Origin of the sequence: Thiocystis violacea (assembly GCF_016583575.1) — a bacterium.
In the GTDB taxonomy this organism is placed as follows: Bacteria; Pseudomonadota; Gammaproteobacteria; order Chromatiales; family Chromatiaceae; genus Thiocystis; species Thiocystis violacea.
Window position 1 is genome coordinate 1 of record NZ_NRRG01000002.1, and the last position, 56,907, is coordinate 56,907.

A 56,907-nucleotide genomic window follows, 5' to 3' on the forward strand; every position below is an offset into this window, starting at 1 on the left:
TCGCGGTGGTCGCCTCCGAGGTACGCGGTCTGGCGCAACGCAGCGCCCAGGCGGCCAAGGAGATCAAGGAGCTGATCAGCGACTCGGTCGGCAAGGTCGAGGGCGGGGTGCACCTAGCGACCCAGGCCGGCGACACCATGGGGGAGATCCTTCACAGCTTCCAGCAGGTCACCGGACTGGTCGACGAGATCACCAACGCCTCGCGCGAGCAGAGCACCGGCATCGAACAGGTGACCCAGGCGGTCGCCCAGATGGACGAGGTGACCCAGCAGAACGCGGCGCTGGTGGAAGAGGCCGCCGCGGCGGCCGAGAGTCTGGAGGATCAAACCCGGGTGCTGGCCCAGGCGATTTCCATGTTCAAGCTCTCCGGAGCGCCTCGCGCGAGCGCCGGGGTTCCGGCCAGGCTGGAGAGCCGCGCGGGCGGGCGACCCACGTCGGCCAGTTCGGGAAGCCTGTCCAAGCCCCCCGCCAAGAGCGGCCGAGCGCCCATGAAGCGACTCGGCGCCAACGCCCCGGCCACCAGTGACGCGGATCAGTGGGAGGAGTTCTAGTCCCTGGGGTTCGGACGAAGGGCGACGACATACCGGGGCCGGAACACTCCAGCGTCGTCGCCAAGTTGAACAGACTCGTCGAGCGTTCGCGTTCGATCCTGAGACGCGGCACGGCCTTGTCTAGCCCGTGGCATGCGCGACACCAGCCATTCGCCGTGGGCCGAAAGCCCGCGGCGAACTACCGTGCGCGTGGCAGTCGCCGCGCGGGCGGATCGGGGGTATGAAGCGCTGAACTCGTCAACGCGGCTTACCGATACCTCATTGAGCGAGCGGAACAGAATTCTCGGAGACGAGCGCCGCCGCCATAACTGGAGTACCTAATGCCATGGCCCAGGGATCCATCCTGACCTACCCCGCCGAGCGCCTGCTCGCCCGTCTGAGTCTGCCCGGAAAAATCGGCCTGATGGGGACCGCCTTCCTGGCCGTCATCGCGCTCCTGTCCACCCTCTTCGTCCAGGCACAGTGGAGCGCGATCCAGTTTTCTTCGCTTGAACGCACGGGCATCGCTCTGGTGCACCCTTTGCCGGATGTCGTGCGACACATCCAGCTTCACCGTGAGCTGTCCGCCCGTCTTGCCAACGGCGACGCATCGGCGCGCGGCGCGCTTACGGAGGCCGCCGCGAAGGCCGACGCCGCTTTCGCTTCAGCGACGCCGATGATGACCAGGGAAGGGGCGACACTCGGCGTCGAGTCCGACTGGACGGCGCTCAGGGAGCAGTGGCGGACGATCACGCGGGCGACATTCGCCTCCGCCGCCGAGGCGTCGCGGGCACACGACGCCTTGCTGGAGGCGATGCTCGCCTTTGTGTCGAAGATCGCGGACCAGTCCAATCTCACGCTCGATCCCGACATCGACTCCTACTATTTGATGGATGGTGCCATCGTCCAGTTACCCGGCATGGTTGAAATGAGCGCCGCCATGCGTGGCCAAGCCGCCGGCATCGCGCTCCGCCAGTCGATCAGCGTCGAGGAAAAAATCGAACTGGCCGCGAAGATGGCTCACTTCAGCGACCACGCCACGGCGCTCGCGTCGGGATTGGCCAAGGTCGCCCGAGTCAATCCGGCGGCCGCCAGCCGCCTTGACGACCAGCGCGCCGAGGTGGAACGCAACGTCAAGACGTTTTCCGAGCTGCTTGATCGCCAGTTCGTGCATGGCACGGCCCTAGGGTTAAATGAAAAGGCCGTCTTCGCGGTCGGCACGGGGCTCATCGAGGCCGGCTACCATCTCTGGAAGACCAGCCGCGAGGAACTGGATCAGGTCATTGCCGAGCGCGTCGGCGGGATGCGTGACCATTTATGGACGGTCGCCACCCTGGTCGGCGTCCTGCTGCTTCTGGCGGCCTATCTGTTCATGGTTATGCGCGGCATGGTGGCCCGCGCCGCGACGGGGATCGCGGCCGCGGCGGGGCGAATCGCCTCGGGCGATCTGGCCTCGGAGGTGCACTGCGTGTCACGCGACGAGTTTGGCGAGATCGCGCGCGGGCTCAACCAGATGCGCGCCACGCTGCAAGACAGCATCGAAAATGAGCGGACGGCCGCGCGCGCCAATCTGCGCATCCGCCACGCCCTGGATAAAATCTCCATCCCGGTGAGCGTGTCGGACGAGCACAACGCATTGGCCTATCTCAACGAAGCGGGCCAAGCGCTCTGGCAAGCCATGTCGCCCGAGATCGCCCGCAAACAGCCTGGATTCAACGTCGGCGCATTGATCGGGAGTCGTCTCTCCAACTATTTCGAGGATGAGGAGACACGCGCCGCCTATCGCGCCGAACTGACCAGCACACGCACCCTCGACACCAGGCTGGGCGGGCGCCATCTGCGCGTCACGGTCAGTCCAGTGCGGGAGGACTCCGGCGTTTACCATGGACGTGTCACCCAGTGGGTCGACCGGACGCTCGAGGTTGGGGTCGAGCGTGAAATCGCCGACATCATCGCCGACGCGGGTAACGGTGATTTCACGCGACGCATCGAGGTCGTGGGCAAGCATGGCTTCTTCCTGCAACTCTCCGAAGGGCTGAACCGGTTGACCGAGATCGTCGAGACCGGTCTGGCCGATGTGGCGGAGGTGCTCAACGCCATCGCCCAGGGTGACCTCACCCAAACGATGGACGCCGACTACGCGGGCGCCTTCGGCCAGATCAAGGACGACACCAACACCACGGTCGCCCGCTTGCATGAGGTCATCGGGCGCATCCTGGAAGCCTCCGAGGCAATCGGCAGCGCGGCCGGGGAGATCGCCTCCGGCAACTCGGATCTCTCGGGACGCACCGAGGAGCAGGCCGCCAATCTGGAGGAAACCGCCAGCTCCATGGAGCAGCTCAACGCCACGGTCAAGCAAAACGCCCAGAACGCCGACCAGGCCAACCGTCTGGCGCGCAACGCCAACAGCGTCGCCGCGCGTGGGGGTGAAATGGTCACGCGGGTGGTGGAGACCATGGGCGGCATCCAGGACTCCAGCCGGCGCATCGCCGACATCATCGGCGTGATCGACTCCATCGCCTTCCAGACCAACATCCTGGCGCTCAACGCGGCGGTCGAGGCGGCGCGTGCCGGCGAGCAGGGGCGAGGCTTCGCGGTGGTCGCCTCCGAGGTACGCGGGCTGGCGGGGCGCAGCGCCCAGGCGGCCAAGGAGATCAAGGAGCTGATCAGCGACTCGGTCGGCAAGGTCGAGGGCGGGGTGCAACTGGCGACCCAGGCCGGCGACACCATGGGGGAGATCCTTCACAGCTTCCAGCAGGTCACCGGACTGGTCGGAGAGATCAGCAACGCCTCGCGCGAGCAGAGCACCGGCATCGAACAGGTGACCCAGGCGGTCGCCCAGATGGACGAGGTGACCCAGCAGAACGCGGCGCTGGTGGAAGAGGCCGCCGCGGCGGCCGAGAGTCTGGAGGATCAGACCCGAGTGCTGGCGCAGGCGATCGCCATGTTCAAGCTCTCCGGAGCGCGGCGCGCGACCGCCGGGGGTGCGGCCAGGCTGGAGAACCGGGCAGGTGGGCGGCCCACGTCGGCCAGGTCGGGAGGCGTGTCCAAGCCCCCCGCCAAGAGCGGCCGAACGCCCATGAAGCGACCCGGCGCCAACGCCCCGGCCACCAGTGACGCGGATCAGTGGGAGGAGTTCTGAGCGACTGCCTGGGCTGAAACGATCGACGAGGTCTCGCCGGCACAGGGTTCCGTGTCGCGCGAGCCCTCGCGAGTCTTCCAGCCACCCGATTTCTCCTGCCGCCTGCTTCCACTGCGGGCTGTTCGATGCGGCGGCCATCGCTACGCCGCGCGGATTCTCCGGAAGACCCTATCTACTTGTATGCGAAGTAAAGCGTCTTCGTCGGGCGGGAGTTCGAGGTGGAATGACGAAGACGGCCACGCGCCCGAATGCTCGACGGATCGGTGCTTGACCGCTTCGCCCTTCGGCTTCGCACCTCGTGCGAAGTGACGCACGGGCAGGGGCAACCCCGGCGAGCGGGCCAGATCGCGTGGCGCGTCGCTCAGGCGTCTATACTCTGGCGACCTGAGAAACCCTGGCCGTCTCCCGCCATGCCATCCGTTGCGACTGACGCGCTGCTCGACCCCAAGAACGACTACGTGTTCAAACGCCTCTTTGGCGAGGCACCGGCGCTGCTGGTGTCGCTGATCAACGACCTGCGCCCGGACCTGCCCGAGATTCACGCGGTGGAGATTCTCAATCCGGGCATCAACGCCGCGGAGTTGCGCGGCAAGTACATCATCCTCGACGTGTTGGCGCGCGATGCCCAGGGACACACCTATAATGTCGAAATCCAGGTGCGCCGCTATGGTGCCTGGGGCGCGCGAGCCCTGTACTACCTGGCCCGGATGCTGGCCCAGCAGTTGGAACAGGGCGAGGACTACGCGCATCTGCGCGCGGCGGTCGCCATCCATCTGCTGGACTTCGACCTGTTCACCGCCACGCCCGCGCAGCACACGCAAGCGCTGTGGCGCTTCGAGATGCGCGACGAGCGCCAACCCAGCGTCACCTTGGGGAACCGGCTGCAGTTGAACCTCATCGAATTAAAGAAGGCGGACCGCCTCGGGCTTGGATCCGACCCCCTGTCCGCGTGGGTGACCTTTTTCGAGCATTGGCGAGAGGAGCAGACCATGGCCGCGATTGAACATGCCCCGATCCAGGAGGCGTTGAGCCGTGTGCGTCAGTTGAGCGCCGACGAGGAAGCGCGACGCCTGGCGTTCGTGCGCGAGCGGGCGCTGCACGATGAGGTGTCCTTGCTCAAGGAAGCGCACGAGGAGGGGCGCGAGGAGGGGCGCGAGGAGGGCGAGCGGCTCGGGATGCGGAAAGGCCGCCTCGAAGCCGCCCAGGACACCGCCCGCAACCTCATCACGCTGGATGTACTCAGCGATGGGCAGATCGCCCAGGCCACGGGACTGAGCGTGGCGCAGGTCGAGGCACTGCGCCCAGCCACTCCATCCTGAGCGAGGATGGGTAGAGTGACCACGGTATGACGCCGAGTGTTGGCCCGGAGGCCGACGGGTCACGCAACCCATCGAACCACCGACCTTGAAGAAAGACTGAAACGCCCTCGGGAAACCGGGGGCGTTTTTGATGGTGCGATCCTGATGCCTTGGCGTGGGGTTCGGTGGGTTTCGCGGCGCTCTGCCCATCTACGGTTCGACCCGGAGCTTGTAAAAAACCCTCGGATGGGCAGAGCGCAGCGATGCCCATCCTGTACGCTCCGAGGCTCAAAGCTTGAACGATGGGCCTCGCTCCCATCCCAGGGGTCGAGCCCAAGCCGGTTTGAATCGGTTCAAAACCTCTCCGTCATCCATGCCGGAACGCTCATCACGAGCACCAGCTTTTCGGTGGGGCGCAAGTTATGATTGCCGTGGGATACGAAGACGCATCCCGACAGCGGCGCAAGGCCGCCATGAACGACAAGAACCAAGGCAAGGTCTTGTTTAATAAATATTCGTGCGTGCCACCCTGGGATCCGGCAGGGAAGACACGAATCATCACTCATCGAGCCCCCGCCCTTTCCATGAAGATCAATCTGCCGATCACGAACCGCGAAAACGATTACGCCGATTCACTGGTCATCGTCTCCACAACGGACACCAAGGGAATCATTACCTACTGCAACAAACCCTTCATCGAGATCAGCGGGTTCGATGAACATGAGCTGATCGGGGTGAATCACAACCTGATTCGTCATCCCGACATGCCGGCGGCGGCCTTCAAGGATCTCTGGAGGACGATCAAGAATGGCAAGCCCTGGCGCGGAGTCGTCAAGAACCGCTGCAAGAACGGCGATCACTACTGGGTGGACGCCTACATCACGCCGGTCTACGAGGGCGACACCCTGGTCGGCTACCAATCGGTGCGAACCAAGCCGACCCGGGCGCAAATCGACGCGGCCGAGAAACTCTACGCCCGGATCCGGGAACGCAAGATCGAGGATCTGCCCAAGCGCCTCCTGCCCGAGTTCGACCATCGCGCCTGGCTGAGCGGCGCCTTCGCGCTGGTCGGACTGGGCGCGGTGGCCTCGGGCTGGCTGGCCAGCCCCTGGGTTGGTGTCGGCGTCCTGGTCGCCGGCCTCATCCTGGCGCGAATCAGCGCCCGGGCCATCTTCAAGCACATCCGGGAAGGCGTCCGCGTGGCGAAGACGATCGCGGCGGGCAATCTGACCTCGCCGATCCATGTCGGCGGCAACAACGAGACGGCCGAGATCCTGCAAGCAATCAAGATGCTCCAGTCGCGCCTGGCCACGGTGATGGGGCACATCCAGGAGACCTCGACCGGCGTCGCCGCGGCGGCCAGTCAACTGGCGTCCGCGACCAACTCGACCCATCGCCTGATGGAACAGCAGCATCAGGAGACCGACATGGTGGCGACGGCCATGCACGAGATGTCCGCCACCGTGGCCGAGGTCGCCAACAACACCACCGCCGCCGCCGATGCCGCGCACCAGGCCAGCCAGGACGCGCGCGAAGGCCACGCGGTGGTCAGGCACAGTGTCGATGGGATCCAGGAACTGGCCGACGGGGTTTCGGAGGCGGCCCGGACCATCGGCCAACTGGAGGCCGATTCGGAGAACATCGGCAAGATCCTGGACGTCATCCGAGGCATCGCGGGACAGACCAATCTGCTCGCCCTGAACGCCGCCATCGAGGCGGCCAGGGCCGGCGAACAGGGACGCGGATTCGCGGTCGTCGCCGACGAGGTGCGCGCCCTGGCGCAGCGGACCCAGGATTCCACGCGCGAGATCCAGGAGATGATCGCGCGACTGCAAGAGGGCGCGCGCGGTGCCGTGACCATGATGCGGCGCGGACGCGAGCAGGCGGACCGCAGCGTGCTCTCGGCCGGCGAGACCGATCGCTCGCTGGATTCGATCACGCATTCGGTGGAGCGGATCAACGACATGAACGCCCAGATCGCGACCGCCGCCGAGGAGCAGAGCGCCGTGGTGGAGGAGATGAGCCGCAACGTGGAGAGTATCCGACACCTGTCGACGCAGACGCTCGACAGCACCGACGCGGTGGTATCGGCCACCGAACATCTTGAGAATCTGGCCGGTCGCCTGGCCGGGCTGGTGCATCAATATAAAATCTGACACCTCGTCATCGGTCCGGTCGGGCGCGCGCCCGACCGCTGGATCCCATCACCCGCGGCCCGGCCACCCAGGTTACGATTTGACCCTGATCCCGCCGTTCACATAGAGTCTCCCGGCACCGCCACTGTTCGTGGCGAGCCACATGATCAAAGGAGAACCAACGATGAGCGACAACAAAAATCCCTTCGCCGACTTCGAGCCTATTTTCAAGCAGATGCAGGTGCCCGGCCTGGACATGGAGGCGATGATGGACGCCTATCGCAAGAACCTGGAGGCCCTGACTGCGGCCTCGCGCGCGTCCAGCGAGGGCATGCAGGGGTTCATCCAGCGTCAGGCCGAGATCATCCGGGACGCCCTGGCCCAGATGCGCAACGCCGCCACCGAGCTGTCGTCGGCCAAGGATCCCAAGGACTTCACCGAGCGTCAGGCCGAGCTGACCAAGCAAGCCTTCGAAAAGGCCGTCGCCAACATGAAGGAATTGGCCGAGGTCATGGCCAAGTCCAACACCGACTCGCTGGAGATCGTTCAGACGCGCATGAACGAGGGACTGAAGGAATTGCAGGACATGATGAATAAGGTCGTCAAGACCTGATCGCGAACCGTCGGAACAGAGGCCCGCGCCCGTCAGGGGCGCGGGCCTCGGGATTCCGTCGGCCCCGCCGACATCAGTCGCCCGACCGCGCTCACGGCCTCCCGGATGATCGCCTCGCGTCGCTCCTCCCCCCTCACCGCCCCACCCGCGCACAGCAGACGACAGAGCCAATCCGTCGGCGACTCGAAGTCACAGTGATCCGACCCCGCGAAACGCGCGATCGTCGCGCGCCGGCCGACGGTCAAGACACTCAGACCCTTGTTGTAGGCATTGCAGGACGAGGGCTCGCCGACCAGGCCGATCAGCGGCCGATCGAAACCGGCGGCCATGAGCCCCCCGAGTCCATCGGCGTCGACCAGATCCAGCGTCACCACCCCGAGCGTGCGCGGATCGTTGCGACCGGCGGCCAGGGCCGCGAGCCCGCCGGCCGAGAATCCGGCATGGACGACGCGCCGGGCGCCCAGGGCATCCGCGACCCGGATCATGTCCAGACCGTTGCGGAAGTGATGGCCCGCCCAGGGCGGGTCGGCGTGGAAGTCGAGCGTGACGGTCGGGAAGCCGGCCCGAGCCAGGGCGCGCGCCAGTCCATCCATGTGCTCCTGGCCGCGCCGGAAACCGTGACCCAGCACCACCAGATCGCCCGCGCGGGCGCTCATGGGCGCGGGGCGATACCAGCGGTAAGGCCGCGCGCCGCCCGATACCGAAGTCACCAGCCCCCGAGCGATCGTCACACCGGTTTCGGGCATCATGGCCAACCGCTCGGGACGGGCCGGCGACGCGCCGCCAAAACATCCCGTCACCACCAGACAAGCAGCCAATACCACTGTAAACTTCGATTGACAGAACGCCGTCAAATTGATGTGACATGGCCTTGACTTCATCGACCACCACCCGATCGGAGAGGATTTGGAGGCCAGGTGGCGGAGTCGACACCCTAGACCCGTAGGATGGGTAGAGCGAAGCGAAACCCATCCTACGATGGTTTTTCACAAGCCCTGACCGATCCGCGACACCGGATCCGGCCTGGACATGAGCCGAATCCGGGAAGCGCCGTGGAACCCAGGCCGCGGATCCCGCTCAAACTGCCGACTCCGCGCGATCCATGGCCATATCGGTTGGGGTGTGGACGACGCAAGACCCAGAACCGCATTCGCTAAAGAGGTATTGAGCAGATGGACTCCGCAATCAACCCAACCGCCAGCGACAAGATCGAACGCCGCGTCCCACTGCCGGGCGCCGTGGACGCGCCCCGGTACGACCTGCGCACCGAACAGGCCGGGCGCATCCATTATTACGCCGACGCGACCGCCAAGGGTCGCCCGCTGGTGCTGATCCATAGCATCAACGCCGCCCCGAGCGTCTTCGAGATGAAGCCTCTGTTCGAGCATTTCCGCCCGGAACGTCCGGTCTACGCGCTCGATCTGCCCGGCTTCGGTCACTCCGATCGCGACAATCGGCGCTATTCGCCGGAGTTGTTCGCCGGCGTCATCGCCGAGTTCCTGGAGCGCGTGGTCAAGGAACCCGCCGACCTGGCCGCCTTCTCGCTCGGCTGTGAATTCGCCGCGCGCGCGGCCCTGATGAAGCCGGATCTGGTGACCTCACTGGCGCTGATCTCGCCGACGGGTTTCAACATCCGCGGACTCCCCACCGGTCAGGCCGCCGAGCGCGCCTACAAATTCCTGAGCGTACCCGTCATCAACGATGGGCTCTTCGGCCTGCTGACGACGCGCCCGAGCATCAGGTACTTCCTCAATCAGGCGTTCGTCGGCGCGACCCCGCCGGAGCTGGTCGACTACGCTCACGCGACCACGCACCAGCCGGGCGCCAAGTACGCGCCGCTCTATTTCCTCTCCGGACAGCTCTTCACCCCGAAGGCGGGCGACACACTCTATAACCAGGTAACCCAGCCGGTTCTGGTGCTCTACGACAAGGATCCGAACATCGATTTCCACGAGCTGCCGGACTTCCTCACCCGTCATGCCAACTGGCGCGCGGAGCGGATCGCACCGACGCGCGGCATGCCCCAATGGGAAAAACCGGCCGAAACTGCCGCCGCCATCACGCGCTTCTGGGATTCTCTCGGGTAAACTCCGCCGATCAGCAACCAAGCCTGGCGCCATGGGCGCGCGATCCCCAGGGATCGCGCGCCCTATTCCGGCTCATCGTTCCCCGCCGTCACGATCCACTCATGCTTCAACCGCTCCACGTCCTCGAGCAGCTCAAGGCGCGACTTCGCGAAACCTTCGGCAACCTGCCGCTGGACCAGCGCGCGGGGCCGGTCTCGCTCATCCTCGAACTGCCGCATGGTCTCGCCAACGCGCCCGACCTTCCCGGCCCGCGTTTCCACTTCGGGCACAACCATCGCGGCGACCTGCGCGCCGGCTATGGCATCGCCGGGGAATGGCGCTCACAGGGACCGGAGCGACTGCAACGTCTGCGCGCCATCGCCAGGACCCTGAGCGCCGACTGGCGACAATACGATCCGGACGAGACCGGCTTCAGCGGTTTCGGGATGCTCGGATTCGCCGCCTCGCCGAACCCGGCGCCGAATGCCGAGGCGGAGCCACTGCCGAACGCCCTCTTCTGGGTGCCCGAGCTGGCCCTGACCTCCCACGCCGGCCAGGCGGCCCTGGTGCTGACCACCCGAGGGCCGACCGACCGCGACGCGCTGCTCGCCCGCTGGGAGGGCTGGCTCGACCGGGTCGTGCCGCTGCTCGATCAGCCCGCCCTGGACCCACTCACCCCGGCCCATCTGGAACCGGGCGACAGCACGCCGGGGCTCGACGACTGGCGCGAGCTGGTGTTCGCCGCCCTGGACGAGATCGACAGTGAGCGGATCGAAAAGGTCGTGGTCTGCCGGCGGCTGCGGCTCCAGGGTCATCGACGTTTCGACCTGACCCGACTCAACGCCGCGCTGAGCTATCTCTTCCCCTCCTGCCAGGTGATCAACATCCGCCGCTACGCCGCCAGCTTCGTCGCGGCGACCCCGGAACGCCTGTTCACCCAGCGCCGCGATCGGGTCGAGGCGGATGCCATCGCCGGCACCGCCTGCCGCGCCGAGGATGCCGACCGCGACGCCGCGATCACCCGCGGACTCCAGACCTGCGAGAAGAATCTGCGCGAGCACCGGGTCGTCGCCGAGGCCGTCACCGAGGCCCTGAGCCACTGCTGCCGTCATCTGGAACCACCGGATGGCCCGCGCATCCTCCAGCTCAACAATGCCCAACACCTCTGGAGCCTGGTCCGGGGCGAGCTGAACCCTGGCGTGGACGTCTTCGAACTGGCCGAGCGCCTGCACCCAACGCCCGCGACCAACGGTCAGCCGCGCCGGGAGGCGCGCGCCTGGCTGCACGCCAACGAACCCATCGAACGCGGCTGGTACACGGGCGCCGCCGGCATCGTGGAACCGGACCTGACCGGGGAGTTGTGGGTGCTGCTGCGCTGCGCGCGCATCCTGGACCGCACCGCCGACCTCTATGCCGGCGCCGGCATCGTCGCCGGCTCCGACCCCATGAGCGAGTGGCGCGAGACCGAGCACAAGCTCGCGGCCATGTCGACCGCCCTTCAGTTCGCCTAGCGCCCTAGCTCGCTCATGGATCAAGCCTGCCTCAATCTGCGCTGGTCGCTGGCGCTGTTCGACGGACTGCTGGCCGGCGGCATGCGACATCTGGTCCTCTCGCCCGGATCCCGCTCGACCCCTCTGGTACTGGCGGCCCAGCGTCAGCCCGCGCTGGAGCTGACGACCATCCTGGACGAGCGCAGCGCCGGCTTCTTCGCCCTCGGGATCGCCCGCGCCTCGGGTCGCCCGGTCGGTCTGCTCTGCACCTCGGGGAGCGCGCTTGCCCATTGGTTTCCGGCCGTCATCGAGGCGTCCGAGTCCGAGATCCCGCTGATCCTCCTGTCCGCCGATCGACCGCCCGAGCTGCGCGGCTGGGGGGCGAATCAGACCATCGATCAGATCCGGCTCTTCGGCGGATTCGCGCGCGAATTCCACGACCCCGGCACGCCCGAGGACGCCCCCGCCGCCTTCAAGATGATGCGCGCGCTGGGTGCCCGCGCGACGGCCGTGAGCCTGGGGCCTTGGCCCGGACCCGTGCATCTCAACCTGCCGTTTCGCGAGCCGCTGGTTCCTGGACCGGACTGTCTGACCGAGACTCCAGCCCAAGACTTCGGACGATCGCCAGGCCATTCGTTCCAAGGGGAAAGGGACTGGGAGGGCGACGCCTGGCCCGAGCTGCCGAGTCCCTTCCTGGCCCCTCGCGGTCTCATCGTCTGCGGTCCCGGCCGCTACCCGTCCGCCCTGGTCAAGGCGCTCTGGGACGGCGCGACCCGGCTCGACCTGCCCCTGCTCTGCGATCCACTGTCCGGACTGCGCTTCGGACCCGCGCCCGAGCACCGCGTCACCCGTTACGACAGCCTGCTTCGCAACCCTCGCGCCGCCGCGAGCCTGAAACCGGACTGGGTGCTGCGCCTCGGTCGCTCGCCCGTCTCCAAGACCCTGAACGCCTGGCTGGCGGACGTTCCGACACTAGCGGTCGATCCCGGACAGGGCTGGAGCGACCCCAATCACGACGTTCATCTGCGTGTCGGCGCCAGCCCCGTCCGCTTCCTGCGCTGGCTCGCCGCGCGGAATCCCGACAGGGCCGGGCGGGATCCCGACTGGCTCCCCCGCTGGATCCGGGCCGAGCGACATCTGGACCGACGGGCGGCCGACCATCTCGATCAGTCCCCCTGGTGCGAGGGCCATCTGATCCGCGACCTGCTCGACGCGCTTCCGGCCGGCGATGGCCTGCTCTGCGCCAACTCGCTCCCGATCCGCCAACTGGACACCTGGTCGGGGAGCCGCGCCGCCGGACTCTCGGTCTTCGGCAACCGGGGCGCGAGTGGCATCGACGGCCAGACCTCGACCCTGGCCGGGCTCAATGCCGGCGGCACGCCCACCACCGGACTGCTCGGCGACCTCTCCTTTCTGCACGATCTGAGCGGGCTGCTGCTGACGCCGCGACTCGACCGGCCCTGCATTGTCCTGAATAATGGCGGGGGACGGATCTTCGACTATCTGCCGCAACACGGACTACCGGGCTTCGAACAACTCTGGCGGACCCCGCTCCCGATCGACCTCGCCGACTTGACGCGTACATTCGGGCTGGTGCATCGCAAGGTATCCGATGGGGCCGGATTCAAGGCCGCATTGGCCGAGGCGCTCGACACCGAGCGCTGCCTGATCGAGGCACGACTCGACGCCGACCTCAGCCGGGAGGTCCATCAAGCCTTCTGGAGGGCCATCCGTGATGATCCATTTGGCGCGAGCTGAAGCCACTGGCGCGCTGAATCGACGCGATACAGTTGCCGCGGTTCATACATTCCGAAGATGTCACGAAGCGGCTCGCGACCATCTCCCAAAAAACACGTTGGGCATCAAGGATTCGCATGGGGTCCGCCTTCCATTCCGGACTAGGAACATCACAGCAATTCCCGGCGAACAGAGCGTAAGCCGTTGATTCAGAAAAATCGCGCTCTTGACCGCAACAAGATTTGTAAAATAGCAATTTAGCTTTTCAATAGGTTAGCGTTCGCCGGGAATTGCTGGGAACATCATGACTCCGACCATTGAGCGAGATTAAAGAATCACTGGAGACTAGCCATATGAAAGGAAGAATCAGCCAATGGAAAGAAGAGAAAGGATTCGGCTTCATTCGTCCGGACAACGACGCTGAGGAGATTTTCTTCCATATTTCCAGTGTCCAAACCCGCGACAAAAGGCCACGAGTCGGTGACGCCGTCCTATTCGATGCCACCCGCGATGAAAGGAATCGACTCAAGGCAAGGCGCGTTGTCATCGAGAGCGCCGACAGCTCGCCCGTCTCGGCAGGCAGATTGGTCTCCGTTCAAACCGCTCCAAGAAAGAACGGCCCGATCAACTATGTTCTAATGCTGGTTCTTTTCGGGTCCATGAGCGGCGCCGCTGTCGTCGCGATTCAATCAGGCGATATCGAAAAAACGATTCCTTATGGCCTTCCCGCCCTGCTCGCTTTGATTCTACTTAGCCGCCCTAGGAAGCCGAAAGAAAAAACCTTCTCCTGCGCACGCTGCAAAACCGTCGCCGCGCATGACAAACGTACCATTCGCGCCTGGAACAATGGGCATATCAGATTCTATTGCGGTGCGTGCCATCGTCAATGGTTGAGCGAAAACCCAACCCACGCGCACACTCGCGCCTCTTCCTCGGGCGGAGAGAGGAACGGGTGCCTTGGAATCCTGGCCTTGTTCGCCCTATTGCCAATCGGCGTCGGCATGCTTTTATCGCGTTGGTTGATCTAATTGCCCGTCCAGAGACCGCGAGAGAGACTTGCCCCAATCAATTCAAATGGCGGAATCCGTTGGCGTTCGGATGTCGCATGCACCAACACACGAGGCTCACAGGTGAAGTCAGATCAGACGCAAGAATTCGGGCTCCAGCCAGACTCCGATGACCGACCCATCCACTGGGAAACACCCTCCGATCCCGGCTACCAGGACATCCTCTACCAGCAGGCCGAGCGGATCGCCAGGATCACCATCAACCGCCCGGAGGTGCGCAACGCCTTTCGCCCCCAGACGGTGCGCGAGCTGATCGACGCCTTTCATCGCGCCCACATGGACCCCGAGATCGGCGTCATCATCCTGACCGGAGCGGGTGATCTGGCCTTCTGTTCCGGGGGCGATCAGCGCATCCGGGGACACGCGGGCTACCAGGACGAGGCCGGCACCGAGCATCTGAACGTGCTGGAGCTGCAACGCCAGATCCGCACCCTGCCCAAGCCGGTGGTCGCCATGGTCGCGGGCTACGCGATCGGCGGCGGACATGTGCTGCATCTGATCTGCGACCTGACCATCGCCGCCGACAACGCCCGCTTCGGTCAGACCGGCCCCAAGGTCGGCAGCTTCGATGGCGGTTTCGGTGCGGGACTCATGGCCCGCACCGTCGGGCTCAAGAAGGCCAAGGAGATCTGGTTCCTGTGCCGTCAATACGACGCCCAGGAGGCGCTCGACATGGGCCTGGTCAATACCGTCGTCCCACTGCGCGAGCTGGAAAGCGTGACGGTCGACTGGTGCCGCCAGATGAACCGACTCTCGCCGACCGCGCTGCGGGTGCTCAAATCGTCCTTTAACGCCGACACCGACGGACTCGCCGGCATCCAGGAACTGGCCGGCAACGCCACCGCGCTCTTCTACACCACCGCCGAGGGACAGGAAGGCCGCGACGCCTTCCTCGAAAAACGCGAGCCGGATTTCCACAAATTCCCGCGACGGCCATAATCGCCCGCTTTTTCCCTAATGAACGAAACACGACGGATCTCCATGGGCGAGTCGGTTCAGACGATTCCTTCCTCGACGGCGCGCTGGATCTCGGCGGCGCGTCCCAAGACCTTGCCGCTGACCCTGACCCCAGTGATCGCGGGTATCGCCCTGGCGGTCGCGGAGACGGGGAGTCTGGCGCTCTTGATCGCGCTCGGCACCCTGCTGGCGGCGATGGCGATCCAGATCGGGACCAACCTGCACAACGACGCAGCGGATTTCGAGCGCGGCACGGACACCCCCGATCGCCTCGGCCCGCCGCGCGCGACCGCTCAGGGCTGGCTCAGCGCGCGCCAGGTCAAGACCGGCGCGCATCTGATGTTCGCCCTGGCCTTCGCGCTCGGGATGCTGCTGCTGCTGCGTGGCGGGCTGCCCATCCTGGCGATCGGACTGGCCTCGCTGGCGGCCGGATACGCCTACACCAGTGGCCCACGCCCCATCGCCTATGGCCCCTTCGGTGAAGTCCATGTGCTGCTGTTCTTCGGGATGGCGGCGGTGGGCGGGAGCTATTACCTCCAGGCGCTGACATTCGGCTGGACGCCCCTGCTGGCCGGATTCGCGCTCGGACTGCCGGCGGCGGCCGTGCTGCTGGTGAACAATTATCGCGATCTCGAAACGGACGTGGCGGCCGGGCGACGCACGCTCTGTCACTATCTGGGCCGCGCGCGGGCCAGGATCTTCTATGCCCTGCTGCTGTTGACCCCGATCCCGATTCTGATGACGCTCGACCTGCCCGGTCCGGCCTGGCCGCTGCTCGCCGCCCTGCCCGCGGCCATCGCGCTCTCCGTCCGGCTCTTTCGCGGCGCGCACGGCCTGGCGCTCAACGCCCAACTCGCCCGAACGGCCCAGTATCAGGCCCTGCTCGCCGGTCTGATGGTCCTCGGGATCCTGATTCCAGACCTCGGGTGATCGATCGATTCGAGATCCAGCCCTATGATCTGCCGCTGCATCGCGCTTGGGGCAGCGCCCGTGGCGGGTTCGACCGGCGACACGGCTGGCTGATCCGGATCGGTGCCGGGGGGCTGAGGGGCCACGGGGATTGCGCCCCACTCCCGGCCGCTGGAACCGAGACGCGGGAGATCGCCCAGGAGACACTGGCCCGACTCCAGCCACGCCTGCTCGGCCGCGATCCCGACGCCCTGCTCGGGGAGATCGAATCGGAGCACTGGTCCGCGCCAGCGACCGCTTATGCGCTCGAATGCGCGCTGGCCGATCTGCTCTGCCGCCGCCAGGAGCGGACACTGCGCCATTGGCTGTCGCCCGACGCCTCCGATACGGTGCCGGTCAACGCCATGCTGGGCGCGCTCGGCTCCCTGACCGCGCGCGATCTTCAGGAGAAGGCCGATCAGGGCTTCCGGGTGCTGAAGCTCAAGATTGGACTGGCGGCACCGGGGCAAGAGCTGGAAGGCTTGATGGCGCTGGTTTCCGATCTGGCGCAGGGGGTCAGCCTGCGGCTCGACGCCAATGGCGCCTGGGGATTCGACGAGGCGCGACGGATGATCGCGGGACTCGCCCGGTTGCCGATCGAGTCGATCGAGGAGCCGCTGCGCGACCCGACCGCCGAACGCCTGACCGAGCTTCAGTCGCTGGCGTCCTTTCCGCTCGCCCTGGACGAGTCCCTGCCCCGGCTCGGCGACCAGATCGATCCAGGCGGTCTGGGCGTCCGGCGCCTCGTGCTCAAGCCGGCCGCGCTCGGCGGTCTGCGCCGGACCCAGGGGCTCGCGCGACGCGCCATGGCGGTGGGGATCGAGGTCGTCATCACCAGTCTGGTGGAGAGCGCCGCCGGACTCTGGCCGACGGCGCAACTGGCGGCAGCGATCGGAAGCTCCGTCCCTCAAGGTCTCGCCACGGCGGATTGGCTCGCCCAGGATCTGGGGTCGGCGCCGCGACCGCGACACGGCCGGATGTCTCTGCCAAACCGGCCAGGCTCCGGATTCGAGCCCTCTTCATGAAGCCTGATTCGGCCACCGAAACCCCGAGAGCGCGGCCGGTTCCCAACGGCTCGACGGACAATCCCTAGTGGCCACTCTCGACATCAACGCCTTGCTTGATCCCCGCCTCTGGCCCAGCACGCGGCTGGTGCTCCATGTCGCCTTTTTCCTCGCCGTGTTCTTCCTGCTGAAACAGCTTTTCGATCTGCTTGATCTGGCGCGACTCAAGCATCTGGCACGACCCAAGGGGTCGTACCGGATCCCGATGATCCTCTTGACCCTATTGTTCGGCGCCCTGCTCATCCATCAGGCGACCTGGCAGCTCGCCGGGATCTATCGACCCCAGTTCATCGGATTCATGCAGTTGCATGATCGGCGCGAATTCAATCCCGCGCACTGGATTCAACGCGGACGTCTCCTCGATCATCGCGGCGAGGTGCTGGCCTATAGCGAGGAAAGCCAGGGCCGGGTCTATCGCCGCTACCCGGACGGCCCCGTGTTCGCGCCCGTGGTGGGCTATACCCAGCCCAGATTCGGCGCGACCGGGATGGAGGCGGTGGCGACCGCCCATCTCAACGGGGGAGAGCCGGCCAGCCTGAACGATTGGGGCGAGTTGGGACGCCAGCTCGTGACGCGCGACAAACGCCCGCGCGGCAAGGATCTGGTCCTGACGCTGGACGCCGACCTGCAACGCCTGGCGGTCGAACGGCTCGCCGGCCAACGCGGCGCGGTGGTGATCCTGAGCCCGACCGATGGTGCCGTGCGGGTCCTGGCGAGCGTTCCCTCCTATGACCCGAACCGGATCGGCGCCGAGCTCTTCCTCGACGCGGAAGCCGGCACGTCCCTGCTCAACCGGGCGACCCAGGGGCTCTATCCGCCCGGATCCGTCTTCAAGATCGCCGTCGCCGCCCTGGCGCTGGAGCGGGGGTTCTCGGGGACGCTGGACTGTCCGGCGGACGGCTTCACAACCTCCGAGCGCTACCGCAAGATTCGCGACCACGAATACTACGAGGCCCGCCGGAGCGGAACCTCCTGGCGGGGTCACGGGCGGATCGGCCTGGCCCAGGCGATGGCGCGCTCATCGAACGTCTTCTTCGCCCAACTCGGTGTCCAGCAGGGCCGCGACGCCTTCCAAACCCTGGCGGACCAGATCCATCTGAATCGCCGGATCAGTCTGCACGAGAGCCCTTATGGCCGCTTCGGCCTGATCACCGGGGAATTACCGAGTCTCGCCAAGACGGACCGCCATGGTCTGGCGCAGATCTCGATCGGCCAGGGGCGCGTCCTGGTCACCCCCGCCTACATGGCCATGCTGGTAGCGGCGGTCGGCAACCAAGGCGTGGCGATGCGACCGCGTCTGATCGCGCGCGAGCCGGCCGAGCCATTCGCCCGCTTCATGAGCGCGAGCACCGCGAGCCAGCTCGCGCCCATGCTGCGTCTGGTCGTGACGGAAGGGACCGCGCGCGGCATCGACACACCACGGCTGAGGATCGCGGGCAAGACCGGAACGGCGGAAAACGCCCAGGGCGACGCGCATAGCTGGTTCGTCGGCTACGCCCCGGCGGACCGGCCGACGCTCGCCGTCGCCGTGCTGGTCGAGCATGGAGGTTACGGCTCGCTGGTCGCCGCGCCCATCGCCCGCGACCTGCTGCTGCGCGCCCAGGAAACGGGGCTGATCCACCGAGATCCATAGCCACCGACAACCGAGGTGATTTCCTGAAGACCCCATACCCGATGCACGGTCGTCAATGGACAGGATTAACAGGATTTCGCAGGATGAACAGGATTTTATAAGCCACTGTTTTTAATCCTGTAAATCTTGAAAAATCCTGTTAATCCTGTCTATTCGGTTCGAGTACGGGTTTCTCAGGAAAGGGTCTGACAACCAGCAACCGAAGAATGAAACAACGCACCCAACCAACACCCATGACCCTCGCGCACGCCTGGGCGCTACGCTGGCCGGAGCGACGCCTGCTGCTGCTCTGCGCGCTCGCCATCGGACTCGGCTTCGCGATGGTCCTGGGCTCGGGATACGCCGAGGGACGATCCTTCCAGACCCTGGACCTGCTGCCCCTGCTGCTCTATGTCGGCAGTCTCCTCGCCATGCATCTGACACTGGTCGCGGCGCGCTTCCAGGGCGATCAGATTCTTCTGGGCACCCTGGCCTTTCTGGCCGGCTTCGGACTGCTCGCCCAATCGCGCATGGGCACACTCGACCCGTCCGATCCCGCGAATCCGGGGCTCTATCTCTTTCCGGCGGGGATTGTCCTGATGCTGACGGTCTGCCTCGCCCTGATGCGGGGCCGCTACGAACGCCTCGCCGCCGGACAGTGGCTCTGGGCTGGACTCTCGCTGACGCTGGTCGCGGCCATCCTGCTCCTGGGCCAGCGCTATCGCGGCGCCGTCTATGGCGCCGGACTCATCACCCCGACCGAACTCCTCAAGGTGACCGTGGTGCTCTTCCTGGCGAGTTTCATCGACCGGCACGCCAAGCGGCTCGGCAACTGGGGCAAGGGCTTTCCGCGACCGCCGGTCCGCGACCTGCTGCCGCTGGCTGGATTCTGGCTGGCCCTGGCGGGACTGTTGCTGGCGCAGCGCGACCTGGGCATGTTCGTCATCCTCAACGTGACGCTGCTGGTCATGCTCCATGTCGGCACCGGCCGCGCCGCCTATCCGGTGCTTGGCGGACTGCTCGCCACCGGCGGCGGATACCTGATCCTGGAATTCTTCTCGCATGGACAGCGACGCATCGAGGCCTGGCTGCATCCCTTCCAGGATCCGACCGGCAACAGTTGGCAGATCCTGCAAGGTCTGTCTGGACTGTACTCCGGCGGACTCTGGGGCGAGGGATTCGGCGAAGGCCACCCGGAATACACCCCGATCGCCCAATCCGATTTCATCTATTCCGTGATCGGGGAGGAATTGGGCTTCATCGGCTGCGTGCTGCTGGTGCTCTTCTTCCTGGTCTTCTTCAGCCGGGGACTGGGGATCGCGGACCAGACACGCTCCGGTTTCGGCAAACTGGTCTCCGTCGGACTGATCAGCGTACTCGCCACCCAGACCTTCCTGAACCTGGGCGGCGTGACCAAATTCATCCCGCTCACCGGCATCACCCTACCCTTCATCAGCCATGGCGGCAGCAGTCTGATCACCGGCCTCGTCAGCCTGGGTCTGATCCTGGCGATCTCCGAGGGCACCCCGGCGGGCGCCCGCAAGGACAAGGCCAAGGCCGCCCCATCCCAAACACGCGCCGAACCGCGCCCACGACAAACACCCAGACGAGTCACGCGCGGGACAAGCGGAGAGCTTTAGACGCCGAGAGTCTTCACTGTGATGACAAAACAGGAACTTCGTCCAGGCTCGATCGGATACCTCGCCACATTTCCCGGACCAGGATCCGTGAGCTTCCGATGCTGAACAGCCGCGGCCTATTTATTGTCTCCACTGGGGAGGGGTAAAACCCCCACCGCTTGAGCCTAAAAAGACAAAGAACACAACGGAACAGCGGCCCGGTCGATTGTTTTACAGATAGGGTTCGAGCAGACGCGGTAGATCCACGCGCGCGCGCAGTCGGCGGCAGAGCATGAAGGCGCCCAGGAACTTGCGATACAGAAACATGCTGGACGGATCGGGCAGTTGGCTGAAAGCGCCCTCGTCGTGCAGTTGCCGACCGCGCTCGTAGATGCGCTTGAACAGGTCGGAGGCGCCGAAATCATAAGGCCCCTGGTGGCGCATCATTTCGCTCGACAGGCGCATGAGATCGAGCATGGCCTCGGTCTGCGCGGGCGGCGTGTCCTCGCGGGCGAAGCCCAGCGCGATGGCGCTCTGGTACATGGCCGCGCGATCTTCCGCCATCGCGGCCCGGATCAGATCGCGATAACCGGAGACGATGGCGGGCGGAACCGGGTGGGTGGAGCCGAAATCCAGCAACACGACGCGGCCGGTGTCGATCTGATAGAGAAAATTGCCGAAGTTAGGATCGGTCTGCACGAGGCTGAACTCGAACAGCTCAAGCAGGACGATCTCCATGACGAGGTTGGCGGCGCGATCGCGGTCGCGCCGGGTGAATTCCGGCTCGGCCAGTCGATCGATCGCGAGGCCCTCGGCGAAATCCATCGCCAGAATGCGCCCGGTACTGAAGTCGCGATGCACATCGGGGACGAAGAAATCGGCGCCCTCGCCGACCAGGCCGCGATAGGTCTCCAGCGCGTTGGCCTCGGCCTCGTAGTCGGCTTCCTGGTGCAACTGGCGGCGGGCCTCCGCGAACATCGGTTGCAGGTCCATCCCCTTGATGGCGCGGCTGATGAAGACGAGATTATCCATGTCGCTATCGATGCTCTCGCGCACGCCGGGGAACTGAATCTTCAGCGCCAGATGACGGCCATCCGCGGTCTCCGCGCGATGCACCTGGCCAATGGAGGCGGCCGCGACCGGGGTGAAGCCGAAGCGCCGGAAGCGTCGGTTCCAGTCCTTGCCGTACTCGGTCTCCAGCAGTGGCGCGAGCTGGCTCAGCGGCATGGACTCGGCATTATTGCAGAGCGTGCCCAAAATGGCGGCGGCCTCGGGCGTGAGGACGTCCGATCCGTCCATGGACATGAGTTGCCCCATCTTCATCACCGCGCCGCGCATGTGCGAGAGCCGATTCGTGACGCGCTGAAGGGCCGCCGGATTCAGTTGCGTGGAGTTCGACGCGCCCTCGCCCCCGCGCGCGAGATCGATCAGGCCTCGCACACCGATGCCGGCCGCGAGGTCGGTGGTCGCGCGCCCGAGATGCCAGAGGCGGTTGAGGCGCGAGCTGGGGACGGCGCGACCGCCGGTGAGAGAAGCTTGTGTCATGACGCATCCTGCGCGGAGGTTGAAAAGGCCGGTCAGTGTCGCTCCCATCGCCCGGCTAGAACCCGGAGGCAAAGGCTTGGGGCTTGAGCGGAGCGATTGAAGCGCCGGTGATTGAGTGCAAGCCTAACGACGCCTTCTGATCCTGGGCAATGACAAAACCCCATTAGAAAACTCCGGCATTGGCCGTCGTGCGGCGAGACAGACCGGCAAGACCACCTGTCTACTGGCGCTGATGGAATACCTGAACCCGCCGGACAGGCGTTCACCCCCGAGGCGCTGGCGCGGGTCTGGGAACTGACCCAGGGCCAGCCGTGGCTGGTCAATGCCCTAGCCTACGAAACCTGTTTCGAACAGCCCGAGGGCCGTGACCGCGCCCGGCCCATCGGCCTGGACCTGATCGATCGGGCCAAGGAGACCCTGATCCTCGACCGTGTCACCCATCTCGATCAGCTCGCCCACAAGCTGCGCGAGCCACGGGTGCGTCGGATCATCGAGCCGATGCTGGGCGGGACCGCCCTGGGCGAGGCGTTCGAGGAAGATCGGGGGTATCTGGTCGATCTGGGTCTGCTGCGTCGCGACGGCGCGGGCGGACTCGTGATCGCCAATCCCATCTATCGCGAGGTCTTGCCACGCGCCCTGGCCAGCGGCCCGCAGGACTCGCTCCCCCGGATCGCCCCGACCTGGCTCGACCCCGACGGCCGTCTCGACCCCGAGCGACTCCTCGACGCCTTTCTCGCCTTCTGGTGCCAGCATGGCGAGCCGCTGCTCAAAAGCGCTCCCTATCACGAGATCGCCCCGCATCTGGTGCTCATGGCCTTTCTGCATCGGGTGGTCAACGGCGGCGGGACGCTGGAGCGCGAGTACGCCATCGGGCGCGGACGCATGGATCTCTGTCTGCGCCATGGCGGTGTCACGCTGGGAATGGAGCTGAAGGTGTGGCGCGACGGGCGCCCCGATCCGCTCGCCGAGGGGCTCGACCAACTGGATGGCTATCTGGCCGGACTGGGCCTCGACCAGGGCTGGCTGGTGATCTTCGACCGCCGCGCCGGACAGCCGCCGATCGAGGCGCGCACCGCCAGCGACGTCATGCCGAGCCCCGCCGGACGGCGCATTCAGGTCATTCGGGCCTGAGCTCGGCCCGTCCTTGTATCTTGATCGTCGGAGAACGGACTCGGTACGTTCATCCCTTGATATCCGCGAACATCCCGTTAATCCTGCCCATTCGCGCGCGGGTCACGGACTCAAGGTTTCCCGGAAGTCACCTGATTCGAAGCTTGGAAAATTCGGTGGTCTCCAGTCCGGCCGGCGCGAAGCCGCGCCAGATGCCGGGGATGGCCGCCCAGGATTCGTCGCGGGCGGCCTGGAGCCTATCAAATTCCGATGATGCCGCGCGTCTTGAGTTGGCGCCTGACGATCGGATCGGTGCGGTTTTTCGAGGTCGCGGCCTTCATGAAGACGACCACGCGGTCGATATCACGGATCACGCCGAGCAGGGTGTCGTCGTCGCGATACAGGGTTCTCAGGGATTCGAACGCGATGTCCATCAGGGTCTCGTCGGCGCGGGCGATACCGATCGCGTAGGCGAGATTGCAGGCCAGCCCCGGGTGACGATGGTGCAGTCGGTTCGCGAAGCGCCGCCAGGCTTCGATCCAACCCTCCCACTCCAGGGTGGAGACGCTGCTTCGGCTGGTACGAAGGAAGAGGATGACCTTCACGAACTCCGCTTGCCAGGCCCAATTCCTGGCGCCCGACTGCGTACGGATCCGCTCGACCACTCGCCCGTGATAAACCAGGCAATGATCACATTGATAGTAGAGCGCGAGCGCGTAGGCAATGTATTCGCGTTCGAGCTCGCTCAAGGTAAAGGGGTCGGACTCCCCTGGTGATCCTGAAAACGTGTGAGCGTGTAGCTCGTTAAGGACATCGTTGAAGGGTTGCCCCTGAATGGACTCTCGTACTGCTTGGACGGCCACCTTGAACCTCATAAAGAACGGCGTTACAAGCCGTGATGCTACGCATTGACGCCTGTGATCGCAATATGATTAGCGGTTTGCTTGTCGAATCTGGGACGGGCGTCCCGGCGAGCGACGCCGCCGACCCTGGCCCTGGGGAACTCGGAAACCACTCATGGTCGGCGGGTTTGAACCCATCCGACACGCCCAAAGCGCGACGGACGTCGCGGAAATCCCGCCGTCTCGTTCCGGGTTCCACCTCGGGGAGCGCTTTGGTGTATGTTGCGCGACATGAACGCACATTTTTCTGAATTTCTACTTCCAGACCTGCTCATGCGCGGGTTGGCGAGCGAAGGCTACGAGACGCCAACCCCGGTTCAGGAGCAGGTGATTCCGCTGGCGATGGATGGGGTCGATCTGCTGGTCTCGGCGGCCACCGGCTCCGGCAAGACGGCGGCCTTTCTACTCCCCATCATGCAACGCTTCCTGGATGTCCGGGCTCACGATGGCGGGACACGCGCCCTGATCCTGGTGCCGACACGCGAACTGGCGCGCCAGATCCATCATCATTTCATGCGCCTGGGAAGCTTCACGCGCCTCACCGCCGGGATCCTCACGGGTGGCGAATCCAAGGCCCATCAGGTCGCGACGCTGCGACGCAACCCCGACATCCTGGTGGCCACGCCGGGCCGGTTACTCGAGTTCCTGGAGGGCGGCCGGACGGATCTGAACGATCTGGAAATCCTGGTGCTCGACGAGGCGGACCGGATGCTCGACATGGGCTTCGCCGACGATGTGCTGACGATCATCCGTCACAGCCGTCCGGAACGTCAGTCCATGCTGTTCTCGGCGACGCTGCATCATCGGGGCCTGAGTCGCATCACCGAACCTTTATTGCGCGAGCCTCGGGTGCTGGTGATCAATCCGGTGCGCGAACAGCATCCGGACATCGGTCATCAGTTCCTGCTGAGCGATGGGCTGGAGCACAAGCAACGGCAGTTGCTCTGGCTGCTGCAACACGAAACCTTCGAGAAGGCGCTGATCTTCACCAACACGCGCCAGGGCGCGGACGCGCTCGGCCGCTTTCTGCAAGGCGAGCAGCAACGGGTGGCGGTACTGCACGGCGAGCTTGAGCAGCGCGAGCGCAATCGCGTCATGGGGCTGCTGCACAGCGGCCGCGTCAATATCCTCATCGCCACCGATCTGGCGGCGCGCGGGCTGGACGTGCCGGGCGTGGAGCGGGTGTTCAATTTCGATCTGCCGCGCAGTGGCGATGATTATCTTCATCGCACGGGGCGCACCGGACGCGCGGGCGAGGCCGGAATGGCGCTCTCGTTGGTCGCCTCCACCGAATGGAATCGGATGGAAAGCATCACCCGCTATCTCAACCTGAGCTTCGAGACGCGCGCCATCGAGGGTCTCAAGGCCAAGTTCAAGGGCCCGACGAAACGCAAGGGTGCCGCCAAGTCGACGGCCGCCGGCAAGGCCAAGGCGGCCGGATCGAAGACCGAGACACCGAAGAAGAAGGAGCGCCTGCGCGACCGCAAGAACATCGGCAAGCGCCGCGAGCCGTCGAGCGCGCCGGGAATGGAAGCCGGGCACGCGCCGCTCGTGAAACGGAACAAGGGTCCATCCAAGGTGGGGGGCTGAACCGATTCGGATCAGGGCAAGGCGACCGAGCGGAGCCTGGGAGACAGGCCAGGCCGGTCGCCTTGCCCTGGCCGCCAATCAGGTCAAATCGCGACCCCGAGCGATTGGTGGATATGCTGGACGACCATGGGGTGCAGGCCCGTCCCCTCGGCGAACCGACGCAGATAGTCGCGCTCCTCCTGTGTGTCGACCTCCACGGCCAGCAACGAGGCCGCGTAAACCTCGGCGGCGATCTCCTGATTGGGGATCTCGGCGATGAAGGCATTCAGATCGAGAGACCCCCGCAGTTCGGCCATCAGCCAGGCTTGCTCCTCGGCCCCGAGACCGGCGGCCTCGGACCGACCGGCGATCCGCTGGATCTCGTCCAGCGTGACCTGCCCATCCGACTTGGCGATATTGATCATGCCCTTGAGAATCAATCGGGCCTTGTTCTCCAATATCTCCCGCTCGACGGGAGTCTCCGCTGGCTTCAGCCCCAAGGGCGGCTCGTCATGGCCGAAGGACGCCGACTGGCCGGCTCCGCCCGAGCCCTGACCCGCGTTCGCCAACGCCTTGAAAGCGACACCCGCCAGCATGGCCAAGGCACCTCCCGTCATGGCGCCCTTGATGGAATCACCGCCGCCGCCGAGCACCGAGCCAAGCACGGCCCCCAGCCCGCCCGCCTGCAAGGGATTACGCGCCGCGCTTCCAAGACTCCCTTTCGCCATGTCGAGGATACTCCCGAGCATTCCACCGGCTCCCCCTTGCCCTCCAGTCATTTGACCCCGACTCGCACCCAGATCCTCTAATGCGTTGCCCATGCGATGCTGACCAGTCTGGCCGAGATTGCCTTGCATGAAGGCACCAAGCAAATCGCCGAAATTCGCCATGAACCTGCGCTCCTCGTGTTGTCGATGTTCGAGTGTAATCCCAAGCGATGTCCAAGAAACCCACCCCAATCGAACGAACAATCGGCGTGCAAGGAGTTTCTCGTAATCGCCCAGCCTATGTGGGAGCACGGCGGGACATTACGAAGGGGCAAATTTATCCGCGATCCGGAGAAAGAGGACCGATTGAGTCACCAACACTCAGTCCCAGGGCTCGATCGGCGCGCCCCTGATTGACCGCGATTTCGATCAACCCGAAGGCATTCTCGTACCAGAAGGCTTGACCTGGCGCGACCTCGCAGAAGGTCCGCGCGCGTGGTAGACGCTGAGTGCCGACGCAAAGGGAGCCTTGATGATCTGCGGCGGGCACGGTCAGTCCGGTGATCAGATTTCCAAAGCAGTCGACATAGAGAATCGCTGGAAGCTCGTCCGGCCAATCCGACCCGAGGATGTCGCCCGGATTCAGCGCTGACAATTCGAGATCCTCGCCGCGACAGAGTCGCGCGGCGGCTGGCGCGAACCAATCCCGTCCGTGAAAGCTTGCCGACATTCGGGGTGGTCGCCAACCGATCCGCCATGGAATCGGCTCGAGCGCGCGACGCACGGCCAGGGCGAACAGCCCGTTATCCGGCCCCATGAACCAGTCGCCATCCGCCTGAACGAGGAGCCCCGCCCGCTCGCCTCCGACCCCCGGATCCACGACACAGAGATAGAGCGAGCGCCGGGGCATGTCGCGCGCCAGCGCCGGAAGCAGATAGGCAGCCAGATCGGGGCGAAAGGGCGGAAGATCCTGGATCAGGTCAAGCGTCGGCGTCTCGGGCCGCAAGGCCCCCAGCCGCGCGCGCATCTGGCCCATGTAGGGGCCTTCGCCGAAGTCGGTGGCAAGCAGAATGCGCTCGATACCCGGTCTCTTCATCGCCGCAAAATCCCGGCGCGATCAGACACAAAAAACCGGGCCTAAGCCCGGTTTGTCTTGAACCACGCCGAAGCGATGGCTCAATCCTCGTCTTCCACCGCGACGGCGGAAGCCGGACGACCGACCAGCTCGACATAGGCCATGGGGGCGGCGTCGCTGTACCGGAATCCGCATTTGAGGATTCGCAGATAACCGCCCGGACGGTCCTGATAACGCGGACCCAGCTCGACGAACAACTTGCCGACAACCTCCTTGTCACGCAGACGCGCGAACGCCAGACGGCGCTTGTGGACCGAGTCGCTCTTGGCGAGCGTGATCAAGGGCTCGGCGACGCGACGCAGTTCCTTGGCCTTCGGCAGCGTGGTCTTGATCAGCTCATGACGGAACAGCGAGGACGCCATGTTGCGGAACATGGCCTCGCGGTGCGAGCTGGTACGATTCAGTTGCCTTCCGGCTTTGCGGTGACGCATGGTCCTGATCCCGAAATAATCGTTAAGTCGTTAGAATGCGTGGGTCGGTCATCGCGGATCCCGATCCGCGACCACCGTTAGCGAATGCTGAGCTCGGCGATGTTCTCGGGCGGCCAGTTCTCGAGGCGCATCCCCAAGGACAAACCGCGCGTGGCCAACACGTCCTTGATCTCGGTGAGCGACTTCTTGCCCAGGTTCGGGGTCTTCAGCAGCTCCACCTCGGTTCGCTGGATCAGGTCGCCGATCAAGTAGATATTCTCAGCCTTCAGGCAGTTCGCCGAGCGAACCGTCAGCTCCAGGTCATCGACCGGACGCAGCAGAATCGGGTCGTAGGGCGACTCCGTGTGCGCATCCGGGATCTGGCTCTCGGTCGGGCCGGTACCTTCCAGTGCGACGAAGCTCGACAATTGCTCGCGCAGGATGGTGGCCGAACGCTGGATGGCCTCCTTGGGATCGATGGTCCCGTTGGTCTCCAGGTCGATCACCAGCCGATCCAGGTCCGTGCGCTGTTCGACACGGGCCGACTGGACCTCGATCGACACACGCCGAACCGGGCTATAAGAGGCGTCGATCGGCAGCTTGCCGATCGGCCGGTCCTCGGAGTTGTCGAGCTCGCGCTGGGTCGCCGGCTCGTAGCCTCGGCCCCGGCGCACGGTCAGGGCCATGCTCAACTCGCCCTCGGTGAGGTTCGCGATGACCAACTCGGGGTTGGCGATCTCGGCCGAGTGATCGATCGCGATATCCGCCGCCCTCACGGGACCAGGCCCGCTCTTGCTTAGGGTGAAGGTCGCTTCATCCTTGCCTTTCAGCGAGATCGCGAGCAGCTTGAGGTTCAGCAAGATCTCGAGCACGTCTTCCTGCACGCCTTCGAGCGTGGTGTACTCGTGGAGCACACCTTGGATCTCGACTTCCGTTACGGCGCAACCGTCCATCGAAGACAGCAAGACCCGCCGGAGCGCGTTTCCAAGCGTGTGTCCGAAACCGCGCTCGAGTGGCTCCAGCGAGACCCTGGCATGGCACGAGCTGCCATCGACCAGCTCGACCTTCACGATGCGCGGTTTGAGAAATTCGCCAATAGCGTCAGTCATTCAGTGCCTCTCAGGGTGCTCCTTACTTGGAGTACAGCTCGACGATCAAGGACTCGTTGATGTCGGCTGGCAAATCCGAACGGTCGGGAACGCGCTTGAACACGCCCTTCAGTCCCTTGGTGTCGACCTCTACCCAGTCCGGAAAGCCATACTGCTCGGCCAGCGCCAGCGCGTTTTGAACCCGCACCTGCTGCTTGGCCGGCTCGCGAACCTCGACCTGATCGTCGGCACCCACCTGATAGGAGGCGATATTCACGATGCGACCATTGACCAGGATGCCCTTGTGACTGACCAACTGCCGGGCCTCGGCACGGGTGGAGCCGAAGCCCATCCGGTAGACCACGTTGTCCAGCCGGCGCTCCAGGAGTTGGAGCAGGTTCTCGCCGGTCGCGCCCTTCGATTGAGCGGCCTTCTTGTAATAGTTGCGGAACTGCTTTTCGAGCACGCCGTAAATACGGCGAACCTTCTGTTTTTCGCGCAACTGAACGCCATAGTCGGAGAGGCGGCGACGGCGGTCGGTCGTCTGACCGGGTTGCTTCTCCAGATTGCACTTGGTATCGAGTGAGCGGGCGCGGCTCTTGAGCGAAAGATCGGTACCTTCGCGCCGCGCCAGCTTGCAGGTCGGGCCTATATAACGTGCCATGTCTCTTCCTGTTGAACTGTCAGACGTCAGACGCGCCGCTTCTTGGGCGGACGGCAGCCGTTGTGAGGGATGGGCGTCACGTCGGTGATGCTGGTGATCTTGAATCCGGCATTGTTCAGCGCGCGCACGGCGGACTCGCGTCCAGGCCCAGGCCCCTTGACATTGACATCCAGGTTACGCAGACCGTATTCCTTGGCGGCCTGACCAGCCTTATCGGCCGCGACCTGCGCGGCGAACGGCGTGCTCTTGCGCGAGCCCCGAAAACCCGAGCCACCGGACGTAGCCCAAGCTAGGGCATTGCCCTGACGGTCGGTAATCGTGATGATGGTGTTGTTGAAGGAGGCGTGGACGTGGGCAACCCCGTCCGCGACCTGCTTCTTGATCTTTTTCTTCGTGTTGCGAATCGGTTTAGCCATTCGACGTTATCCAGCTCATCTGGCCGAGCGCGAGCGCTCTCAGCGTTTGATCGGGCGACGCGGTCCCTTGCGGGTCCGTGCATTGGTTCTGGTCCGCTGGCCGCGCAGCGGCAGGCCGCGACGATGACGGATACCTCGGTAGCAGCCAAGATCCATCAGCCGCTTGATATTCATCGACACTTCACGGCGCAGATCGCCTTCCACCGAGAACTTCGCGACTTCGTTGCGCAGTTTGTCGACTTCTTCCTCGGTCAGGGTTTGGACCTTGATGTCGCGCGGAATTCCCGCCGCGTCACAGATCTGACCCGCGCGAGTACGACCGATGCCATAAATCGCCGTCAACGCGATGACGGTGTGTTTCTTATCTGGGATGTTGACGCCGGCGATACGGGCCATGTTTACGAACCCCTTTGTCCTAAATGCTCAGCGGGTAAACCGCGCAGTATATCAAACGGTTTGTGCAGGTCAACCAGCGACTGAATCAGCCCTGGCGCTGCTTGTGGCGAGGATCGGAGCAAATCACCCGCACCGCCCCATTGCGCCGGATGATTCGGCAGTTTCTACACAATTTTTTGACGGATGCACGAACTTTCATAGATATCTCCTAAGGACTCGAGCGCCTCTCTCAGCGCAACATGCCGGCGCCCGGCGACTTCAGGTTGGCCTTCTTCATCAGGCCTTCGTATTGATGCGACATCAAGTGGGCCTGTACTTGCGCCATGAAGTCCATGACCACGACGACCACGATCAACAGCGAGGTGCCCCCGAAATAGAAAGGCACGTTATAACCAACGATCAAGAATTCCGGCAGCAGACAGACGGCGGTGATGTAGATGGCGCCCGCGCCCGTCAAACGAGTCATGACGCCGTCGATGTAGCGAGCCGTCTGCTCGCCAGGCCGGATACCTGGAATGAAGGCGCCGGACCGCTTGAGGTTGTCCGCCGTCTCCTTCGCGTTGAACACCAGCGCGGTATAAAAGAAACAGAAAAAGACGATGGCCGTCGCGTACAACAGCACATAGACCGGTTCGCCCGGCGACAGCTTCGAGGTGATATCGGCGATCCAGCGAAAATTCTCGCTGTTACCAAACCACTGACCGAGCGTTCCCGGGAACAAAATGATGCTTGAGGCGAAGATCGGCGGAATCACGCCCGCCATGTTGAGCTTTAACGGCAGGTGCGTACTCTGCGCCTGCATCATCTTGCGACCCTGCTGACGCCGCGCGTAGTTGACGGTGATTCGCCGCTGCCCACGCTCGACGAAGACCACGAAGGCGGTCACCGCGACCGCCATCGCCAAGAGCACCAGAACGGCGAGCGAATTCATCTCGCCGGTCCTCGCCAACTCCAGGGTTCCGCCCAGGGCGGATGGCAAACCCGCCACGATGCCCCCGAAGATGATCATGGAGATACCGTTGCCGATGCCCCGCTCGGTGATCTGTTCGCCCAGCCACATGAGGAACATGGTTCCCGTGACCAGCGACACGGTGGCCGTGAACACGAAGCCCAATCCCGAATAAGCGACCAGGGCGGAGCCGCCCGCCGTCTGCCCCTGCAGCGCCATCGAAATACCGATGGCCTGGAAGGTCGCCAGCACCAGTGTGCCGTATCGCGTGTACTGAGTGATCTTGCGCCGGCCGGACTCCCCTTCCTTCTTCAGTTGTTCCAGCTTCGGAACCACCGAGGTCATCAGCTGCACGATGATGGAAGCCGAGATGTAGGGCATGACACCGAGCGCGAACAGACTCGCCCGCTCCAGCGCCCCACCCGAGAACATGTTGAACATGTCCAGGATCGAGCCCTGATTCTGATCGAACAGGATGGCCAGCGCCTCCGGATTCACCCCCGGAACCGGTATGAAGGTGCCAATGCGGTAGACGAGCAAGGCGCCTACCAGGAAGAAGAGTCGCCGACGCAGCTCCGTCAACTGCCCCATCCCGCCGAGCGACTTACCCATGGATCCGACGTTTCTAGCCATCCGTTTCGCGCCTTTCGATTAGTCTTCGACGGTGCCGCCAGCGGCCTCGATCGCGGCGCGAGCGCCCTTGGTGACGCCCAGTCCGCGAATCGTCACGGCCTGGGTCACCTTACCCGAGGCGATGACCTTGGCCACCTTGACGCCGCGATTGAGGACACCGGCCGCCTTGAGGGTTTCCAGATCGACGATGTCGCCCTCGACCAGACGCAGTTCGCTCAGGCGCACCTCGGACTTGTCCCCGGCCTTGCGGGAGCGGAATCCAACCTTCGGCAGGCGACGCTGAAGCGGCATCTGACCGCCCTCGAAGCCGACCTTGTGGAACCCTCCGGCACGGGCCTTCTGACCCTTGTGGCCGCGGCCACAGGTCTTGCCAAGTCCGCTTCCGATACCGCGCCCGACCCGCTTGGGCGCGGTGCGACTGCCCACGGCGGGCGTTAGATCATTGAGACGCATCTCAGGATTCCTCCACGACCTTCACCATGTAGTACACGGCATTGACCATGCCGCGCGTACAGGGCGTGTCCTCGACTTCCACGACCTGGTGCATGCGTCGCAGGCCGAGGCCGCGCACGCAAGCCTTATGTTTCTCCAGGCGACCATTGAAGCTGCGCACCAGCTTCACCTTCATCATCTTTTTGTCGGACATCGCCTACCCCAGAATCTCTTCAACGGTTTTACCGCGCTTGGCGGCGATGGTCGCGGGGTCGTTCATGGCGCGCAGCCCGTTCACCGTGGCTCGCACCACGTTGATGGGGTTATTGGTCCCGATGCACTTGGCCAGAACGTTCTGCACCCCGAGCACCTCGAACACGGCGCGCATGGCGCCACCCGCGATGATGCCCGTGCCGTCCGAGGCCGGCTGCATGAAGACGTTGGCCGCTCCATGCTTGCCTTGCAGTGGGTACTGCAGGGTGGTGCCGTTGAGCTTGACCTCGATCATATTCCGGCGGGCGCTTTCCATCGCCTTCTGGATCGCGACCGGCACCTCGCGTGCCTTGCCGCGCCCGAAACCGACGCGGCCCTTGCCATCGCCCACCACCGTGAGAGCCGCGAAGCCGAACTGACGTCCGCCCTTGACCACCTTGGCGACGCGATTGACCGCCACCAGTTTTTCCAGAAGGTCGTCGCCTTCCGTCTTTTGATTGAAATTCGCCATGATCGCGCCCCTAGAATTTCAGTCCGTGCTCACGCGCCGCATCCGCGAGCGCCTTGAGACGGCCGTGATAACGGAAGCCGGAACGGTCGAACGCGACCGAGTCGACACCAGCGGCAAGGGCGCGCTCAGCGATCGCCTTGCCGATGGCGGCCGCGGCCGCCACGTTGGCCTTGTTACCCTCGATCGACTCGGAGAGGGTTTTCTCGACCGTCGAGGCGCAGGCCACGACCTTGTCTCCGGTTGGCGCGATAATTTGGGCATAGGTGTGGCGCGGGGTGCGATGCACGCACAGCCGATACACGCCAAGCTCGCGAATCTTGGCACGAGTCCGCGCCGCGCGGCGCAGACGAGCCTGTTTCTTATCCATTGCTGAGACCCCTTATTTCTTCTTCGCTTCCTTACGCAGGACGTTCTCGTCCGCGTAACGAACGCCTTTACCCTTGTAGGGCTCCGGCGGGCGGAACCCCCGGATCTCGGAGGCAACCTGGCCGACCCTTTGTTTGTCGGCGCCCGATACCACGACCTCGGTCTGACTCGGGGTCTCGATCGTGATACCCGCCGGAACTGGATAGTCGATCGGGTGCGAGAAACCCAGCGTGAGGTTCAGCACATCGCCCTTGGCCTGCGCGCGGTAGCCGACGCCAACCAGCGTCAGCTTGCGGGTAAAGCCCTGGCCGCAGCCCACCACCATGTTGTTGAGCAGAGCGCGAGTGGTTCCCGCCATGGCCCAGGCGTCCTTACGACCCTCGGCCGGCGCGACCTTGATCTCGCCGTTCTCCTCATGGACGACCACGTCGGGGTGGACGGTCCATTCCAGAGTGCCCTTGGATCCCTTGACCTTGACGTCCTGACCGGCGATTTCGACGCTGATGCCCTTAGGCAACTGGATCGGCGACTTTGCAACTCGTGACATGTTCGCTTCCCCCTTAGGCGACGTAGGCGATGATTTCGCCGCCGTGTCCCGCTTGACGGGCCGCGCGGTCGGACATCAGACCTTTCGAGGTGGAAACGATCGCGATTCCGAGCCCGGCCCAAACCTTGGGCAGCTCGTTCTTGTTGCGATAGATGCGCAGACCTGGGCGCGAGACGCGCTTCAGGAACTCGATCACGGGCTTGCCGCGATAGTACTTGAGCTTGATGACCAACTCGGGCTTGACGCCCTTGGGCTCGACCGTCGCGTCGGTAATATAGCCTTCTTCCTTGAGCAGGTTCGCGATCGCGACCTTCTGCTTGGAGGACGGCATCACGATGGTGATCTTACCGCGCTGCTGGCCGTTGCGGATGCGCGTCAGCATATCCGCAATCGGATCCGACATACTCATTGGCTTTCTCCTGGGTCAGACCGCCCTTGCGGCGCGATACCCGATAGGTTTTGATCGCGGCCCGGTCAACAATCGCCGAGCGAGCCGCATAATGCACTTTCACACGGAATAACGATATAGCCAGACTCCGGTGATTGGGGTCAGACGGCCAGCCAGCCAGCCGTGCCTGAACCACATCACCGGGCGCGGGGAAGATCGTTTCAAGGTCAGCCAGCCCGCCAGATCAGGCAGGCTACTGGTGACGGCTCGCTCGACTTACCAACTCGCCTTGACGACACCGGGGACATCCCCGCGCATCACGGCCTCGCGCAGCTTGATGCGCGAGAGACCAAACTTGCGATAGACCGCGTGCGGCCGGCCACTGACGCGGCAACGACGCTGCTGCCGGGAGGGACTCGCATCGCGCGGAAGCTTCTGCAGCTTCACCATCGCCTCGTCGATCTGCTCCGAGCTGGCGTTGCGATCGTTGATCACAGCCTTTAGGGCCGCACGCTTCACGCCGAACCGGGCCGCCGTCTGGGTGCGCTTAACGTCGCGCGCAATCATGCTCTTCTTCGCCATAGTGCTGTCTCGGGTCCGCTCTATCAGGTACGGAATGGGAAATTGAACGCCTCAAGCAGCGCGCGACCTTCCTCGTCCGTCCGCGCCGAGGTCGTGATCGTGATATCCAAGCCACGCAAGGCATCAATCTTGTCGTAATCGATCTCGGGGAACATGATCTGCTCGCGCACGCCCATCGAGTAGTTGCCGCGTCCATCGAATGCCTTCGGGCTCAGACCGCGGAAATCCCGGATGCGCGGAATCGAGACACTGATCAGGCGATCCAGGAACTCGTACATGCGCTCGCGACGCAGGGTCACCTTGCAGCCGATCGGCCAGCCTTCGCGGATCTTGAATCCCGCGACCGACTTACGGGCGAAGGTCACGATCGGCTGCTGACCGGCGATCGCGCGCAGATCGGCCACGGCGTTGTCCATCACCTTCTTGTCCGCGACGGCCTCGCCCACACCCATGTTCAGGGTGATCTTCTCGATCCGCGGCACCTGCATCACGCTCTTGAAGCCGAAGCGTTCCTTGAGCTGACCGACGATGCGCTCTTTATATTCTGTCTGTAATCTGGACATTTCGCTTCCTTCGGTCAGACGTCGACGACTTCGCCGTTCGATTTGAACACGCGAACCTTGCGACCGTCGTCGAGGGTCTTGAAGCCGACGCGATCGGCCGAACCCTTCAGAGGATTGTAGAGGGCCACGTTGGACACATGGATGGGCATCGATTTATCGACGATTCCACCCGGCTCGCCGGCCTGGGGATTCGCCTTCTGATGCTTGCGGGCGATGTTGATGTTCTCGACGACGACATGCTCGTCGTCGACCACCCGCAGCACGGTGCCGCGCTTGCCCTTGTCCTTACCGGTGATGACCATGACATCATCACCTTTCTTGATTTTTTTCATGGGATCGTCTCCTTAGAGCACTTCCGGCGCCAGCGAGATGATCTTCATGAAACGCTCGCCGCGAAGCTCGCGCGTCACGGGGCCGAAGATACGGGTGCCGATGGGTTGAAGCTGGTTGTTCAGCAGCACGGCCGCGTTACCATCGAAGCGAATCAGCGAGCCATCCGGACGGCGCACACCCTTACGGGTCCGCACCACGACCGCATTGAACACGTCGCCTTTCTTGACCTTGCCGCGCGGAATGGCATCCTTGACGGTGACCTTAATGACATCGCCGATGCCCGCGTAGCGCCGATGCGACCCGCCAAGCACTTTGATGCATTGCACACTCTTGGCGCCGCTATTGTCGGCGACGCTGAGATTGGTCTGCATCTGAATCATTGTCGTTTACCTAAAGCTCGTTGCTGATCCGGGAATGAATCCAAGTGCCGCGCGAATGACCAGACTCCTTACGCCCGCAGGCGAAGGCTGGACAGGCGAGACGGAGATTCGCCTCAGCGCGCCTTCTCGAGGATCGCGAGCAGTCGCCAGGACTTGCTCTTCGAGATCGGGCGGCACTGCTCGACACGCACCAGGTCACCCTGGGCGCAGCTATTGTCTTCATCATGCGCGTGGATCTTGGTCGAACGACGCATGAATTTCCCGTACAGCGGATGTTTCACCCGACGCTCGATGAGCACGGTGACGGTCTTGTCCATGGCGCTGCTGACGACGCGCCCTTCCAGTGTCCGGTTGGTAGTGTTGTCGTCGCTCATGATTGCCCGCTCGCCGTCATTTCCGCCATGACCGTCTTGATCCGGGCGATTTCCCGGCGCACGGCCTTCATCCGCGAGGGCTTGGACAACTGACCGGTGCCCCGCTGCATGCGCAAGTTGAACTGCTCACGAAAGAGATCCATCAATTGCTTCTGAAGCTCTTCGTTCGTGTTCTTTCTGAGTTCGTTCGCCTTCATCAGAGAATCGTCCGCTTTTCAAAGGTGGTCTGCACAGGCAGCTTCGCCGCGGCCAGCTTGAACGCCTCGCGGGCCAGTTCCTCGCTGACACCTTCGATCTCGTAGAGCACGCGGCCGGGCTGAATCAGGGCGACCCAATACTCGACATTGCCCTTGCCCTTACCCATGCGAACTTCAAGCGGCTTCTTGGAAACCGGCTTGTCCGGGAAGACGCGAATCCAGAGCTTTCCGCCACGCTTGACGCTGCGGGTGATCGCGCGGCGCGCCGCTTCGATCTGACGCGCCGTCAGACGTCCACGCTCGGTCGCCTTGAGGCCGAATTCGCCGAAGTCGACACGGTTACCGCTTTGAGCAAGGCCGCGGTTTCGCCCCTTATGTTGCTTTCTGAATTTGGTGCGTTTCGGTTGCAGCATGACTTAACCCTTCTTTCCGGCGGCCTTGGGCGCCGGTTCCTCGGGCTGCTGGTCGCCAAAAACCTCGCCCTTGAAGATCCAAACCTTGACGCCCAGGACGCCATAGGTCGTGCGCGCCTCGGCGAAACCATAGTCGATGTCCGCGCGCAGGGTGTGCAGCGGCACGCGACCCTCGCGGGCCCACTCGCTGCGAGCGATCTCGGCGCCGTTCAGGCGACCCGCGACACTCACCTTGATGCCTTCCGCCCCGAGACGCATGGTGTTCTGGATGGAACGCTTCATGGCGCGACGAAACATGATGCGACGCTCAAGCTGCTGCGCGATGCCTTCCGCCACCAGTTGGGCGTCCAACTCGGGCTTGCGGATTTCCTCGATGCTGATGTGCACCGGAATGCCCATCATCGCGGACACCTTGGCGCGCAGCTTGTCGATATCCTCGCCCTTCTTGCCGATCACCACGCCTGGACGGGCGGTGTGAATGGTGATGTGGGCGTTCTTGGCCGGGCGATTGATCTGAATCCGACTGACGGAGGCCTTCGCGAGTTCCTTGCGGAGGAAGTCGCGGACCTGGAGGTCGGTGTTGAGCAGATCCGCGTAATCCTTCGAACTCGCGTACCACTTGGATGTCCAGTCCTTGACGATGCCAAGCCGGATACCATTCGGATGAACTTTTTGTCCCATGCTGGTCCCCTGGATCCCCTAGGCTTCGGCCACAGTCAGCATGATGTGACTGGTGCGTTTCATGATGCGGTTGGCGCGACCCTTGGCGCGAGGACGAATCCGCTTCATGGTCGGACCCTCGTTCACCTGAATGGCCGCGACCTTCAATTCGTCGATATCCGCACCCTGGTTGTGCTCGGCGTTGGCGATGGCGGACTCCAGGACTTTCTTGATCAGCCCAGCACCTTTCTTGGTACTGAAGGCGAGCGTGTTAAGGGCCTCCTCGACATGCCGACCCCGAATCAGATCCGCGACCAGTCGTGCCTTTTGGGCCGAGATCCGGGCATACTTGAGTGTTGCTACGGCTTGCATCCTCGATCTCCGACTAGCGCTTCTTCGCCTTGCGATCGGCCGCGTGCCCACGATAGGTGCGGGTCATAGCGAACTCGCCCAGCTTATGGCCGATCATATTTTCATTGACGAGCACCGGCACATGCTGACGCCCGTTATGGACCGCGATGGTCAGACCAACCATCTCCGGAAACACCATGGAGCGGCGTGACCAGGTCTTGATCGGGCGCTTGCTGTTTTGGGCGACCGCCTCTTCCACCTTTTTGATGAGGTGGAGGTCTATAAAGGGTCCTTTTCTAATCGAACGTGGCACTGGCTCAACCTCGACTGGTTTACTTGCGACCGCGACGACGCACGATCATGCTGTCGGTACGCTTGTTCTTGCGCGTCTTATGGCCCTTGGTCGGCACGCCCCAAGGGGTGACAGGATGACGGCCGCCCGAGGTACGACCCTCGCCACCGCCGTGCGGGTGATCCACGGGGTTCATGACCACGCCGCGGACCGTCGGACGCACGCCGCGCCAGCGGGTGGCGCCGGCCTTGCCGAGTTTGCGCAGACTGTGTTCGTTGTTGCCGACCTCGCCGATCACGGCGCGGCAGTCGACGTGAACCTTGCGCATCTCGCCGGAGCGCAGGCGCAGGGTCGCGGTGCCGACATCGCGCGCGATCAACTGCGCCGAGGCGCCGGCCGCGCGTGCCATCTGCGCGCCCTTGCCGGGACGCATCTCGATGCAGTGCACCTGGGTGCCCACCGGGATATTGCGCAGCGGCATGCAGTTACCCACCGAAATGGGCGAAGCCTCGCCAGCCTGTACCTTATCACCGGCATGAAGGCCCTTGGGGGCGATGATATAGGCGCGCTCGCCATCGGCATATTTCAGTAACGCCAGATGAGCCGAACGGTTAGGGTCGTATTCCAGACGCTCCACGGTCGCCGGCACGCCGTCCTTGTTGCGCTTGAAGTCGATGATACGGTAACGCTGCTTATGACCGCCGCCCTGATGACGAACGGAGATTCGGCCTTGATTGTTGCGTCCACCGTGCTTGGTCTTCTTCTCGATCAAGGGGGCGTAGGGTTCGCCCTTGTGCAACTCAGGCGTCTGCACCTTGACGACGAAGCGCCGGCCAGCGGACGTCGGTTTAGTTTTTACGATTGGCATCTTGGTCTATCCGTTGCTGTCCGCCGCCGCGATCAAGCGGCGCCGCCGAAGTCGATATCTTGACCGGCCTGCAAACGCACATAGGCCTTGCGCCAGTCTTGCCGCTTACCCAGGCGCTGCCCGAAGCGTTTTTGCTTGCCCTTGACATTGAGGATCCGGACGCTATCGACCTTGACCTCGAACATCAACTCAACGGCCCGCGCGACCTCAAGCTTGTTGGCATCCGTCAGGACTCGAAACGCGACCTGATTAGCGGACTCCGCCAGACGCGAGGTCTTCTCGGAGATGATGGGCGCCAGCAGCACCTTCATCAGACGCTCATTGTTCATGCCAATCGCTCCTCCAGCTTCTTGACCGCCGCCTCTGTCGCGAGGATCGAGTCGAAGGCGATCAAGCTCACCGGATCGACTTCCTGGGCCGACAGGACGTCGACCTTCGGCAAATTACGGGCCGCCAGATACAGCGTCTCATCCAACCCATCGGTAAGAATGAGCGCCTCGGTCAACTCGTGGGACTTCAGCAGGGCGATCAGGGCCTTGGTCTTGGCCGCCTCGAGCGCCAGCTCCGGAACCACGATCAGACGCTCCGTGCGGACCAGCTCGGAGAGGATCGAGCGCACCGCGCCGCGATACATCTTGCGGTTGACCTTTTGACTGTAATCGCGAGGCTGCGCCGCGAAGGTCACGCCACCCGAGCGCCAGATCGGGCTCCGGGAAGAACCGGCGCGCGCGCGGCCGGTCCCCTTCTGGCGCCACGGCTTCGCACCGCCACCGGAAACCGCCGCGCGATTTTTCTGCGCCTTGGTGCCGGCGCGACCGCCCGCCAGATAAGCCGTCACGACCTGGTGCACCAGGCCTGGTTTGTATTCCACGCCGAAGACGGCGTCGGAAACCTGCACACTGGACGCGCCAGTGTGGTTTCGAATGGCGATCTCCATGAGTGCTCAGCCCTTGTTCTTCTGCTTCACGGAAGGCAGCACGATCAGTCGCCCACCGGTCGGTCCCGGCACGCCGCCACGGATCAACAGCAGGTTACGGTCGGTATCGACCCGCACTACCTCTAGGTTCTGCTGGCAACGATTGGCGGCACCGAGGTGACCTGCCATCTTCTTGCCCTTCCACACACGACCCGGGGTCTGGTTCTGACCGATCGAACCCGGCGCGCGGTGCGAGAGCGAGTTGCCATGCGTCCGGTCCTGGCCGGCGAAATGATATCGGCGAATGACGCCCGAGAAGCCGCGACCCTTGGTCACGCCACGCACATCCACTTTCTGGCCTGGCTCGAAAATGGAGACCGAGATCTCCTGCCCGACCTCCATATCGGCGCCTTCGTCGCCTTCCAGTCGAAATTCCCTCAGCACTTCACCCGCCTCGACACCCGCCTTGGCGTAATGACCCGCCATCGGCTTGGTCACGCGAGAAGCGCGCCGCTCGCCAAAGGCGACCTGAATGGCGCGGTAACCGTCGGTTTCGGTCGACTTGACCTGACTGACACGGTTCGGCGGCACCTCGATGACCGTGACTGGGATGCTTTCCCCCTCTTCGGTGAAGAGACGGGTCATGCCGGCCTTGCGCCCGATAACTCCGATCGACATGGTTTCGTCCTCAGCTCAGCTTGATCTGCACGTCGACGCCGGCGGCCAGATCCAATTTCATCAGTGCATCGACCGTCTTATCCGTCGGGTCGACGATATCCATCAGGCGCTTATGGGTCCGCAGCTCATACTGGTCGCGCGCATCCTTGTTGACGTGCGGCGAGATCAGCACCGTGAAGCGCTCTTTCTTGGAAGGCAGCGGCACCGGCCCACGCACCTGAGCGCCGGTGCGCTTGGCGGTGTCGACGATTTCACGCGCGGACTGATCGATCAAACGGTGATCGAACGCCTTCAGTCGGATTCGGATTCTCTGATTCGCCATATCCTTACTCGATAACCTTGGAGACCACACCCGCGCCCACGGTCCGGCCGCCTTCGCGCACCGCGAACCGCAGACCCTCTTCCATGGCGATCGGCGCGATCAGCTTGATCGTCATCTTCACATTATCGCCCGGCATGACCATCTCGATGCCCTCGGGCAGCTCGCAGGCGCCCGTGACGTCGGTGGTGCGAAAATAAAACTGGGGACGGTAGCCGTTGAAGAAGGGGGTGTGTCGTCCGCCCTCTTCCTTGCTCAGCACGTATACCTCGGCCTCGAAATGGGTGTGCGGGGTGATCGAGCCGGGCTTGGCCAGCACCTGACCACGCTCGACGTCCTCGCGCTTGGTGCCGCGCAGCAGCGCGCCGATGTTGTCGCCCGCCTGACCCTGATCGAGCAGCTTGCGGAACATCTCGACGCCGGTGCAGATCGTCTTGACCGTGTCCTTGATCCCGATGATGGCGACTTCCTCGCCGACCTTGACGATGCCGCGCTCGACGCGACCCGTGACCACGGTGCCACGCCCGGAGATCGAGAACACGTCCTCGATCGGCATCAGGAAGGCGCCGTCGATGGCCCGAACCGGCTCGGGGATGTAGCTGTCGATGGCGTCCATCAGGCGGTCGATCGACTGGGTGCCGATCTCGGAGTCGACACCTTCCAGCGCGACCTTGGCCGAGCCGGTGACGATCGGGGTGTCGTCGCCCGGGAAGTCGTAGCTGGAGAGCAACTCGCGCACTTCCATCTCGACCAGTTCGAGCAGCTCGGCGTCGTCGACCATGTCGGCCTTGTTCAGATAGACGACGATGTAGGGCACGCCGACCTGACGCGAGAGCAGGATGTGCTCGCGGGTCTGGGGCATCGGGCCGTCGGCGGCGGATACCACCAAAATGGCTCCGTCCATCTGCGCCGCGCCGGTGATCATGTTCTTGACGTAGTCGGCGTGTCCAGGGCAGTCGACGTGGGCGTAGTGACGCTTGGTGGACTCGTACTCGACGTGCGCGGTGGCGATGGTGATGCCGCGCTCGCGCTCCTCGGGGGCGTTGTCGATCTGGTCGTACGCCCGCGCTACCCCACCAAACTTCTTCGCCTGATGCGTGGTGATCGCCGCCGTCAGCGTGGTCTTGCCGTGGTCGACGTGGCCAATCGTGCCGACGTTGACGTGTGGCTTGCTACGTTGGAACTTTTCTTTGGACATCCCGCTCTACCCTTGATTCATTACTGTTTCTTGGAGACCGCGTCGGCAATGCTGGCGGGCACCTCGTTGTACTTGCTGAATTCCATGCTGTAGGTCGCGCGACCCTGGGTCGCAGAGCGCAGATCGGTCGAGTAACCGAACATCTCCGACAGCGGAACCTCGGCACGGATGATCTTGCCCGAGGGCGCATCCTCCATCCCATGGATCATGCCGCGTCGGCTGTTCAGGTCGCCCATGACATCGCCCATGTTCACCTCGGGCGTCACGACCTCGACCTTCATGATGGGCTCCAGCAAGACCGGCTTGGCCTTGGCCGCCGCCTCCTTGATCGCCATGGAACCGGCGATCTTGAACGCCATTTCGCTCGAGTCGACCTCGTGGTAGGAGCCGTCGTAGAGCGTGACCTTGATATCCACCATCGGAAAACCGGCCAGGATGCCGTTTTTCATGGCCTCCTGAATGCCCTTGTCAACCGCCGGGATGTACTCCTTAGGCACGGTACCACCGACGATCCCGTTGACGAACTCGTAACCACCGCCCGCTTCCTGCGGCTCGACCTTGATGTAGACATGACCGTACTGACCGCGACCACCGGACTGGCGGGCGAACTTGGTCTCCTGCTGCACGGTCGAGCGAATGGTCTCGCGGTAGCTGACCTGCGGCGCGCCGACATTGGCCTCGACCTTGAACTCGCGCCGCATGCGGTCGACGATGATCTCCAGATGCAGCTCGCCCATGCCCGAAATGATGGTCTGCCCGGACTCTTCGTCGGTATGCACGCGGAAGGAGGGATCCTCCTGGGCGAGCTTCGACAGGGCGATGCCCATCTTCTCTTGGTCGCTCTTGGTCTTGGGTTCGACCGCCACCGAGATGACCGGCTCGGGAAACTCCATCCGCTCCAGCGTGATGATGTTGTTCAGCGCGCAGAGTGTGTCACCCGTGGTGACATCCTTCAGGCCAACGGCGGCGGCGATATCGCCAGCGTGGACTTCCTTGATTTCCTGGCGCTCGTTGGCGTGCATCTGCAGGATGCGCCCGATGCGCTCCTTGCGGCATTTCACCGGGTTGTAGAGGGTGTCACCGGACTTGAGAACGCCCGAGTAGACCCGGAAGAACGTCAGGGTACCCACGAAGGGATCGGTGGCGATCTTGAACGCGAGCGCCGCGAAGGGCTCCTCGTCCGACGCCTGGCGCTCCGCCTCGGTCTCGTCCTTGTCATCCAGGATGCCCCGGATCGCCGGCACGTCCAGCGGGGACGGCATGTAATCCAGCGCGGCGTCCAGCATGGCCTGCACGCCCTTGTTCTTGAAGGCGGAGCCACACATCATGGGAACGATCTCGCTCTTGAGGGTGCGAGCGCGCAGACCGGCCTTGATCTCCTCCTCGGTCAGCGCCTGACCCTCGAGGTACTTCTCCATCAGCTCTTCGCTGGCCTCGGCCGCCGCCTCCACCATCTTCTCGCGCCATTCCGCGCAGACGTCGGCGAGCTCTTCCGGGATATCCCGCAGCTCGAATTCCATGCCGCGCGAAGCCTCGTCCCAGTAGACCGCCTGCATCCGGACCAGGTCGATGACGCCCTTGAAGTCTTCCTCGGCGCCGATCGGAACCTGAATCGGAACGGCATTGCCGCCGAGACGATCCTTGACCTGCTGCACGACACGAAAGAAATTCGCACCCATGCGGTCCATCTTGTTGACGAACGCAATGCGAGGGACACCGTATTTATCGGCCTGACGCCAAACGGTCTCGGACTGAGGCTCGACGCCGCCGACCGCGCAGAAAACCGCGCAGGCGCCGTCGAGCACCCGCAGCGAACGCTCGACCTCAATGGTGAAGTCGACGTGCCCGGGGGTGTCGATGATATTGATGCGATGCTCGGGGCGATCCCGACCCATGCCTTTCCAGAAGCAGGTGGTCGCCGCGGAAGTGATGGTGATTCCGCGCTCTTGTTCCTGCTCCATCCAATCCATGGTGGCGGCGCCGTCGTGCACTTCGCCGATCTTGTGCGAGACACCCGTATAGAACAGGATGCGCTCCGTGGTAGTGGTCTTCCCCGCATCAATATGCGCCATGATGCCAAGGTTGCGATACCGCTCAATGGGTGTGCTACGTGCCACGACTGAATCCGCCCTGATGAATCCTAAAGAACTCTAAAACAAACGCTACCAGCGGTAATGCGAAAAGGCTTTATTGGCCTCCGCCATGCGGTGCGTATCTTCTTTCTTCTTGACGGCCGAGCCGCGAGAATCCGCCGCGTCCATCAGCTCGCCCGCGAGACGCTGCGCCATCGATTTTTCCGAACGCTTGCGCGCGGCATCGATGAGCCAACGCATGGCCAGCGAATTGCGACGGGTCGGCCTCACCTCGACCGGAACCTGATAGGTCGCGCCGCCGACTCGACGGGACTTGACCTCGACCATGGGCCGCACGTTCTCCATCGCCTGCTCAAGCAGCTCGATCGGCCGACTGTTTTTCTTTTCGGCGACCTGATCCAGGGCCTTGTAGATGATCCGCTCAGCCACGGATTTCTTACCATCTTCCATCATCATGTTGATGAACTTGGTCAACAACTCACTTCCGTGCTTGGGATCCGGAAGGATCTGACGACGGGCGGCAACGCGTCTTCTCGGCATAATCTATAAGGCTCCGACCTTAGTCGTTGAACTGGCTCGCGGCGGGCAATCGTTCAGCGCGCGACTATTTCTTTGGGCGCTTGGCGCCGTACTTGGAACGACCCTGGCGCCGCTTCTCGACACCCGAGGTGTCCAGCGTGCCGCGCACGGTGTGGTAACGCACACCAGGCAAGTCCTTGACACGTCCGCCGCGAATCAGCACCACGGAGTGTTCCTGAAGGTTGTGTCCCTCGCCACCGATGTAGGAGGCCACCTCGAACCCATTGGTCAGACGCACGCGAGCCACCTTGCGAAGCGCCGAGTTCGGCTTCTTCGGCGTGGTGGTATAGACGCGCGTACAGACACCGCGACGCTGCGGGCAGGCCTCGAGGGCGGGCACATTGGATTTCGCCAGGTTCCGCTTACGAGGCTTCCGGACGAGTTGGTTGATCGTTGCCATTGCGATGAATCTCCAGCGGCGCCCTCGCGCCATGAACTCTTGGAGTCAAACGACGCCTGTACGCAACCAGCCAGCGAAAACGACCTCGCCAGCCTGCACGCATGAACGCGAACGTCTGCTCGGGGACCAGGCGGGCTTGCCCAGACCAGGGAACCGGATAAAAATGAAACTAGCCGGCGGATCGCCGGCTAGCTGAGACAGAGCAGTATAGGGAGGGGGGTCTATTCTGTCAACCACCCCCGTTGACTTCTCACGGACATGCCCCTACCACAGCCGCGCCTCATTGCGCGTCCGAGGTATTGAGCGCCTTCTTCAGCGCCTCCTCGAGATCCTCGGTCGCCATCTCGACCTTGCTCCCGACCTGCAAGTCCATCGACCGCTGGAGTCGACGCGCCTGATGATACGCCAACCCCGTACCGGCCGGGATGAGGCGACCCACGATGACGTTTTCCTTGAGTCCGGCCAGGCGATCGGTGGATCCGCGCACGGCGGCCTCCGTCAGAACGCGCGTGGTCTCCTGGAAGGAGGCGGCCGAGATGAAGGATTCGGTCGCCAGCGACGCCTTGGTGATACCCAGCAGCAGGGGTTCATGGAGCGCCGGCTGCTTACCCTCGGCCATGACGCGCTTGTTCTCGTCGAGCAGATGGGCATGCTCCACCTGCTCGCCGCGCAGCAGCCGGGTATCGCCAGTCGCGGTGACCTCGACCTTGCGCAGCATCTGGCGCACGATGACCTCGATGTGCTTGTCGTTGATCTTCACGCCCTGCAGCCGGTAGACGTCCTGGATCTCCTTGACCAGATACTCGGCCAGCGCCGTCACCCCCTTCAGACGCAGGATGTCGTGCGAGGCCAGCTCGCCATCGGCGATGACCTCGCCGCGCTCCACGCGCTCGCCCTCGAACACGTTGACGTGACGCCACTTGGGAATCAGTTCCTCGACCGTCTCGCCGTCGTCCATGGTGATGATGAGACGCTGCTTGCCCTTGGTGTCCTTGCCGAAACCGATGGTACCGCTGGCCTCGGCGAGCAGGGCCGGCTCCTTCGGCTTGCGCGCCTCGAAGAGGTCGGCCACCCGCGGCAGACCGCCGGTGATGTCGCGCGTCTTACTGGACTCCTGCGGGATACGCGCCAGGATGTCGCCGACCCCGACGTTGGCGCCATTGGCGACGCTGACGATGGCGCCCGAGGACAGGGCATAGCGGGCCGGGAGATCGGTGCCCGCGATGTTCAGCTCGTTGCCGTTCTCGTCGAGCAGCTTGACCATCGGCCGCAGATCCTTGCCCACGGAGGGACGCTGCTTGGGATCGATGACCACCAGCGAGGTCAGGCCGGTCACGTCGTCGACCTGCCCCTGGACCGTCACGCCCTCGATGAAGTCCTCGAACTCCAGCTTACCGGCCACCTCGGTGACCACCGGATGGGTGTGCGGATCCCAGCTCGCGACCACGTCGCCCGGCTTGACGTTGTCGCCATCGGCGACCCGCAGGGTCGCGCCGTAGGGAACCTTGTAGCGCTCCTTCTCCATGCCGCGGTCGTCGACGACGGTCAATTCGCCCGAACGCGAGACCGCCACCAGATTGCCCGAGTGATGCCGGACGGTCTTGATGTTGTGCAGTCGGGCCGAGCCGAGATTCTTGATCTCGATGCTGTTGACGGCCGCGGCCCGCGAGGCGGCGCCACCGATGTGGAAGGTCCGCATGGTGAGCTGGGTCCCCGGCTCGCCGATCGACTGGGCGGCGATGACGCCGACCGCCTCGCCCATGTTGACTCGATGTCCACGCGCCAGGTCACGACCATAGCACTGGGCGCAGACGCCCAAGCGGGACTCGCAGGTAATGGGCGAACGCACGCGCACCTGGTCGATACCGACCTCCTCGAAGCGATCGACCCAGGCCTCGTCGAGCAGGGTGCCGGCCGGGCAGACCAGCTCCGGGTTATCGGCGCCCGGCCGGTAGACGTCCACCGCGGCGACACGCCCCAGGATTCGCTCGCGCAGCGGCTCGACCACGTCGCCGCCCTCGATGATCGGTGCCATGAGCAGACCGTTCTCGGTCCCGCAATCGGGCTCGAGCACCACCATGTCCTGCGCGACGTCGACCAGCCGGCGGGTCAGATACCCCGAGTTGGCGGTTTTGAGCGCCGTGTCGGCGAGACCCTTGCGAGCGCCGTGGGTCGAGATGAAGTACTGAATGACGTTCAGACCCTCGCGGAAATTCGCGGTGATCGGCGTCTCGATGATGGAGCCGTCCGGCTTGGCCATGAGACCGCGCATACCGGCGAGCTGACGGATCTGCTGGGCGGAACCGCGCGCGCCGGAGTTGGCCATCATATAGATGGAGTTGAAGGAGTCCTGTTTGCGCTCGGTGGAGACACGCACCTTCGAATCCTTGAGGCTGCTGGCCATGCGCTCCCTGGCGTCGGGCGTCTTGATCCGTTCGGGATCGACGCGACCGGTCACATCGGGACGGTAGCGCGTGCTCAGCTCGTCCAGGACCACCCCAAAATCGGCGAGCGCCAGCTCACCCCGATCGTACCTGTCGCTCGCCAGCTTGACCTCGCCCTGCCAGTCGCTGAAGCGCCGACGCAGCGCCGGACGATCCTCCTCCGGCACGACATTGAGCACGACCTGGCGATACTCGGAGACCAGACGCTGCGCCTCGAAGGAGGGATTGGCCTGGGCCTTCTCGCTACCGAGCTTGCTCATCATCGCCTTGGCGACCTGGTCATTGGTGCGGGACCAGATGTCGACCACCTTGTTGTAGCGTTCGCCGTTGGTCACCAGACCCGAGGCATACTGCTCCTGGATCTCCTTGACCTCCGCCTCGGCGGCCGCAAGCAGTGAGCCCTTGTCCATCTTGGCGTCGTGCTCGTCGCGCGGCACCTCCATGTCGTCCAACCCGATCGAGACGCCCGCGCGGGTCGCCATGCGGAAGCCCAGATACATGACCTGGTCGGCGAAGACGACCGTATCCTTCAGCCCCAGACGGCGATAACAGGTGTTGATCAGGAGCGAGATCTGCTTCTTGCCCAGCGCGCGATCAACCAGCTCGAAGGGCAAACCATCCGGCACGATCGCGAATACCAGGGCGCGACCCACCGTCGTCTCCTTGATGCTGGTCACTTCGCGACACTCACCGTCCGCGCCCTTGATGACCTCGCGGATGCGCACCCGGCAACGGGCGTGCAGGTCGGCATGGCCGGTTTCGTAGGCGCGGCGCGCCTCGTCGATATCGGAGAAGAGACCGCCCTCGCCCCTCGCCTTGACCCGCTCGCGGGTCATGTAATAGAGCCCCAGCACCACGTCCTGCGAGGGCACGATGATGGGCTCGCCGTTGGCCGGCGAGAGAATGTTGTTGGAGGCCATCATGAGGGCTCGCGCCTCCAACTGGGCCTCCAGCGAGAGCGGCACATGGACCGCCATCTGGTCGCCGTCGAAGTCGGCGTTGAAGGCGGTACAGACCAGTGGGTGAAGCTGGATCGCCTTGCCCTCGATCAGCACCGGCTCGAACGCCTGGATGCCGAGACGATGCAGGGTCGGCGCGCGGTTGAGCATGACCGGATGCTCGCGGATGACCTCTTCGAGGATGTCCCAAACCTCCGGGGTGCCGCGCTCGACCATCTTCTTGGCGGCCTTGATGGTCGCCGCCAGGCCGCGCAGTTGCAGCTTGCTGAAGATGAAGGGCTTGAAAAGTTCGAGCGCCATGCGCTTGGGCAGGCCGCACTGGTGCAGCTTGAGGGTCGGGCCGACCACGATGACCGAACGGCCCGAGTAGTCGACACGCTTGCCGAGCAGGTTCTGACGGAAGCGCCCCTGCTTGCCCTTGATCATGTCGGCGAGCGACTTGAGCGGGCGCTTGTTGGTGCCGGTGATGGCGCGGCCGCGGCGACCGTTGTCGAGCAGGGCGTCGACCGACTCCTGAAGCATGCGCTTCTCGTTGCGCACGATGATGTCGGGCGCGACCAGATCCAGCAGCCGCTTGAGACGGTTGTTGCGGTTGATGACGCGCCGATAGAGATCGTTCAGGTCCGAGGTCGCGAAGCGCCCGCCGTCGAGCGGGACCAGCGGACGCAGCTCCGGCGGCAGCACCGGCAGAACGGTGAGGATCATCCACTCGGGCCGGTTGCCGGACGCGAGCAGGGACTCCATGAGCTTGAGCCGCTTGGAAAGCTTCTTGATCTTGGTCTCGGAGTTGGTGCCTTCGATCTCCTCGCGCATGCGCCGGATCTCGGCGGCCATGTCGATGGTGCGCAGCAACTCGTAGACGGCCTCGGCGCCCATGCGCGCGTCGAACTCGTCGCCATTGGCCTCCAATGCGTCCAGATACTGCTCGTCGTTGAGTAACTGGCCGCGCTCCAGCTCCTGGACCAGGCCCGGATCGATGACGACGAAGGACTCAAAGTAAAGAATGCGCTCGATGTCGCGCAGGGTCATGTCGAGCAGGAGACCGATGCGCGAGGGCAGCGACTTGAGGAACCAGATGTGGGCCACCGGGCTGGCCAGGTCAATATGACCCATGCGCTCGCGCCGAACCTTGGCCAGCGTCACCTCGACGCCGCACTTCTCGCACACCACGCCGCGATGCTTGAGCCGCTTGTACTTGCCGCAGATGCACTCGTAGTCGGTGATGGGACCGAAGATCTTGGCGCAGAAGAGACCGTCGCGCTCCGGTTTGAAGGTGCGGTAGTTGATGGTCTCGGGCTTCTTGACCTCGCCATAGGACCAGGAACGGATCATCTCGGGGGAGGCAAGTCCGATCTTGATCGCGTCGAATTCGAGTGCCTGGCCCTGTTGCTTGATGATTTTCAATAGATCTTTCAAGATCTTAGTCTCCTGCCTGGGATAACCGGCTAAGCGCTAGCCCTGCGTTTCGCGGGCAGCCACAGTGCCCGCGAACGGCTTCTTTACTGAGTCGAACGCACGTCGGACGGACGTCAGTCCTGCTGAAGCTCGATGTTGATGGCAAGCGATCGAATCTCCTTGACCAACACATTGAAGGACTCGGGCATGCCGGCCTCCATCCGATGGTCGCCATCCACGATGTTCTTGTACATCTTGGTGCGCCCATTGACGTCGTCGGACTTGACCGTGAGCATCTCCTGCAAGGTGTAGGAGGCACCGTAAGCCTCCAGCGCCCAGACCTCCATCTCACCGAAGCGCTGACCGCCGAACTGCGCCTTTCCGCCCAGCGGCTGCTGGGTGACCAGGCTGTAGGGACCGGTCGAGCGGGCGTGCATCTTGTCGTCGACCAGATGGTTCAGCTTGATCATGTACATATAACCGACGGTCACCGGCCGCTCGAACTCGTCACCGGTGCGACCATCGAAGAGGATGGTCTGGCCGCTGGGGATACCCTGGTCGGCGTTATCCCGATCGGCGAGCTTGAGCATCGCCTTGATCTCTTCCTCGGTCGCGCCGTCGAACACCGGTGTCGCCAGCGGCACTCCGCGAACGAGGTTGCGGGACAGTTCCAGGATCTCCTCGTCGGTGAAGCTCGCCAGATCCTCCTGCTTGCCGCTGCGGTTGTAGATCTGGTCCAGGAAGTCGCGCAGCTCGCCGATCGCCGCCTGCTGCTGGAGCATCCGGCCGATCTTGACGCCGAGCCCATTGGCCGCCCAGCCCAGATGGGTCTCGAGCACCTGCCCCACGTTCATGCGCGAAGGCACGCCCAGGGGGTTGAGCACGATATCGACCGGCACGCCATCGGCCGAGAAGGGCATGTCCTCGACCGGCACGACCTTGGAGATGACGCCCTTGTTGCCGTGCCGACCGGCCATCTTGTCGCCCGGCTGGATGCGACGCTTCACCGCCACGTAGACCTTGACCATCTTGAGCACGCCGGGGGCCAGATCGTCACCGCTCGAGATCTTGCGTTTCTTGACCTCGTAGCGCTCGCGGAATTCCTCGCGCTGCTGCTTGACCTGGGCGGCGACCGCCTCGAGTTGGGTGGCGATCTCCTCGTCGCGCATGCGGATCTCGAACCAGCCGTCGCGCGACCCCCGCGACTTGAGTGAATCCAGATATTCCCTGGTCACCTCGGAGCCGGGCCTGAAACCGCTCGGACCACCGTCCGCGATCCGGCCGATCAGCATCCGCTCGACGCGATGGAAGGTGTCGTTCTCCATGATGCGCTGCTGATCGGCGAAGTCCTTGCGGACACGGTCGAGTTCCATCTCCTCGATCTGCATGGCGCGCTTGTCCTTCTCGACGCCATCGCGCGTGAAGACCTGGACATCGACCACGGTCCCGTTCATGCCAGTGGGCAGACGCAGGGACGTATCCTTAACGTCCGAGGCCTTCTCGCCGAAGATGGCCCGCAACAGCTTCTCTTCCGGGGTCAGTTGGGTCTCGCCCTTGGGCGTGACCTTGCCGACCAGGATGTCGCCGTCGCGCACCTCGGCGCCGACATAGACGATGCCGGACTCGTCGAGCTTGGACAGCGCCGACTCGCCGACATTGGGGATGTCGCCAGTGATCTCCTCCGGGCCGAGCTTGGTGTCGCGCGCCAGGCAGGCCAGTTCCTCAATGTGGATGGTGGTGAAACGGTCCTCCTGGACCACCCGCTCCGAGATGAGGATGGAGTCCTCGAAGTTGTAACCGTTCCAGGGCATGAAGGCGACGCGCAGGTTCTGCCCCAGCGCCAGTTCGCCCATGTCGGTGGAAGGCCCATCGGCGAGCACGTCATCCACGGCGATGACCTCGCCCGGCTTGACCAGCGGACGCTGATTGATACAGGTGTTCTGGTTCGAACGCGTGTATTTGGTCAGGTTATAAATGTCGACGCCCGGCACGCCCGGCACCGCCTCGTCGTCATTGACGCGCACCACGATGCGCGCGGCGTCCACCGATTCGATGACGCCACCACGACGCGCCACCACGCAGACGCCCGAGTCCTTGGCGACCACGCGCTCCATGCCGGTGCCGACCAGCGGCTTCTCGGCGCGCAGGGTCGGCACCGCCTGACGCTGCATGTTCGATCCCATGAGGGCGCGGTTGGCGTCGTCGTGCTCCAGGAAGGGAATCAGCGAGGCCGCGACCGAGACGATCTGGCGCGGCGAGACGTCCATGTACTGAACCTCCTCCGGAACCCGCATGGCGAACTCGTTCGCATGCCGGCAGGAGACCAGGGCGTCCATGAGCCGACCATCCGGATCCAGGGTGGCATTGGCCTGCGCGATGACGAAGTTCCCCTCCTCGATCGCGGACAGGTAGTGGATCTCGGTGGTGACCTTGCCGCCCTCGGCCTTGCGATACGGGGTCTCCAGGAAACCGTAGGAGTTGGTCCGGGCATAGACGGCCAGCGAGTTGATCAGGCCGATGTTCGGGCCTTCAGGGGTCTCGATCGGACAGACGCGGCCATAGTGGGTCGGATGCACGTCGCGCACCTCGAACCCGGCACGCTCGCGCGCCAGACCGCCTGGACCCAGGGCCGAGACGCGACGCTTGTGGGTCACCTCGGAGAGCGGATTGTTCTGGTCCATGAACTGCGAGAGCTGACTGGAGCCGAAGAACTCCTTGATCGCGGCCGAGACGGGCTTGGCGTTGATCAGTTCCTGGGGCATCAGTCCCTCGGACTCGGCGAGCGACAGACGCTCCTTCACGGCGCGCTCGACGCGCACCAGGCCCACGCGGAACTGATTCTCGGCCATCTCGCCGACGCAGCGGATACGACGATTGCCCAGGTGATCGATGTCGTCCACCGTGCCGCGGCCATTGCGCAGCTCGACCAGGATCTTCATGGCATCGATGATGTCCGACGTCTCCTCTCCGTGCTCGGCGAACAGCGACTTGGAGAACTCGTCGGTTCGGCCACGGAAATAGCGACCGTCGTAAACAACACCCGGGCCTTCCTCGGACGGACGGCCGAGACGACGGTTGAACTTCATCCGGCCGACCGCTGACAGATCGTAACGGTCGGGGGTGAAGAACAGATTGTGGAACAGATTCTGGGCGGCCTCCTTGGTCGGCGGCTCGCCGGGGCGCATCATCCGGTAGATCTCGACCTGGGCCTCCAGATCGCTGGTCGTGGGATCGATGCGCAGGGTCTCCGAGATATAGGGCCCCTGATCGAGGTCGTTGACGAACAGGGTCTCCAGGGTCTCGACACCCTTGCGGAACAGGGTATCCAGGATCTCCGGGGTGATTGGATCGTTGGCCTCGGCGAAGACCTCGCCGGTATCGGCGTCGATCTGGGCATGCGCCAGGATCCGGCCGATCAGGAACTCAGCGGGCACCTCAAGACGCTCGACGCCGGCCTTCTGAAGCTCGCGAATGTGGCGCGCGGTCACGCGACGCCCGGATTCCACCAACACCTCGTCACCGATCTTGACGTCGAAACCGACGGTCTCGCCGCGCAGACGCTCGGGCACCAGATCCAGGGTCACGTTCTGGCCCTGGAGTCGAAAGACGTCGGTCTCGAAGAAACGCGACAGGATGTCGTCCACGCCATAGCCCAGCGCGCGCAGCAGCACCGTCGCCGGCAATTTGCGCCGACGGTCGATGCGCACGAAGACGTTGTCCTTGGGATCGAACTCGAAGTCGAGCCAGGAGCCCCGATAGGGAATGACGCGCGCCGAGAACAGCAGCTTGCCCGAGGAGTGGGTCTTGCCCTTGTCGTGATCGAAGAAGACACCCGGCGAGCGGTGCAACTGCGAGACGATGACACGCTCGGTGCCGTTGATGATGAAGGTGCCGGTGCCGGTCATGAGCGGGAGTTCGCCCATGTAGACTTCCTGCTCGCGGATGTCCTTGACGACCTTGGAGCCGGCCGGGGCCTCCTTGTCGTAGATCACCAGGCGCAGCAGCACGCGCAGGGGCGCGGCGAAGGTCGCGCCACGCAGATGACACTCACGCTCGTCGAACACCGGCTCGCCCAGCCGATACTTCACGTATTCGAGGACGGCGTTGCCCGAGTAGCTCTCGATGGGGAACACGGACTTGAAGGCCGCGTGCAGACCCATGTCCCGGCGGTCCTTGGCCGTGCGGTCCGCCTGCAGGAACTCATGGTAAGAGTCGATCTGCGTCGCCAGGAGGAACGGGACGTCCAGGATGCTGGGACGCTTGCCGAAGTCTTTGCGGATACGCTTCTTTTCGGTGAACGAATAGGCCATTATGCCTTCCCTCGAGGTGCTTGCGTGGGTCCCTGACGGGGCGTGAACACGGGTGCGGATTGCGGATGGCTTGGAACGGGTATCAAGGCGTGCCCCCGGTCAACGCCCGATGGGGCGCGAGACGCGAGACACGCGGTACAAGCGAGCCCGTCGAACCCAGCGAGCCCAACGGGAAAAGGCCGGCGGCTTTTCGCCGCCAGCCTGCCTGCTTGGTCGAAAAGGTAACGACGCAAGCGCCGTTACTTGATTTCGACCGTGGCGCCAGCCTCTTCGAGCTCTTTCTTGGCGGCCTCGGCCTCGGCCTTGGACACGGCTTCCTTCAGGGTGGTCGGAGCGCCTTCGACGGCATCCTTCGCTTCCTTCAGGCCAAGACCGGTCAGAGCGCGCACGGTCTTGATGACGTTCACCTTATTGGCGCCGAACGAGGCCAGGATCACGTCGAACTCGGTCTGTTCCTCGACCGGCGCGGCATCGGCGCCAGCAGGTGCGGCGGCAACCACCGCAGCGGCGGCGGTGACGCCGAACTTCTCTTCCATCGCGCTGATGAGGTCGACGACCTCGAGCACGGTCATGTTACCAATCGCTTCGAGGATCTCGTCTTTCGAAACGGCCATGGGCTTCTCCTGGAACTAAATACGGTTGATCGGGTTGCTGATGAATGGAAGACGCCGATCAGGCGGCTTCCTTGGCATCGCGAATCGCGGCGAGCGTGCGGACGAGTTTGCCCGGCACCTCGTTGATGGTCGCTGCGAGCTTCTGCACGGGAGCCTTCATGGTGGCCATGAGTAGGCTGATCGCCTGGTCGTAGGTCGGCATCTTCGCGAGATTACCGATCTCCGAGGGATCGAGCAGCTTGCCGCTCAGGGCAATCAGGCGCACCTGAAACTTGTCATGCTCCTTAGCGAACGCCTCCAGGACACGCGCCGCCGACCCCGGATCCGTCTGCGAAAACGCGAGAATCATCGGCCCGGTGAGGCCATCGCGCATGCAGGCAAAATCCGTGTCTTCCAGCGCGCGCCGTGCCAGGGTATTCTTGACCACTCGGACGTAGACACCGGCCTTGCGTGCTTCCACGCGCAGCTTGGTCATCTGCCCCACGGTCAAGCCCCGGTACTCGGCCCCGATGGCCGAATAGGCGCTCTTCGCAACTTCCGCGACTTCGGCGACGATTGCTTCTTTTTGCGCAAAATTCAGCGCCACTGTCGTCACCTCACTGAGATAAAAACCCGGCCTTGGCCGGGCGGCGAGCCTGCCGTCGGATCCCTCGACGGACAGAGTCACCGAGATCGTGCGCCTTCATCAGCTATCAACCTGATTCCGGAGCACCGTCTGCGCAGGCGATGTCGGCATTAAGTCCCGGCGGCCGTCTCCTTATGGACACCGGAACACCTGCGGTCTTTGACGGTCTCCAGCGGTTGCCGAGACCTCAAAGAAACCATCCAGGCGGCCGGCGCTGGGCGCCGGCCGCCACGGACTAAAAACTCAACGCGGAATGATCGACCGTCAGCCCAGGCCCCATGGTGCTGGAAACCGTGACCTTCTTCATGTAGATGCCCTTGGCGGCCGTGGGCTTCGCCTTCATGAGGCTGGTGAGCAAGGCTTCAAGGTTTTCCCGAAGCTTTTCCGGCTCGAAGTCGACCTTGCCGAGCGGGCAATGGATGATGCCCGCCTTGTCGGTGCGATAGCGGACCTGTCCAGCCTTCGCATTGCGAACCGCCTCCGCCACGTCCGGGGAAACCGTACCCACCTTGGGGTTCGGCATCAAACCGCGGGGGCCAAGGATTTTGCCGAGCTGTCCGACGATTCGCATGGCGTCGGGCGAGGCGATGACCACGTCATAATCGAGTTTGCCGGCCTTGACTTCCTCGGCCAGATCCTCGAAACCGACTCTGTCGGCGCCGGCTTCCAGCGCCGCCTCGGCGCCCGCGCCCTGCGCGAAAACCGCGACACGGACGGTCTTGCCAATCCCGTGCGGCAGCACGGTGGAGCCACGCACGACCTGATCCGACTTACGCGGATCCACGCCCAGATTCACGGACACATCGACACTTTCCGCGAACTTGACCGTCGAAACTTCCTTGAGCAGCACGAAGGCTTCGCCGGCTGGATAGACCTTACCCGACTCGATACGCTCGCGGATCGCACGGGCACGTTTCGTGAGTTGAGCCATCTTAATTCACCCCCTCGACATTCAGACCCATGGCGCGCGCGCTGCCCGCGATGGTACGCACGGCGGCATCCATATCGGCCGCGGTGAGGTCGGGCATCTTGAGCGTCGCAATCTGCTCGAGTTGCTCGCGCGTCACGACACCGACCTTGTTCGTGTTGGGATTGGGGCTGCCCT

58 protein-coding genes and 2 pseudogenes (1 of these 60 only partly in view) are annotated in these 56,907 nt (G+C 64.0%); 16 read left to right on the forward strand and 44 right to left on the reverse strand.

Annotated elements, in window-relative coordinates; translation table 11 throughout:
* From CKO27_RS01170 to CKO27_RS01190, 5 genes are all read left to right on the forward strand, one after another.
* Positions 1-551: methyl-accepting chemotaxis protein (locus CKO27_RS01170; protein WP_242470669.1), on the forward strand; the 551-nt coding region annotated here is incomplete at its 5' end.
* Between the two features lie 325 nt (positions 552-876).
* Complete coding sequence (locus CKO27_RS24865; protein ID WP_276570112.1) at positions 877-3,672, forward strand: methyl-accepting chemotaxis protein; 2,796 nt, start codon at positions 877-879, stop codon at positions 3,670-3,672.
* A gap of 410 nt (positions 3,673-4,082) precedes the next feature.
* A complete protein-coding gene (locus tag CKO27_RS01180) occupies positions 4,083-4,991 on the forward strand; it encodes an Rpn family recombination-promoting nuclease/putative transposase (RefSeq protein ID WP_200372968.1) in 909 nt (302 codons plus the stop codon).
* Positions 4,992-5,554: 563 nt separating this feature from the next.
* Positions 5,555-7,126, forward strand: coding sequence for a methyl-accepting chemotaxis protein (locus CKO27_RS01185; RefSeq protein ID WP_200372970.1), 1,572 nt, complete (start codon positions 5,555-5,557; stop codon positions 7,124-7,126).
* A 163-nt stretch (positions 7,127-7,289) separates the two neighbouring features.
* Positions 7,290-7,718 carry a phasin family protein gene (locus tag CKO27_RS01190; protein WP_200372972.1) on the forward strand — a complete coding sequence of 143 codons (429 nt, stop codon included), beginning with the start codon at positions 7,290-7,292 and terminating at the stop codon, positions 7,716-7,718.
* Positions 7,719-7,750: 32 nt separating this feature from the next.
* Here CKO27_RS01190 and CKO27_RS01195 read toward each other — a convergent pair whose 3' ends face one another.
* Complete coding sequence (locus tag CKO27_RS01195; RefSeq protein ID WP_242470670.1) at positions 7,751-8,467, reverse strand: alpha/beta fold hydrolase; 717 nt, start codon at positions 8,465-8,467, stop codon at positions 7,751-7,753.
* A 423-nt stretch (positions 8,468-8,890) separates the two neighbouring features.
* Between CKO27_RS01195 and CKO27_RS01200 the strand changes: the two genes are divergently transcribed.
* From CKO27_RS01200 to CKO27_RS01240, 9 genes are all read left to right on the forward strand, one after another.
* Positions 8,891-9,805: an alpha/beta fold hydrolase gene (locus CKO27_RS01200; RefSeq protein ID WP_200372976.1), complete on the forward strand. Its 915-nt coding sequence runs from the start codon at positions 8,891-8,893 to the stop codon at positions 9,803-9,805.
* Positions 9,806-9,906: 101 nt separating this feature from the next.
* The gene (locus CKO27_RS01205) at positions 9,907-11,295 is read left to right on the forward strand and encodes an isochorismate synthase (RefSeq protein ID WP_200372978.1); all 1,389 of its coding nucleotides are present in this window, start codon (positions 9,907-9,909) and stop codon (positions 11,293-11,295) included.
* A 15-nt stretch (positions 11,296-11,310) separates the two neighbouring features.
* A complete protein-coding gene (menD, locus tag CKO27_RS01210; protein ID WP_200372979.1) occupies positions 11,311-13,032 on the forward strand; it encodes a 2-succinyl-5-enolpyruvyl-6-hydroxy-3-cyclohexene-1-carboxylic-acid synthase in 1,722 nt (573 codons plus the stop codon).
* Between the two features lie 332 nt (positions 13,033-13,364).
* Positions 13,365-14,039 (forward strand): cold shock domain-containing protein, encoded by a 675-nt coding sequence (locus CKO27_RS01215; protein ID WP_200372980.1) that lies wholly within the window; start codon positions 13,365-13,367, stop codon positions 14,037-14,039.
* 102 nt (positions 14,040-14,141) lie between these two features.
* Complete coding sequence (gene menB, locus CKO27_RS01220) at positions 14,142-15,017, forward strand: 1,4-dihydroxy-2-naphthoyl-CoA synthase (protein ID WP_200372981.1); 876 nt, start codon at positions 14,142-14,144, stop codon at positions 15,015-15,017.
* Between the two features lie 18 nt (positions 15,018-15,035).
* A complete protein-coding gene (gene menA / locus CKO27_RS01225; protein ID WP_200372982.1) occupies positions 15,036-15,965 on the forward strand; it encodes a 1,4-dihydroxy-2-naphthoate octaprenyltransferase in 930 nt (309 codons plus the stop codon).
* Positions 15,962-17,008 carry an o-succinylbenzoate synthase gene (gene menC / locus CKO27_RS01230; RefSeq protein WP_200372983.1) on the forward strand — a complete coding sequence of 349 codons (1,047 nt, stop codon included), beginning with the start codon at positions 15,962-15,964 and terminating at the stop codon, positions 17,006-17,008. Before menA ends, menC begins: the two co-directional genes overlap by 4 nt.
* A 67-nt stretch (positions 17,009-17,075) precedes the next feature.
* Positions 17,076-18,680, forward strand: a complete 1,605-nt coding sequence (locus CKO27_RS01235) for a peptidoglycan D,D-transpeptidase FtsI family protein (RefSeq protein ID WP_338115821.1) — start codon at positions 17,076-17,078, stop codon at positions 18,678-18,680.
* Between the two features lie 206 nt (positions 18,681-18,886).
* Positions 18,887-20,299 carry an FtsW/RodA/SpoVE family cell cycle protein gene (locus CKO27_RS01240; RefSeq protein WP_200372984.1) on the forward strand — a complete coding sequence of 471 codons (1,413 nt, stop codon included), beginning with the start codon at positions 18,887-18,889 and terminating at the stop codon, positions 20,297-20,299.
* 210 nt (positions 20,300-20,509) lie between these two features.
* On the opposite strand, the gene CKO27_RS01245 is transcribed toward CKO27_RS01240, so the two are convergent.
* A complete protein-coding gene (locus CKO27_RS01245) occupies positions 20,510-21,823 on the reverse strand; it encodes an ABC1 kinase family protein (protein WP_200372986.1) in 1,314 nt (437 codons plus the stop codon).
* Positions 21,824-22,300: 477 nt separating this feature from the next.
* Here CKO27_RS01245 and CKO27_RS24225 point away from each other — a divergent pair, with 477 nt between their 5' ends.
* Entirely contained in the window at positions 22,301-22,954 is a 654-nt protein-coding gene (locus tag CKO27_RS24225) for a hypothetical protein (protein WP_242470671.1), read from the forward strand.
* A 239-nt stretch (positions 22,955-23,193) separates the two neighbouring features.
* Here CKO27_RS24225 and CKO27_RS01255 read toward each other — a convergent pair whose 3' ends face one another.
* Complete coding sequence (locus CKO27_RS01255) at positions 23,194-23,682, reverse strand: hypothetical protein (RefSeq protein WP_242470672.1); 489 nt, start codon at positions 23,680-23,682, stop codon at positions 23,194-23,196.
* Positions 23,683-24,066: 384 nt separating this feature from the next.
* Between CKO27_RS01255 and CKO27_RS01260 the strand changes: the two genes are divergently transcribed.
* Positions 24,067-25,425, forward strand: a complete 1,359-nt coding sequence (locus tag CKO27_RS01260; protein ID WP_200372991.1) for a DEAD/DEAH box helicase — start codon at positions 24,067-24,069, stop codon at positions 25,423-25,425.
* Positions 25,426-25,508: 83 nt separating this feature from the next.
* Here CKO27_RS01260 and CKO27_RS01265 read toward each other — a convergent pair whose 3' ends face one another.
* The 41 genes and pseudogenes from CKO27_RS01265 to rplK form a co-directional block, all read right to left on the reverse strand.
* Complete coding sequence (locus CKO27_RS01265; RefSeq protein WP_200372993.1) at positions 25,509-26,294, reverse strand: tellurite resistance TerB family protein; 786 nt, start codon at positions 26,292-26,294, stop codon at positions 25,509-25,511.
* Positions 26,295-26,448: 154 nt separating this feature from the next.
* The gene (locus CKO27_RS01270) at positions 26,449-27,207 is read right to left on the reverse strand and encodes an SAM hydrolase/SAM-dependent halogenase family protein (RefSeq protein ID WP_200372995.1); all 759 of its coding nucleotides are present in this window, start codon (positions 27,205-27,207) and stop codon (positions 26,449-26,451) included.
* A gap of 80 nt (positions 27,208-27,287) precedes the next feature.
* Positions 27,288-27,677, reverse strand: coding sequence for a 50S ribosomal protein L17 (rplQ, locus tag CKO27_RS01275; protein ID WP_200372997.1), 390 nt, complete (start codon positions 27,675-27,677; stop codon positions 27,288-27,290).
* 77 nt (positions 27,678-27,754) lie between these two features.
* Complete coding sequence (locus CKO27_RS01280) at positions 27,755-28,765, reverse strand: DNA-directed RNA polymerase subunit alpha (RefSeq protein ID WP_200372999.1); 1,011 nt, start codon at positions 28,763-28,765, stop codon at positions 27,755-27,757.
* Positions 28,766-28,787: 22 nt separating this feature from the next.
* Entirely contained in the window at positions 28,788-29,408 is a 621-nt protein-coding gene (rpsD, locus tag CKO27_RS01285; protein ID WP_200373001.1) for a 30S ribosomal protein S4, read from the reverse strand.
* Between the two features lie 26 nt (positions 29,409-29,434).
* A complete protein-coding gene (rpsK, locus tag CKO27_RS01290) occupies positions 29,435-29,824 on the reverse strand; it encodes a 30S ribosomal protein S11 (RefSeq protein ID WP_012971529.1) in 390 nt (129 codons plus the stop codon).
* A 39-nt stretch (positions 29,825-29,863) separates the two neighbouring features.
* Entirely contained in the window at positions 29,864-30,220 is a 357-nt protein-coding gene (rpsM, locus tag CKO27_RS01295; RefSeq protein WP_200373003.1) for a 30S ribosomal protein S13, read from the reverse strand.
* Positions 30,221-30,305: 85 nt separating this feature from the next.
* Complete coding sequence (rpmJ, locus tag CKO27_RS01300) at positions 30,306-30,419, reverse strand: 50S ribosomal protein L36 (protein ID WP_200329247.1); 114 nt, start codon at positions 30,417-30,419, stop codon at positions 30,306-30,308.
* A 30-nt stretch (positions 30,420-30,449) separates the two neighbouring features.
* Positions 30,450-31,802, reverse strand: a complete 1,353-nt coding sequence (gene secY, locus CKO27_RS01305) for a preprotein translocase subunit SecY (protein WP_200373005.1) — start codon at positions 31,800-31,802, stop codon at positions 30,450-30,452.
* 18 nt (positions 31,803-31,820) lie between these two features.
* Complete coding sequence (gene rplO / locus CKO27_RS01310) at positions 31,821-32,255, reverse strand: 50S ribosomal protein L15 (RefSeq protein ID WP_200373007.1); 435 nt, start codon at positions 32,253-32,255, stop codon at positions 31,821-31,823.
* A gap of 1 nt (position 32,256) precedes the next feature.
* Positions 32,257-32,448, reverse strand: a complete 192-nt coding sequence (gene rpmD / locus CKO27_RS01315) for a 50S ribosomal protein L30 (protein WP_200373009.1) — start codon at positions 32,446-32,448, stop codon at positions 32,257-32,259.
* 3 nt (positions 32,449-32,451) lie between these two features.
* Positions 32,452-32,958 (reverse strand): 30S ribosomal protein S5, encoded by a 507-nt coding sequence (gene rpsE / locus CKO27_RS01320; protein ID WP_200373011.1) that lies wholly within the window; start codon positions 32,956-32,958, stop codon positions 32,452-32,454.
* A 10-nt stretch (positions 32,959-32,968) separates the two neighbouring features.
* A complete protein-coding gene (gene rplR, locus CKO27_RS01325; protein ID WP_200373013.1) occupies positions 32,969-33,325 on the reverse strand; it encodes a 50S ribosomal protein L18 in 357 nt (118 codons plus the stop codon).
* A 12-nt stretch (positions 33,326-33,337) separates the two neighbouring features.
* Positions 33,338-33,871: a 50S ribosomal protein L6 gene (rplF, locus tag CKO27_RS01330; protein ID WP_200373015.1), complete on the reverse strand. Its 534-nt coding sequence runs from the start codon at positions 33,869-33,871 to the stop codon at positions 33,338-33,340.
* 13 nt (positions 33,872-33,884) lie between these two features.
* Positions 33,885-34,280, reverse strand: a complete 396-nt coding sequence (gene rpsH / locus CKO27_RS01335; RefSeq protein WP_200373017.1) for a 30S ribosomal protein S8 — start codon at positions 34,278-34,280, stop codon at positions 33,885-33,887.
* 255 nt (positions 34,281-34,535) lie between these two features.
* Positions 34,536-34,841, reverse strand: a complete 306-nt coding sequence (rpsN, locus tag CKO27_RS01340; RefSeq protein ID WP_200373019.1) for a 30S ribosomal protein S14 — start codon at positions 34,839-34,841, stop codon at positions 34,536-34,538.
* A gap of 23 nt (positions 34,842-34,864) precedes the next feature.
* Entirely contained in the window at positions 34,865-35,404 is a 540-nt protein-coding gene (rplE, locus tag CKO27_RS01345) for a 50S ribosomal protein L5 (RefSeq protein WP_200373021.1), read from the reverse strand.
* A 14-nt stretch (positions 35,405-35,418) separates the two neighbouring features.
* Entirely contained in the window at positions 35,419-35,736 is a 318-nt protein-coding gene (rplX, locus tag CKO27_RS01350) for a 50S ribosomal protein L24 (RefSeq protein ID WP_200373023.1), read from the reverse strand.
* Positions 35,737-35,748: 12 nt separating this feature from the next.
* On the reverse strand, positions 35,749-36,117 hold the full coding sequence (gene rplN, locus CKO27_RS01355) for a 50S ribosomal protein L14 (protein WP_200373025.1): 369 nt from the start codon (positions 36,115-36,117) through the stop codon (positions 35,749-35,751).
* Between the two features lie 113 nt (positions 36,118-36,230).
* A complete protein-coding gene (gene rpsQ / locus CKO27_RS01360; RefSeq protein WP_200373027.1) occupies positions 36,231-36,491 on the reverse strand; it encodes a 30S ribosomal protein S17 in 261 nt (86 codons plus the stop codon).
* Positions 36,488-36,688, reverse strand: a complete 201-nt coding sequence (rpmC, locus tag CKO27_RS01365) for a 50S ribosomal protein L29 (RefSeq protein WP_200373029.1) — start codon at positions 36,686-36,688, stop codon at positions 36,488-36,490. Before rpmC ends, rpsQ begins: the two co-directional genes overlap by 4 nt.
* On the reverse strand, positions 36,688-37,101 hold the full coding sequence (gene rplP, locus CKO27_RS01370; RefSeq protein WP_200373031.1) for a 50S ribosomal protein L16: 414 nt from the start codon (positions 37,099-37,101) through the stop codon (positions 36,688-36,690). Before rplP ends, rpmC begins: the two co-directional genes overlap by 1 nt.
* Before the next feature lie 3 nt (positions 37,102-37,104).
* Complete coding sequence (rpsC, locus tag CKO27_RS01375) at positions 37,105-37,782, reverse strand: 30S ribosomal protein S3 (protein ID WP_200373033.1); 678 nt, start codon at positions 37,780-37,782, stop codon at positions 37,105-37,107.
* 18 nt (positions 37,783-37,800) lie between these two features.
* Positions 37,801-38,133, reverse strand: a complete 333-nt coding sequence (gene rplV / locus CKO27_RS01380; protein ID WP_200373035.1) for a 50S ribosomal protein L22 — start codon at positions 38,131-38,133, stop codon at positions 37,801-37,803.
* Between the two features lie 13 nt (positions 38,134-38,146).
* Positions 38,147-38,425 carry a 30S ribosomal protein S19 gene (gene rpsS / locus CKO27_RS01385; protein ID WP_200373037.1) on the reverse strand — a complete coding sequence of 93 codons (279 nt, stop codon included), beginning with the start codon at positions 38,423-38,425 and terminating at the stop codon, positions 38,147-38,149.
* Between the two features lie 19 nt (positions 38,426-38,444).
* Positions 38,445-39,272 (reverse strand): 50S ribosomal protein L2, encoded by an 828-nt coding sequence (gene rplB / locus CKO27_RS01390; protein WP_200373040.1) that lies wholly within the window; start codon positions 39,270-39,272, stop codon positions 38,445-38,447.
* 32 nt (positions 39,273-39,304) lie between these two features.
* Positions 39,305-39,601, reverse strand: coding sequence for a 50S ribosomal protein L23 (gene rplW, locus CKO27_RS01395; protein ID WP_200373042.1), 297 nt, complete (start codon positions 39,599-39,601; stop codon positions 39,305-39,307).
* Complete coding sequence (gene rplD / locus CKO27_RS01400; RefSeq protein WP_200373043.1) at positions 39,598-40,209, reverse strand: 50S ribosomal protein L4; 612 nt, start codon at positions 40,207-40,209, stop codon at positions 39,598-39,600. Before rplD ends, rplW begins: the two co-directional genes overlap by 4 nt.
* A 6-nt stretch (positions 40,210-40,215) precedes the next feature.
* On the reverse strand, positions 40,216-40,866 hold the full coding sequence (gene rplC, locus CKO27_RS01405; RefSeq protein ID WP_200373045.1) for a 50S ribosomal protein L3: 651 nt from the start codon (positions 40,864-40,866) through the stop codon (positions 40,216-40,218).
* Between the two features lie 10 nt (positions 40,867-40,876).
* A complete protein-coding gene (rpsJ, locus tag CKO27_RS01410) occupies positions 40,877-41,188 on the reverse strand; it encodes a 30S ribosomal protein S10 (RefSeq protein WP_200373047.1) in 312 nt (103 codons plus the stop codon).
* A gap of 4 nt (positions 41,189-41,192) precedes the next feature.
* Positions 41,193-42,383, reverse strand: a complete 1,191-nt coding sequence (gene tuf / locus CKO27_RS01415; RefSeq protein WP_200373049.1) for an elongation factor Tu — start codon at positions 42,381-42,383, stop codon at positions 41,193-41,195.
* Positions 42,384-42,403: 20 nt separating this feature from the next.
* Positions 42,404-44,500 carry an elongation factor G gene (fusA, locus tag CKO27_RS01420; protein WP_200373051.1) on the reverse strand — a complete coding sequence of 699 codons (2,097 nt, stop codon included), beginning with the start codon at positions 44,498-44,500 and terminating at the stop codon, positions 42,404-42,406.
* 45 nt (positions 44,501-44,545) lie between these two features.
* Positions 44,546-45,016, reverse strand: coding sequence for a 30S ribosomal protein S7 (gene rpsG / locus CKO27_RS01425; RefSeq protein ID WP_200373053.1), 471 nt, complete (start codon positions 45,014-45,016; stop codon positions 44,546-44,548).
* A gap of 64 nt (positions 45,017-45,080) precedes the next feature.
* Positions 45,081-45,455 carry a 30S ribosomal protein S12 gene (gene rpsL / locus CKO27_RS01430; RefSeq protein WP_200373055.1) on the reverse strand — a complete coding sequence of 125 codons (375 nt, stop codon included), beginning with the start codon at positions 45,453-45,455 and terminating at the stop codon, positions 45,081-45,083.
* A gap of 280 nt (positions 45,456-45,735) precedes the next feature.
* Positions 45,736-47,895, reverse strand: a pseudogene (locus tag CKO27_RS25115) (DNA-directed RNA polymerase subunit beta'); the annotation flags it as partial.
* A 237-nt stretch (positions 47,896-48,132) separates the two neighbouring features.
* Positions 48,133-50,274 (reverse strand): annotated as a pseudogene (gene rpoC / locus CKO27_RS25120) (DNA-directed RNA polymerase subunit beta'); the annotation flags it as partial.
* Positions 50,275-50,387: 113 nt separating this feature from the next.
* Positions 50,388-54,563 carry a DNA-directed RNA polymerase subunit beta gene (gene rpoB, locus CKO27_RS01440; RefSeq protein WP_200373059.1) on the reverse strand — a complete coding sequence of 1,392 codons (4,176 nt, stop codon included), beginning with the start codon at positions 54,561-54,563 and terminating at the stop codon, positions 50,388-50,390.
* A gap of 239 nt (positions 54,564-54,802) precedes the next feature.
* A complete protein-coding gene (gene rplL / locus CKO27_RS01445; protein ID WP_200373061.1) occupies positions 54,803-55,177 on the reverse strand; it encodes a 50S ribosomal protein L7/L12 in 375 nt (124 codons plus the stop codon).
* A gap of 58 nt (positions 55,178-55,235) precedes the next feature.
* Entirely contained in the window at positions 55,236-55,763 is a 528-nt protein-coding gene (rplJ, locus tag CKO27_RS01450) for a 50S ribosomal protein L10 (protein WP_200373257.1), read from the reverse strand.
* 274 nt (positions 55,764-56,037) lie between these two features.
* Positions 56,038-56,733 (reverse strand): 50S ribosomal protein L1, encoded by a 696-nt coding sequence (gene rplA / locus CKO27_RS01455; RefSeq protein WP_200373063.1) that lies wholly within the window; start codon positions 56,731-56,733, stop codon positions 56,038-56,040.
* 1 nt (position 56,734) lies between these two features.
* On the reverse strand, positions 56,735-56,907 hold the 3' portion of the coding sequence (gene rplK, locus CKO27_RS01460; RefSeq protein WP_200373065.1) for a 50S ribosomal protein L11. The gene runs 262 nt beyond the window's last position; only the last 173 of its 435 coding nucleotides appear in the window; its start codon lies beyond the right edge, outside the window; it ends in the stop codon at positions 56,735-56,737.

Excerpts from the sequence above, each read along its gene's own strand:
- CKO27_RS24865 (WP_276570112.1), top strand. The coding sequence starts at position 877 with ATGGCCCAGGGATCCATCCTGACCTACCCCGCCGAGCGCCTGCTCGCC.
- CKO27_RS01180 (WP_200372968.1), top strand. The coding sequence starts at position 4,083 with ATGCCATCCGTTGCGACTGACGCGCTGCTCGACCCCAAGAACGACTAC.
- CKO27_RS01185 (WP_200372970.1), top strand. The coding sequence starts at position 5,555 with ATGAAGATCAATCTGCCGATCACGAACCGCGAAAACGATTACGCCGAT.
- CKO27_RS01190 (WP_200372972.1), top strand. The coding sequence starts at position 7,290 with ATGAGCGACAACAAAAATCCCTTCGCCGACTTCGAGCCTATTTTCAAG.
- CKO27_RS01195 (WP_242470670.1), bottom strand. The coding sequence starts at position 8,467 with ATGATGCCCGAAACCGGTGTGACGATCGCTCGGGGGCTGGTGACTTCG.
- CKO27_RS01200 (WP_200372976.1), top strand. The coding sequence starts at position 8,891 with ATGGACTCCGCAATCAACCCAACCGCCAGCGACAAGATCGAACGCCGC.
- CKO27_RS01205 (WP_200372978.1), top strand. The coding sequence starts at position 9,907 with ATGCTTCAACCGCTCCACGTCCTCGAGCAGCTCAAGGCGCGACTTCGC.
- menD (WP_200372979.1), top strand. The coding sequence starts at position 11,311 with ATGGATCAAGCCTGCCTCAATCTGCGCTGGTCGCTGGCGCTGTTCGAC.
- CKO27_RS01215 (WP_200372980.1), top strand. The coding sequence starts at position 13,365 with ATGAAAGGAAGAATCAGCCAATGGAAAGAAGAGAAAGGATTCGGCTTC.
- menA (WP_200372982.1), top strand. The coding sequence starts at position 15,036 with ATGAACGAAACACGACGGATCTCCATGGGCGAGTCGGTTCAGACGATT.
- CKO27_RS01240 (WP_200372984.1), top strand. The coding sequence starts at position 18,887 with ATGAAACAACGCACCCAACCAACACCCATGACCCTCGCGCACGCCTGG.
- CKO27_RS01245 (WP_200372986.1), bottom strand. The coding sequence starts at position 21,823 with ATGACACAAGCTTCTCTCACCGGCGGTCGCGCCGTCCCCAGCTCGCGC.
- CKO27_RS01260 (WP_200372991.1), top strand. The coding sequence starts at position 24,067 with ATGAACGCACATTTTTCTGAATTTCTACTTCCAGACCTGCTCATGCGC.
- CKO27_RS01265 (WP_200372993.1), bottom strand. The coding sequence starts at position 26,294 with ATGGCGAATTTCGGCGATTTGCTTGGTGCCTTCATGCAAGGCAATCTC.
- CKO27_RS01270 (WP_200372995.1), bottom strand. The coding sequence starts at position 27,207 with ATGAAGAGACCGGGTATCGAGCGCATTCTGCTTGCCACCGACTTCGGC.
- rplQ (WP_200372997.1), bottom strand. The coding sequence starts at position 27,677 with ATGCGTCACCGCAAAGCCGGAAGGCAACTGAATCGTACCAGCTCGCAC.
- CKO27_RS01280 (WP_200372999.1), bottom strand. The coding sequence starts at position 28,765 with ATGACTGACGCTATTGGCGAATTTCTCAAACCGCGCATCGTGAAGGTC.
- rpsD (WP_200373001.1), bottom strand. The coding sequence starts at position 29,408 with ATGGCACGTTATATAGGCCCGACCTGCAAGCTGGCGCGGCGCGAAGGT.
- rpsK (WP_012971529.1), bottom strand. The coding sequence starts at position 29,824 with ATGGCTAAACCGATTCGCAACACGAAGAAAAAGATCAAGAAGCAGGTC.
- rpsM (WP_200373003.1), bottom strand. The coding sequence starts at position 30,220 with ATGGCCCGTATCGCCGGCGTCAACATCCCAGATAAGAAACACACCGTC.
- rpmJ (WP_200329247.1), bottom strand. The coding sequence starts at position 30,419 with ATGAAAGTTCGTGCATCCGTCAAAAAATTGTGTAGAAACTGCCGAATC.
- secY (WP_200373005.1), bottom strand. The coding sequence starts at position 31,802 with ATGGCTAGAAACGTCGGATCCATGGGTAAGTCGCTCGGCGGGATGGGG.
- rplO (WP_200373007.1), bottom strand. The coding sequence starts at position 32,255 with ATGCGTCTCAATGATCTAACGCCCGCCGTGGGCAGTCGCACCGCGCCC.
- rpmD (WP_200373009.1), bottom strand. The coding sequence starts at position 32,448 with ATGTCCGACAAAAAGATGATGAAGGTGAAGCTGGTGCGCAGCTTCAAT.
- rpsE (WP_200373011.1), bottom strand. The coding sequence starts at position 32,958 with ATGGCGAATTTCAATCAAAAGACGGAAGGCGACGACCTTCTGGAAAAA.
- rplR (WP_200373013.1), bottom strand. The coding sequence starts at position 33,325 with ATGGATAAGAAACAGGCTCGTCTGCGCCGCGCGGCGCGGACTCGTGCC.
- rplF (WP_200373015.1), bottom strand. The coding sequence starts at position 33,871 with ATGTCACGAGTTGCAAAGTCGCCGATCCAGTTGCCTAAGGGCATCAGC.
- rpsH (WP_200373017.1), bottom strand. The coding sequence starts at position 34,280 with ATGAGTATGTCGGATCCGATTGCGGATATGCTGACGCGCATCCGCAAC.
- rpsN (WP_200373019.1), bottom strand. The coding sequence starts at position 34,841 with ATGGCGAAGAAGAGCATGATTGCGCGCGACGTTAAGCGCACCCAGACG.
- rplE (WP_200373021.1), bottom strand. The coding sequence starts at position 35,404 with ATGTCCAGATTACAGACAGAATATAAAGAGCGCATCGTCGGTCAGCTC.
- rplX (WP_200373023.1), bottom strand. The coding sequence starts at position 35,736 with ATGAAAAAAATCAAGAAAGGTGATGATGTCATGGTCATCACCGGTAAG.
- rplN (WP_200373025.1), bottom strand. The coding sequence starts at position 36,117 with ATGATTCAGATGCAGACCAATCTCAGCGTCGCCGACAATAGCGGCGCC.
- rpsQ (WP_200373027.1), bottom strand. The coding sequence starts at position 36,491 with ATGAGCGACGACAACACTACCAACCGGACACTGGAAGGGCGCGTCGTC.
- rpmC (WP_200373029.1), bottom strand. The coding sequence starts at position 36,688 with ATGAAGGCGAACGAACTCAGAAAGAACACGAACGAAGAGCTTCAGAAG.
- rplP (WP_200373031.1), bottom strand. The coding sequence starts at position 37,101 with ATGCTGCAACCGAAACGCACCAAATTCAGAAAGCAACATAAGGGGCGA.
- rpsC (WP_200373033.1), bottom strand. The coding sequence starts at position 37,782 with ATGGGACAAAAAGTTCATCCGAATGGTATCCGGCTTGGCATCGTCAAG.
- rplV (WP_200373035.1), bottom strand. The coding sequence starts at position 38,133 with ATGCAAGCCGTAGCAACACTCAAGTATGCCCGGATCTCGGCCCAAAAG.
- rplB (WP_200373040.1), bottom strand. The coding sequence starts at position 39,272 with ATGCCAATCGTAAAAACTAAACCGACGTCCGCTGGCCGGCGCTTCGTC.
- rplW (WP_200373042.1), bottom strand. The coding sequence starts at position 39,601 with ATGAACAATGAGCGTCTGATGAAGGTGCTGCTGGCGCCCATCATCTCC.
- rplD (WP_200373043.1), bottom strand. The coding sequence starts at position 40,209 with ATGGAGATCGCCATTCGAAACCACACTGGCGCGTCCAGTGTGCAGGTT.
- rplC (WP_200373045.1), bottom strand. The coding sequence starts at position 40,866 with ATGTCGATCGGAGTTATCGGGCGCAAGGCCGGCATGACCCGTCTCTTC.
- rpsJ (WP_200373047.1), bottom strand. The coding sequence starts at position 41,188 with ATGGCGAATCAGAGAATCCGAATCCGACTGAAGGCGTTCGATCACCGT.
- tuf (WP_200373049.1), bottom strand. The coding sequence starts at position 42,383 with ATGTCCAAAGAAAAGTTCCAACGTAGCAAGCCACACGTCAACGTCGGC.
- rpsG (WP_200373053.1), bottom strand. The coding sequence starts at position 45,016 with ATGCCGAGAAGACGCGTTGCCGCCCGTCGTCAGATCCTTCCGGATCCC.
- rpsL (WP_200373055.1), bottom strand. The coding sequence starts at position 45,455 with ATGGCAACGATCAACCAACTCGTCCGGAAGCCTCGTAAGCGGAACCTG.
- rpoB (WP_200373059.1), bottom strand. The coding sequence starts at position 54,563 with ATGGCCTATTCGTTCACCGAAAAGAAGCGTATCCGCAAAGACTTCGGC.
- rplL (WP_200373061.1), bottom strand. The coding sequence starts at position 55,177 with ATGGCCGTTTCGAAAGACGAGATCCTCGAAGCGATTGGTAACATGACC.
- rplA (WP_200373063.1), bottom strand. The coding sequence starts at position 56,733 with ATGGCTCAACTCACGAAACGTGCCCGTGCGATCCGCGAGCGTATCGAG.